The sequence below is a fragment of the Cypionkella psychrotolerans genome (assembly GCF_001294535.1).
GTDB classification, from domain to species: Bacteria; Pseudomonadota; Alphaproteobacteria; order Rhodobacterales; family Rhodobacteraceae; genus Cypionkella; species Cypionkella psychrotolerans.
Genome location: NZ_LGIC01000086.1, coordinates 164,950 through 219,126, shown reverse-complemented (window position 1 = coordinate 219,126; position 54,177 = coordinate 164,950). Strand labels below are relative to the sequence as shown.

Below are 54,177 nucleotides of genomic sequence, written 5' to 3'. Positions count from 1 at the left end.
CGCATCTTGGTGCAGGATATCCAGCGGGACATGTGGGGGAGTGTAGATAAAATCCGGGATCATACGATGCTGTGGCCTGCGGCTTTCAGACTGGCGGCAAGGTGGCGGATATGGGCGGGGCCAACCTCGCAGCAGCCGCCGACGATGGTGGCACCAAGGGCGATCCATTCCATCACGAAAGCGGTGTATTTCTCGGGCGAGAGATCATGGCGGTGGGTATAATCGGGGGCAGCGACGGCATCGGGCAGCGGCAGGCTGGAGATTTCGCTGAAGCCATTGGCATAGGCCCCGAAGGGCAAGCCCATGGTAGAGAGTTCGCGCAGCGCGGCCAGCATTGCTTCGGGCATAGAGCAGTTCGCCAGCACGGCGGCGGTGGGGTGTTCGGCGATCAGATCGCGCAGGCCCGCGATGGGTTCGCCCGAACGCAGGCGGCTGCCGTCACGGTCATGCACCGAGACCGAAAGCCAGACCGGCAGGCCAGCGGCTTGCGCGCCTTGCAACGCGCCGCGCGCAAGGTCCAGTGAGGACATGGTTTCCAGCAGGATCACATCGACATGCGGAGCGAGGATGCGGGCTTTTTCGGCGTACAGCGGGGCGGAGACGGAGACGGGCGGCGTCAGATCGGGGCGATAGGATTCGCCCAAAGGCCCCATCGAACCGGCGATCATCCCGCGTCCGGCTTGGGCTTTCGCCTCATGTGCTTCCATCAGGGCGCGTAGGTGCAGCGCGTGATACAGTGCTTCAAGACCCACACCCTGAAGCCGATCATGCAGGATGTTATAGGTGTTGGTGGTGGCCACCGAAGCGCCCGCAGCGAAGTAATCGTCGTGGATGGCTTTCACCAAACCGGGATGGTCGATCATCACGCGGGTGGCCCACAGCGGGGTGGGTTCGTCGCCCGAGCGCGCTACCAATTCCTGGCCCATGCCACCGTCGAGAAGGGTAATCTGCATCATTCACTCCGTGATCAACCGGGCCGCCAGACCCGCGAAAAGTACCGCTGCGAGCTTGTTCAACAGGCCCATGCGTGCGCCAATAGCACGACCCGCGCGCCCTGCCAAATAGCCATAGCCGACGGTGATAATCGTGCCGGTGATGCCAAAGATCGCGCCGAGCAGCAGAATCTGCACCCAGACTGGGCCGAGGCCGGGGTTCACGAATTGCGGCAGGAAGGCCAGCATGAACAGGATCGGCTTAGGGTTCAGAATGTTGGTTAAGGCACCTTTGCGGAAGGCGGCCCAGCCCGTGCGTTGGCCCTTGCCGGGGGCGATTTCGCCGCTGTCACGCCAAGATTTCCAAGCGATATAAAGCAGATAGGCGGCGCCGGCGTATTTGATGGCGCTTAATGCCTCGGGGTTGGCGGCGATCAGGGCCGAGAGGCCGAGCGCGGATAGTGCCACATGCCACAAAGCCCCAAGGCCGACGCCAAGCCCCGCCATAACCCCTGCACGCGGGCCACCTTGAATGCCCGAAGCGGTGGCAAAGAAAACATCCTGCCCCGGTGTCAGATTCACCACCAAGCCTCCACCGATAAAGGCGAGCAGATTATGCAGGCCGATGCCATTGATGATATCCCACATGGTGTCTCCGGGTTAAGGCGTTGGAATGTCGTAATAATCGCCCTTGTCTTCGACGCACCAATGCTGGGTGATTTGCAGCCCCGTCGCCCCCTCCAGCGCGCCTGCGGCGATGCTGATGCGGGCCTCCCCCACCGGCTCCCAAAATAGGCTGGAGCCACAAGTTCCGCAAAACCCGCGCCGCGCTTGGGGCGAGGATTGGAACCAGCGCAGGCCAGTGGTTTCGGTCAGGCGGAAACGGTCCAGTGGCACGGAAGTGGCCGCCCAGAAATGCCCCGAGGTTTTGCGACATTGCGAGCAGTGGCAGGCAAATACGTCACGCAACGGCGCGTCGGCCTCAAACCGGACTTGGCCGCAGAGACAACCGCCTTTCATTACGCGCTCCTGAACACTTCGGCCAAGAGCGGTACCAGCCAATCCTCATCGGCCTTCGTGAAGGCGGCGGGGGTGTTGCTGTCGATGTCCAAGACGCCGAGCAGCTTGCCCGCGCCATTCCAGACCGGAAGCACCAGTTCGGATTTGGTCGAGGTGGCACAGGCGATATGGCCGGGGAAGGCATCCACATCCGGCACGTTCTGCACTTGGCCGGTGCGGGCGCAGGCACCACAGACGCCGCGCGAAAACGGGATCACAAGGCAGCCGTGACCGCCCTGATAGGGACCTATTTTCAAAAGGTTAGGTTCAGTCACGCGGTAGAATCCCGTCCAATCGGCGAAGGGGTGGGCGTGGTGCAACTCGCACGCCACGGTGGCCATCAGCGCCACGGTGTCGGTTTCGCCATGGGTTAGCGCGCGGATGGATTCGGTGATGTGCTGCATATCAATGTCCCAAAGCGCAGCCGTCTTTGCGCGGGTCAGACGCGCCAATCAGAATGCCAGAATCATCAATCAGGATGCTTTGCGCGCCGCCAATCGGCTCGGGCGACAGCGACACCTGATGCCCCATCTGCGCCAGTTCGGCGCGCACTTGCGGCGCGTAGCCGCTTTCCGCCAACATACCCTCTGCCCCCGAGAAACAGCGCGGCGCGTCGATGGCGGCTTGGGCCTGCAAACCGTAATCAACCATGTTGGTGACAAAGCGGGCATGGCCGCAGGGCTGATAGGCGCCGCCCATCACGCCGAAGGGCATGATAACCTTGCTATTTTTGCGCAACATGCCGGGAATGATCGTGTGCATCGGGCGCTTGCCGCCGCCAGCCTCGTTCGGATGGCCCGGCTGCAGGCTGAAACCCGCGCCGCGATTCTGGAAGTTGATACCGAATTTCTGCGAGGCGATGCCCGCGCCAAAGCCCCAGAAAATCGAGTAAATCAGCGACACCGCCATGCGGTCGCGATCGACAACCGTGATGTAGATGGTGTCTTTGTGGACGGCCTCGGTCAGGGGGGGCGCCGCTGCCATTGCGCGCTTAGGGTCGATCAGGGCGGCAAGTTTCGCTGCGGTTTCCAATGAGAGCATGTGATCAAGGCGCGGCGTGGCTTCGGCAATAAAGCGGTTGCGGGCGTCATAGGCGAGTTTGGCGGCCTCGGCCTCGATATGCGCGCGCTGGGTGCCGAACGGGTCCATCGCGGCAAGGTCGAAGTGTTTGAGGATGTTCAGCATCAGGATTGCCGTGGCCCCTTGGCCGTTTGGCGGATGCTCAACCAGTTCGACGCCCTTATAATCGCCCGCGATAGGGTCGGTGTAAGTGCAAGCGGTGGCTGCGAAATCTTCCAGCGTGTGCAGACCACCCATGGCTTGCAGTGAGGTGACCATGTCTTCGGCCACCTCGCCCTCATAAAATCCGGCGCGGCCTTCGCGGGCAACGCGGCGCAGCACTTCGGCTTGGCCGGGGGCGCGGAAAACTTGGCCGATTTTTGGAGCCTGACCATCCAGCAGGTAAAATTTGCGGGCATCGCCGCTGAGTTCCGGGCCGTCCACTGCCCAGTCGAGGGCGACACGCGGCGCAACCGGGACGCCCTCATCCGCATAGCGGATCGCGGGGGCCAATACGCGGTCTAGACCCAACTTGCCCCAATCGGTGGACAGGCGGCAGAAGGCATCCATTGCGCCCGGCACTGTCACCGGATCGACGCCGCGGAGGGGCACGGCGTCCAACCCACGATCCCGCATCGCCTGCGCCGCATAGGTTTTCGGCGCGCGGCCCGAGCCGTTCAACGCGACAATGCGCTCTTCGCCAGCGGGCTTGATCAGCGCAAAACAGTCGCCGCCGATTCCGGTCATCTGCGGCTCGCAAATCCCGAGCAAAACCGCACCTGCGATGGCGGCATCCACCGCATTGCCGCCCGCCTCCAGCACCTCAACCGCGACTTTGGCGGCCAAGGGGTGCGAGGTGGCGCAGATGCCATTGCTGGCATAGATCGCCGAGCGGCCTGGAGCCTGAAAATCGCGCATTAAAAACCCTCCTGTTGGCGGCAAGCCTAGGGAGTTGTTGCAGGACTTCCAAGAGAGAGATGAACCTCGACGTCACGAACTGGGGGGGGCAATATCCGCAGCGCCGAGGGAAGCTTTATGCAGCTACAGATTCAATATCTGCATTATCGGCGGCTGTATTAGGGGGGAATTTCGGCAAATAGGTGGCGGTTCTCACGAAGTTAGAACAATCGCAGATCAAGCGGGCGATTGTTGCGTGTCTAACCGGAAGCTGAGCAGGTTGCGCCCGCATTCCCGACGATAGGCGAGGTCTTTCGACAGGCTTCGAATCAAATGCCAGCCGAATCCACCTTCGGGCAGATCGGCAAAATCCGCCAGCGGGGCGAGTACGCCTGCGGGCAACTGACCGCCGGGCATCGGCTCGCCGGTGTCCGAGATCATGCACAGCAATCCGTTCCGCCGTAGTTGCAGCGAGATTTCGATCTCGCCATCATGATGGGCATAAGCATGTTCAACAATGTTGTTCAAAGCCTCTGCCAGCACGATTTCTGCGGTGCCGCGCCCGTCTTCAGGCAGGCTGCGCAGTAAAAGCGTGTCCAGCAGCGCGCGCAGGCCATCGCGCACGGCAGTCTGTCGCCCCGGAATTGTCAGCCGGGTGCTGGAGGAGAAGTCGACAGCTTCGGCATTCATCGGCCTACCCCACCTGCCGCAAATCGTCGGGGAGGTGATCATGGATGGTGAAAATACTGTCCATGCGCGTCAGCCGAAACACCTTTTGCACCGTGGTAGTCAGGCCGGAAAGTTCCAGTTTCCGATCGGGCCCCAAAGCCTTCATCACCGCAACCACCGCGCCCAGACCGCTGCTGTCCAGAAATGCCACCCGCGACATATCCAAAACCACCCGCAGTGACGGTGTTTGGGTAAGTTCGCGCATCCGGTCTTTGAACTGAATCGCGCCTGCGGCGTCGATACGGTCGCCCAAGGCGCTGACCACAATCATTTCGCCACGGTGTTCTGCCACAAGCTCCATCTGCTTGGCCCCTTTGTTGGAAAACTGGGGTTAGATTAGGCGCAAGAGGTTACTGATCCGTAAGCGGCGGCGGATATGTGGGGAATTAATTCAGCTGGAATTGCAGCGGATAGCGGCCATTCTCAAAATCGCCGAACAGATCGGGCAGATCGGGATGGGTTATCGGCTCGCCTGTTTCATCGGGCACAAGGTTCTGCTCGGAGACATAGGCGACATAGTAGCTTTGGTCATTCTCGGCCAGCAGGTGATAAAACGGCTGATTGCGCGAGGGGCGGGCGTCTTCCGGGATAGCATGATACCATTCCTCGGTGTTGGAAAACATCGCGTCCACATCGAACACCACACCGCGAAACGGGTGCTTGCGATGACGAAGCACCTGACCGATGTGATATTTGGCCGCAGTCTTCAGCATCGTGTGTTGCTCCCCATAAAGGTTTAGTAATCCCTTGCGCAGGCGGTGTCTATTCCACAGGCGCGCCGCGAGGGAAACAGTCTGTGTTGGGCTGCGGCCTAGTCACGCTGCGTCTTGCCGGTCCGAAAATCCGCCGAAACTGGGTTTCGCACGGGATTGTCATGTGAAAACGCAGACATGCCCATTTCATCTGCAGTGATTTTCTCGTATCCTTGCGACAAAATAAAAACGCGAGGGGCAAATGAGCAGAACTCTCCGTGCGTCGATCCTGTTGTTGGCCCTTGCATCTTGCGGGGGTGGAAACTCATCGGCGCCGAAAAATATGGATGATGCCTGCGCGATCGTGCGGCAGCGTCCGGCGTATTTCAGCGCCATGCGGGCGACCGAGCGGAAATGGGGCGTGCCGGTGCATGTGCAAATGGCGGCGATTTATCAGGAATCGAAATTTATCGGCAATGCGCGCACCCCACACCAGTTTGCGCTGGGGGTGATCCCGATGGGGCGGCAATCCTCGGCCTATGGCTACAGTCAGGCGCTGGACGGCACTTGGGAAGAGTACCAAAAAGAACAGCGCCGCCATGGCGCCAAGCGCGACCGGATCAATGATGCGACGGACTTCATGGGCTGGTACATGAGCGAAAGCAGCGACAAGCTGGGGATTTCACGCGGCGATGCCGAGGCGCAGTATCTGGCCTATCATGAGGGTCGGACGGGTTACGCCAACCAATCCTATCTTAACAAGCCTTGGCTGGTGGATGTCGCCGCCGCGATTGGGCGGCGCTCGACCATGTATGCTGAACAGCTGAGCTACTGCCGCCGTTAACGGTGGCGGCGCTCAATCTCATCGGTGATGTTGAACAAGCTGGCGCTGTAGTTGCCGCCGGTCTTCAAATCGCCCAGGATCACCGTGGTTTGCTGGCCGAGATCATCGGTGATCACCCATTGCCGCAGGGTGATTGGGTTGGCGGTGAACACCAGCGCGATCTGGCCGTATTCGGGGTGCTGCGGATCTTGCGCGACGACTTGGGTGGCGTTCTTGTCCTCGGTATGGGCGACCACGGTTTTGGCGCTGCCGAGATTGACGTTGGCGGCGAGGATCAGGTTCAGCGGCGTGCGCTTCAGCGGGTATTGTTCCGGAGCTTGGTTTGATTTCGCATCAAAGATCGCGACATTGCCGCTGGAGGCCAGCACTAAGGATTTGTCTGGCGGGGCGTATTCAAAGCGCACCCGGCCGGGGCGTTTGATGATCAGCTTGCCGGTGGCAATCGAGCCGTCGGCGTTGACTTGGGTGAACGGGGTTTCCACCGAGGTCAGGCTGTTCAGGTAGGCCGAGAGATCCTTCAACGGGATTTTATCGGCCCAAGCAGGGACAGCCAGAAGGATCAGGGCGAGCGGGGCGAGGAGGGTGCGAAGCGGTTTCATGGGGTATATATAGGGCATCCGAGCCGCACCTGCACCCCCCTCGCGTTCACTTGGCGGAGAGGTGCCGAAGCGGGTTTCGTGATGGGTCCCAACTCGGGACCATTGTTTTATATGGATTAAATTGTGGCAAAAGCCCTGATCATCATGCTTTGTTAACGCGCGTGTGCTGCGCTGATGAAGCCTCCGGCGGGGATATTTAAGCCAAGATGAAATCTGTGCAGTTTCATCTTGGCTTAAATATCCCCCGCGGAGCGTTCCGCGTTTTCAGCCGCAGCGCCCCTTGCCCGTGGGGCGATAGCGGATACAATGCGGGCAACCCCAGCCAAGGACGCATCCATGTCGATCAACGCCCCGGAAACCCAGATTGTCACCCATTGGAAAATCGCTTGCGATGGCGGTGAGGCGGCTTTGGGCCATCCGCGCGTTTGGCTGACCATCCCGGAAGATACCGGCTTTGTCGAATGCGGCTATTGCGACAAGCGTTTTGAGATCGACCGCGCCCATGCGCATGATGATCACTAAGGCCTGAGGGCTTGCGCGCGCGGTTTTTGATCCGGGCGGCGACGGGGCTCATTTGTTTGCCATTGCTGTATTTTGGCGCGGGGTTAGTCGGAGCGGTGATCCCCGGCAAACATGCTGATCTGGCCCCCGGTACCGATGTGCTGATTGGCCTTGCCCGTGCGCCAATTCATTATGATTTTCTGCTGCCGCTGTCGCCCGAGTTGCGCGCCCGCTATGGCTTTGCCAAAGGCGCGGGGGTGCCTGTAGATGCGCCGCAAGCCGAATGGTTGCTGGTCGGTTGGGGGTCAGAGGCATTTTACACCAGTGCTGGCAGTTACGCCGATATGCAGCCAGGGGCGGTGTTTACCGCGATCACTGGCGATAAAGCGGTGTTGCATTTGGATGTGGCGGGGGATGTCGCCTCGGTTGAGGGGATTGATTATTTCACCCTGTCGGACGCGCAATATCAGGCGCTGCTGGCCAGTCTGGACGCGAATTTTCAAAGGGATCAGACCGGGGCGCCGTTGGCTTTGACCGCGCATTTCAATGATCACGATGGGTTTTTTGCCGCCAAGGGTGATTTCAGCATTCTGCATCCCTGCAATGCTTGGTTGGGTGAGACTTTGCGCGCGGCAGGGGTGCCGTTTGGAATTTGGACGCCGACGCCGCAAGCGGTGGAACTGTCTTTGCGCTGGCATCAAGGCTAGAACGCCACGCCGCTTCGTGGCAATACTGCGCCCTGAAGCGGGAAAAAGGGCGGGCAGATCATGGCATTCGGCAAAGGCAATCACCTGCATCTGATCGATGGCTCTGCGTTTATTTTCCGGGCGTATCATGCGCTGCCGCCGCTGACTCGGAAGTCGGATGGAATGCCTGTGGGCGCGGTGGCAGGGTTTTGCAACTTGCTGTGGGGTGAGTTGACTTCGACCCGGAAAGAGACCGCGCCGACGCACCTGGCGGTGATTTTTGATGCCGGATCGAAGACCTTCCGCAATGAGATTTACAGCGCCTACAAGGCGAACCGCCCGGAGTTGCCCGAGGATTTGCGGCCTCAGTTTGCCTATACCCGCAAGGCAACGCAGGCGTTCAACGTGCCTTGCATCGAGGTTGAGGGCTATGAGGCCGACGATATTATCGCGACGTTGGCGCGGCGGGCGCGGGAAGCTGGCGGGACGGTGACGATCATCTCGTCCGACAAAGACCTGATGCAGTTGATTGGCGATGGCGTCGATATGCTGGATCCGATGAAGAACAAGCGGCTTGGGCTGGATGAGGTGTTTGAGAAGTTTGGCGTGGCCCCCAATCGCGTGGTCGATGTGCAGGCTTTGGCCGGGGATTCGGTCGATAACGTGCCGGGCGCGCCGGGAATAGGCATCAAGACGGCGGCTTTGCTTATTCAGGAATATGGCGATCTGGAAGCGCTTTTGGCGCGGGCGGGCGAGATCAAGCAACCGAAGCGGCGCGAGGCTTTGGTGGATAACGCCGATCTGATCCGCATCTCCAAACGTCTGGTGCAGTTGGATGGGGATATGCCGTTGGACTGGCCGTTGGAGGGGTTGGAACTGCGGGCGGTTGAAGCCGATGTGGTGATGGGCTTTCTGCAAGAGATGGAATTCTCAACCCTGACCAAGCGGGTGTCTGAACGGTTGAAGATTGCGGCTCCGGTGGCTGATCCGGCGCGCGGGATGCATGTTGAGGGCGCGCATGATGATGCCGTTGAGACGGTGCAGGTGCCGTTCGATGTGGCGGGCTATGAGAAGATCGACACGATGGCGGCGCTTGACGCGTGGATCGCGCGGATTGTTGAGGTTGGGCATGTGGCGGTGGATACCGAGACGACCTCGCTCGATGAAATGCAGGCGGAACTGGTGGGGATTTCTTTGTGCGTCGATGCCGGGAAGGCTGCCTATATTCCGCTGGGGCATAAGCAGGGCGGCGGTGATCTGTTTGGGTCGTCGGAATTGGTGGCGGGGCAGCTTGGGCTTGATGAGGTTTTGGCGGCGTTGAAGCCGGTGCTGGAGGATGCTTCGGTGCTGAAAATCGGCCAGAACATGAAATATGACTGGAAGATTTTCAAACGCTATGGCGTCGAGGTTGGCCCGTTTGACGACACCATGTTGATGTCTTCGGCAATGCAGGCGGGGCTGAATGGGCATGGCATGGATGCGTTGTCCGAGAAGTATCTCGGGCATACCTGTATTCCGATCAAGCAGTTGATCGGCTCGGGCAAGTCTGCGGTGACGTTTGATCGGGTTGGGGTCGATGATGCGGTGAAGTATGCGGCCGAGGACGCCGATGTGACGTTGCGGCTGTGGGCGTTGTTCAAGCCGCAACTGCATCGGGCGCGGGTGACCACGGTGTATGAGACCTTGGAGCGGCCTTTGGTGCCGGTGCTGGCGCGGATGGAGATGGCGGGGGTTCAGGTGGACCGCGATACTCTGTCGCGGATGTCGAACGCCTTTGCGCAGAAAATGGCCGGGTTGGAGGCCGAGATTCAAGAGATGGCGGGGCAGCCGTTTAACGTGGGCAGCCCGAAGCAGTTGGGCGAGATTCTGTTCGATAAGCTTGGCTTGCCGGGGGGCGAGAAGGGCAAGACCGGGGCCTATGCCACCGGGGCGGATGTGCTGGAGGATCTGGCGACCGAGCATAAGCTGCCGGGGCTGGTGTTGGATTGGCGGCAGTTGGCCAAGCTGAAATCGACCTATACCGATGCGTTGCAGGACCATATCAATGCCGAGACGGGCCGGGTGCATACCTCGTATTCGATCACCGGGGCTGTGACGGGGCGCTTGGCCTCGACCGATCCGAATTTGCAGAACATTCCGATCCGGTCCGAGGAGGGGCGGCGTATCCGTGAGGCGTTTGTGGCACCGAAGGGTAAGATTCTGGTGTCCTTGGACTACTCGCAGATTGAGCTGCGGATTTTGGCACATGTGGCGGATATCGCCTCGCTGCAGCAGGCGTTCAAGGACGGCATTGATATTCACGCGCTGACGGCGAGTGAGATGTTCAACGTGCCGCTTGCGGAGATGACTTCGGATATTCGGCGGCGGGCGAAGGCGATCAACTTTGGGGTGATCTACGGGATTTCCGGCTTTGGTCTGGCGCGGAACTTGCGGATACCGCGGGCGGAGGCGCAGGGCTTCATTGATCGGTATTTTGAGCGGTTTCCGGGGATCAAGGAATATATGTCCGATACCGTGGCCTTTGCGCAGAAGAACGGCTTTGTGCAGACTTTGTTCGGGCGGAAAATCCACACGCCAGAGATCAACGCCAAGGGGCCGGGGGCGGGCTTTGCCAAACGGGCGGCGATCAATGCGCCTATTCAGGGCACCGCCGCCGATGTGATCCGGCGGGCGATGATCCGGATGCCTGCGGCGATTGCGGATATTCCGGCGACCATGCTGTTGCAGGTGCATGACGAATTGCTGTTCGAGGTTGAGGAAGGCTCGGCGCAGGCGCTGATCAAGGTGGCGAAGGATGTGATGGAGGGGGCCTCGCATCCGGCCGTGCAGTTGAAGGTCCCGTTGACGGTAGAGGCGGGCGTGGGCGCGACTTGGGCGGCGGCGCATTGAGGGTGAAGGCTGGGGGTTTTCCACCCCCAGACCCCCGAGGATATTTGAGCACAGAGGATGACCTAAGTGATCCAGAACTGGGCGGAGTTGAAGGCTTTTGCTTTGGGCATGGATCTGCCCGAGATCACCTTGGCCACGCCTTGGGGGCATGAGGCGCTGAAGGCTTTTGGCAAGATGTGGTGCTATTGGTCGTATTATGAGGATGCGGCGGTGTTCAAGGCCAGCCGCGATGAGCGCGAGATGTTGATGGCCGCGGAGCCTGCGACATTCTTTCTGCATCCGCATTATGCGCCACATAATCTGGTTCTGGTTCTGGTTCTGGTGCGGGCTGGGCGGATTGATCCGGGCTGGGCAAGGGCTCGGCTTTTGCAGCAGTGGCGGGATGCGGCACCGAAGCGGTTTTTGAAGGGCCGGGACGCGCGATGACGCTGCTGGCTTTTGCCACGCCCGCCGAGTGGCATGACTGGTTGGCGGCGAACCATGATCGCGCCAGCGAGGTTTGGGTGCTGTATCACAAGAAGGGCTCGGGGGTGGCCTCGGTCGATTGGCAACAGGCGGTGGTGGAGGCGCTGGTTTGGGGCTGGATTGACGGGGTGCGTAAGACGCAATCTGAAACGCAATGGATACAGCGCTTTACGCCGCGCAAGGCTGGTTCTGCATGGAGCCAGATCAACCGTGCCCATGCCGAGCGCTTGATTGCCGAAGGCCGGATGCAGGCGGCGGGGTTGGCGGCGGTGGAGGTTGCGCGCGCCAATGGGCGGTGGGCGGCGACCTATTCGGGCGGCAAGGGGGCAGATTTGCCTGCGGATTTTCTGGAGGCGCTGGCGGCGGCTCCGCCGGTGGCGCGGGATCACTTTGCCAGTTTGGATGCGAAGAACCGCTATGCGATTTACTATCGGCTGACCACAGCGAAGCGCCCGGAAACCCGCGCCAAGCGACTGGCGGAGTTCATCGCAAAACTGACGCAGGGCGAGGGGCCGCTTATCGCGTCCTGACGGGCGCTCTGCGCTGGTGGCAGCGCAGAGGCCTGTGAGGGCCGAGAAGCGATCAGGCGCGCTCAACCCGGAGTTGGTAGCAGTTGTTGCGGGCGGATCTGATGTGGACATAGGCGATGCGCGGGTCGGTCAGACGGGTTTCCGCCTCGGCGGGGATCGTCGCGGTGGGGACGACGGCCCCGGTGCCGTAGACGATGCGGTTCTCGGCGGAATAGCCCCGGATGATGTACTCGGGGGAGGCGAGGATTTCGGGGATTTCTGCGCTGCCGCCTGCTGCGCAAGCGTTGGCGCAAAGAAAGATCGGACCGAGTTCGGCATAGGGTTGCGCCGAGGGGAACGGGCGGTGGGCGAGGATCAACATGCCTGCGCCCTTAGGAATCATTTGCAGGCAGTGGCGGCAGGGGTTGCCTGCGCCGTCGGAGATGTGGCGCTCAGGGATTTGACCGTTGGCGTCTGGGCCGCCGGCTTGGTAGGCGCGGACGGTTTCGGTGGGGATGGGCGTGAAGCGGATCATCGGAGCCTCTGGGTTAGGATTGGCCCAGATAGCGCCGCGAGGAGGAGTCAAGCGACCCGAAACCTGCTGTTAACGCATTGGCTTTATGCTTGATCGGAGTTCGCCCCAGAGAGGGCGTATTTTGAGGGTCGCTCTGAAACGCAAACCGCCTTAACGCTGGATCAGCGGCCCCATGACTTTGCCGCCCAAGATATGCAGGTGGTAATGCGGCACCTCTTGCATGCCATGCGGGCCTGCGTTGGTGATGGCGCGGTAGCCCATGCCGGGGGCAACGCCGACAATCTCACAGACCTTGGCACAGGCGCGGTGGAAATCGAGGATTTCCTCGGCCGATGCCTTGGCGGCGAAGTGATCGAAGGTGGCGTAGGGGCCTTTCGGGATCACCAGCACATGCACCGGGGCATGCGGGGCGATGTCGTGGAAGGCGAGCGAATGCTCGGTGTCCAGCACGGTTTTGTTGGGGATTTCCCCGCGCAGGATGCGGGCGAAGATGTTTTGCGGGTCATAGGTGTAGGGCATCGGTCAATCCACAAACAGATAAGCGGTGGCGGCGATTTCGCGCGCCTTCTCGGAGCTTATGTCAAGAAATTCGGCCAGAGGCACGGTGTTTTCATCGATACTGGCGCTTTGCCGCACGCGCAGCAGATTGGGGAAACCTGCGTCGCGGATGCGGTCGCCTTCAAACTTCACATCATAGCGGATGGTGGGCAGCAGACGGCCGATGGTGTCTTTGGGGGTGGAATCGCTGGCCAGACCGACGCGCTTGGCGTGGCCGATCAGATATTCATCGGTGAAATCACATTCGATTTCTAACAGCCGGACTTTGGCCTTGTCGTTGTAGAAATCCTGCATCAGATCGACGTTGGCGGGGTCGATGCAGATCACCAACTGATCGGTTTGCCAGTAATCGAACAACACCCGCATCAGGGCGCGGCGGTGGCGGGTGCGTTTTTCCAAGGTCGATTGGATGCCGCCAAGATCGGGCAGCGGGGTGGAAGCCTCATTAAACAGATAGTCCAGCGCGGGTAGGTTGGTGACTTGGCGCACGCGTTCCACCAAGCGCTTGGCGACGTGCCATTTCTTGCAGGTGACCATCATCAGGGTGCGGTGGCGGCCAAGCGAGCTTTCGGTTTCCCAGAATCGGGGGGCGAAACGGCGGCCGACGCGGCCACGGCCCGAGATGAATTTGAACAGGCTGCGGCCTTCGTTTGAGATCGCAAAGCGTACGCCTTTGGCGGCGTAAAGCTTGCCGAGGCGGTCTTTCAGATCGGTGGCGTCGGGACTGATTTTGCGGGCGAACAGGTAGTCTTGACTGATCAACAGATCGTAATTGTCGTTATAGAAGGTCACCGGCATGCCGTAATCGGTGAACATCAGAAAGGTCAGGGTGCGGGTGCGTAGTTCCGCCTCGGGGATCAAATGGCGGACGATGGTTTGAAAAAACGTCTCGTCGGGAATCCAGGTGGTGCGGAAGAACCGCATCACGTCGCGGCGTTTCTTGGTGAAATCGAGCACGGATTCGACGGTGCGGCGGCGCAGGCACCACCATTGGCTGCCGATCTGCATGGCGATGTCGGCGGGGACGTTGCGGGTCAGGCCGAGTTTGTCTTGCCATTTCATCGAGGCGTAAAACAGCGCCTTGTGGGTGCGCTCGTTGAAATAATGGCGGTAGATCAGGCGTTCTTCCTTGATGCCAGTTTTGATCCAGTCGGAACTGAAGAAATCGAAGCTTTCGATGTAATCGACTTCCTCGCGGTCGAGGAACCTATGGGCGAATTCGGCGGATTTGATCGGCATGCAATCGCCGGACAGCATGTAAAAATGGGTGGCGCGCGGGAAGGCTTCTACGGCAGCCTCGACGGCCATCAGGGTGGCTTCGACCAGCGACCATTCGCCCCAGCCACATTTGGCGCGGCGTTTGGTGAAGGTGACGTTGGGGTTGGCGGTGAGCACAGAGCGAATTTTGTCGAAATCGGATGGCTTGGCGCGGCCGTCGAAATGGATGGCGACATAATCCCCCACCGCTGTCAGGCGTTGGGCCTGAGCGATGATCCCCTCGGGATCCTTGTGGCAAAGCAGGATGTAGGCGATTCTGGCCATTTGGTGAACATTAAACCCTTGAACGCGTCATTGTTTCCCTAAATACCTTGAAGACACATTGAAAAGACAGAGTTTGTTTGCTTTTTTGTGCTGGATTGAGTTTGTGCGGCTTTGGGTCGGACGTTTAGGAGTGCTTGGATGGGTTTCCCCGGAACTTGGATGACAGAGTCGGAATCGGTGGTCTACCGGGTGGTGCCGAAATGTGCCTGCTCGACCATCGGGCAGATCATGTTTTACTCGGATCATGGCAAGTTTTTCGATGGCGATATCCATGATGCGACCGGGGGCATGCACAAATGGGCGATTGAGGCGAGCCAGCCGCTGATTGAGCGCAATGTGAAGACGCATAAGTCTTACGCCTTTACCTGCGTGCGCAACCCCTACACGCGAATTCTATCGTCATTTTTCGATAAGATTTGCGGCATTCAGCGCAACGGCAAGCGCTATCGCGGCAATCTGGTGCCGCTGCTGGTGCAGAAATACGGTGTGCAGGTGGGCGGCGATGATGGGCAGGGTGAGTTCGATCAGATCGAAAGCTTTCGCCGGTTTCTGCTGTTTGCGCGCGACACCATCCGGTTCAAGAAACCGATGGAGCCGGACATTCACTGGTCGGCGATGGCGGGGCATGTCTCGACCTATATCGTCAACGGCGGACGCTATGACAAGATTTTCTTCACCGAGAAATTCGACGAAGGTATGGGTGCGGTGCTGAAGAAAATCAAGGTAAAGCATAAGGTTGATCTGAAGAAGATCCCGAAGTTCAACGAGAGCGAAGGCCACGGGCCAAAGCGACTGCACCCGGTTGAAGACTACTTTGACGATTTGTCGCGGCATCTGGTTTGGGAAATCTACAAGCGGGATTTCCAGTTGTTCAAGTATGATTTCGACAATCCGGGCAACAAGATGCCATTGGCCGAGGTGGATCTGGACGAGGTGCATGCCAAGCTGGGCGATTGAGGCTGGCGTTGGAACTGGGGGTTTCACACCCCCAGACCCCTGTGGGATATTTGCACGCAGAGGATGACAATTTTAGATAAATTGTTTGGATTTTCTGCGGTTTAATCCGGTATTTTCATCACGATTTTGCCGATGTGACCCGAGCTTTCCATCCGCCAGTGTGCTGCGGGCGCTTCTGTCAGGGCGTATTCGCTGTCGATCACCACACGGAATTTACCCTGCGCGATCAGCGGCCAGATGTGGGTTTCGACTTGCTGCGCGATCATGGCTTTGGCGGCATCGGATTGCGGGCGCAGGGTCGATCCGGTCAGGGTCAGGCGGCGCATCATCATCTCGGCGAAATTCAACTCGACCTTGGCGCCTTGCAAGAAAGCAATCTGCACAAGACGGCCATCATCGGCCAAAGCGCGGACATTGCGCGGCAGGTAGGGACCGCCGACCATATCGAGGATGAGGTCGAATCCGCCGAGTTTTTTGGCTTCTTCGGAAAAGTCGGTCGTTTTGTAGTTGAAGCAGGTCTCTGCGCCCAAAGCCTTGACTGCAACGCATTTCTCATCACTGCCTGCGGTGGCAAACACCCGCGCACCCAAGGCGGCGGCGATTTGAACTGCCGTGGTGCCGATGCCGGAGGAGCCGCCGTGGACGAGGAAGTGCTCGCCTGCTTTGAGTTTGCCGCGCATCACCATGTTCGACCAGACGGTGAAGCAGGTTTCGGGCAGGCAGGCGGCTTCGCGCAGGGTCAGGCCATGGGGGATCGGCAAGGCATGGGACTCGGCGCAGGCGACGTATTCGGCATAGCCGCCACCGGGCAACAGGGCGCAAACCTTGTCGCCGATTTGCCAGCGGCTGACGCCGGGGCCCATGGCAACGACGGTGCCCGCGCCTTCTAGGCCGGGTAGGGGCGAGGCAGAGGCGGGCGGTGCATAAGCGCCTGCGCGTTGTAGCGCGTCGGGGCGGTTTACGCCTGCATAGGCGAGGTGGATGATGATCTGGCCGTGACCGGGGACCGGGACCGGAAGCGATACCGGGGTCAGCACATCCGGGCCGCCGGGGGCAGAGATTTCCATCGCCAGCATCGAGGAGGCCAAAATTGAGGGGAGCGTCATTCAGAGAGCCTCTTATGGTTTGTGATGGCCGGGCAGGTCATGCGGTTGCGGCGCGCAGATTCTCTCCAGCAGTTTCAGCGGGCCTGCCAGCAAGGCTTTGGCGATTGGGTTATTGCTGATCGCGGTCTTGGTGTTCTCAAACGCTGTGACATTGGCAAGGCGGCGGTCAAGGAAGGCCCAAGTGTCTGCATTGTTTTCGGAGTGATCGCCCAGCCAGAACAGCACTGTGGCGGTGTAGACGGCGGAGAGCGTGGCGCGTTTGGAATACCAGTTCAGGTCGTTCGAGGTATCGCCAAGCGCGCGCCAGATCGCGTCGGCGGTGGACCAGATCAGCTTGGCCCCTTCGGGGGCGTGGTGTGGCAGGCTGAACAGGGTGGTGCCCCGGCGGACGAGTTCTTTGTCGGCATGGCTGAGGCGCAGCTTGATCGCAAGGGCGACGCGGTTGGTATAGCGCAGAGCGGTAAGGTCTGTGGCGGCGAGGGCTGCGGTCATCGCAGCATCGCCCTGCTGGTGGTAAGCCACCGCAAGGTCGATGCCGCCGCGCGGGAACAAAGCGCGGGCCAAGCCGGGGGCTATGCCCGAATCGGTCAGGGCGGCTTGCAGGGTGGTTTCAGACCAGCCGTCGAAGGCGGCGTGGGGCAGGGCGGCTTGCAGAATAAGGCTTTTGGCGGCTTCCATGCTGGTATCCGAGGTGTTTTTATCGTCCATTTCGATCCCCTTCTTCGTGTAAGGTAGACAAAGCCACGGGGCTTTGCTATGCGCGCCAAGCCTGCACATTCAGTGCAACTCTAACTTAGGAAGGTGGTGACAACCACATGCAGGTCAGCGTCCGCGATAATAACGTTGAGCAAGCGCTTCGCGCCCTCAAGAAAAAGCTCCAGCGCGAAGGCGTGTTCCGCGAAATGAAGCTCAAGCAACATTTCGAGAAACCCTCCGTCAAAAAAGCTCGCGAATCCGCCGAAGCCGTGCGCCGTGCGCGCAAGCTCGCCCGGAAGAAGCTTCAGCGCGAAGGCGGGATGTAATTTTCGGCTTGCCGAAGATTGCCAAACGTTAGCGACACTGGAGGAGCGATCCTCACCCCGATTGACCCCCGCCCGTAAGGACGGGGGTTTTTCATTTTGATTATATTTAGAGCATATCGTCTATTTTGCGGGCATCTTCGGCCTATTCACCCAGAGGCCCGGCCATTCGCAGCAATCTGGCAACCGAAAGCGGGCAGCGGCGTTTAGCTGGAAACGATCACAGCGAAAGGGCTGTCTATGCTTTTGAGGTTTGGCTACGACATCTCCGTGTCTTGTGGGCAAGAAACGCCGATGATCTGCATGATGTCGGTGCGCGATGAGTTGCGCGAGGCTTTGCGCGTGCAATCGGCGATGGTGACGACGCCAGCGGTGCCGACGACCGTGTATCGCGATTTGTTCGGCAATACCTGTCGGCGGATGGTGGCGCAGCCGGGCCTGTTCAGCCTGCGCAGCGATTGCACGATTGAGCTTAGCGGGTTGCCCGATCCGGTGATGCCATGGTTGCAGCCGACGCCGCTGGCGGAATTGCCGGATGAGGTTTTGATCTATCTGGTCGGTAGTCGGTATTGTGAGACCGATAAGCTGAGCCAGATCGCGTGGGATATGTTTGGTCATATCGCCCCCGGTTATACGCAGGTGCAGGCGATTTGTGATTATGTGCATCGCCACATCCGATTTGATTATATGAACGCGCGGGTGACGCGGACGGCCTATGAGGGCTGGCAAGAGGGCACCGGGGTGTGCCGCGATTTCGCGCATCTGGCGATTACTTTGTGCCGCTGCATGAACATTCCGACGCGTTATGTGAACGGCTATATCCCGGATATTGGTGTGCCCGTCACCGGACCGATGGATTTCGCGGCCTGGATGCAGGTTTACTTGGATGGCGGCTGGCACACCTTTGATCCGCGCAACAACGTGCCGCGGATTGGCCGGGTTGAGGTGGCTTACGGGCGGGATGCGGCGGATGTTCCGCTGATCCACTCGTTCGGGCCGCATGTGTTGCAGAAGTTTACGGTTTGGGCGGAAGAAGTGAAAGCTTAGGCGTTGAAGGAGAGTCCCCGCCCACCCGCATTGCAGGTGGGCGGGAAGCGTTGTCAGCTGGCGACTTCGGCACCGTCGTTGCGCTGGATCGCAACAACAGCTGGACGCGGCAAACCGCCTTCCTTGAAGTCGGGCCAGAGCGTTTCGGCCTTGTCGAGCGTCTCTGCATTTTCCGCCGGGTGCTGGACCGAGATGAACAAGGTGGTGCCATCAGGCGTAAAGCACGGGCCGGAGGCCTCTGCGCCAATCGGGCAGGCGAACAGCAGCTTGGGCAGACCGCGCGCCGGGCCCTCGGTATCGACACCATACACCCCGTCGGCGATGTCAAAGTCATTGGCGCCATCGGTGGAGACGAACATGCGGCCTTTGGGATCAAACGTCAGGTTGTCGGGGTTCACGAACCAGCCGTTCTCAGAGGTATCCGGGCTAAAGGTGGAACTGGTCGCCGGGTCTTTCGGGTTGCCCGCCAGAACGAAGAGATCCCAGCCATATTTCTCGGCGGTATGGTCGGCATCAACGCCAACACCACCCGGTGGGATCATCTCGACGATATGGCCCCACAGGTTTTCCGGGCGGGTGTTGGCGGGGTTCAGCTTGTCTTGGGTGATTTTCTTGTTCTTGGTCATCACAGCGTAAACACGGCCCGTCACCGGGTTGGTTTCGATATCTTCCGGGCGGTCCATCGGCGTGGCCCCCAGAACGTCCGCCGCCAGCCGCGCCTTGCGCACCACATCGGCTTGATCGGCAAAACCTGCCTCTGCGGTCAGCCCTGCGGTGCCGTGGGTCAGCGGCAACCATGTCATGCTGCCATCGGCATCATAGCGCGCGACCGAAAGCGTGCCCGCATCCAGCAAATCCTTGCCCGAGGCCGGGTTGGCCGGATCATATTTCGCTTCCGTGACAAAGCGGTAGACGTATTCAAAGTAATCGTCATCGCCCATGTAAACCACCACACGACCGTCTTTGTTCAGCACAACGGTGGAGGCCTCATGCGACATCCGGCCCAAAGCGGTGCGCTTGACGGGGGTGGAGTTGGGGTCGTAGGGGTCGATTTCAACAACCCAGTCAAAGCGGTTCGGCTCGTTCGGTTCTTTGCCCATATCGAAGCGGGCATCGAAGCGCGCGCGGCCATAATAATCCGAGCCATCATAGCCGTAGCGTTCCAGCGCAGCCGCCTCGGGGTTGCCCTCGATCGAGCCGCCAAAGGTATCCGACGCGCCTTCTTCACAGGTCAGCACGGTGCCCCACGGCGTCACGCCGCCCGAGCAGTTGTATGTGGTGCCCTTGGCCATCGTGCCGGTCGGGTCATAAGAGGTTTTCAGATGCGCGTTGCCAGCGGCAGGGCCGGAAATCGTCATCGGCGTGTCCAGCGTGATGCGACGGTTCAGCGGGCTGTCTTGCACAACCGACCACACACCGTCCTTGCGGATGATTTCCACGATGGAATGGCCAATCGCCATGTTGCACAGCGCAACCTGCGCTTCGGTCATCTTCGCGCTAGCGTCATCTTCGGTCATGTCGGCGAACATCACGTTCGGCGAGACATATTCGTTGTTCACACACAGCAGTCCGTGATCTGAGGTCTGCGAGCCGCGCGGCAGCGGCATGAAGGCGATGTAATCGCAGTTATAGCCGAATCGGTCGGCCTGCGCTGCGGCGTCGATTTTGGCGGGGTCAAAAGCCTCTTGCCCGGCCTTCATCGCATCGCCCCAAGCGACCACGACATCTGCCTTATAACCCTCGGCGACATGGTGCATCTTGTCATAGATGCGGGTCAGTTCGGTGAATTGCAGGCTGGATTGCGCGGCCTGCGCATAGGCTTGGGTGGAAAACAGCGAGCCGACAAAACCTTGCGCGGCCACAGCGCCAAGCGTCGCCCCGGCACTTTTCAGAAAGCTGCGGCGCGAGCGGTCGGCAATGATATCGCGCATCGGTTTGTTGGTGGTGCGGCTGTGCAGATTTTCAGGGGTTTTGTTCATGACTGGAGTCTCCTCTGGCTGTGTGGCGAGAGGCTAGCGAAGCCGTGTAACGCTTGCATGATTGGACATCAGCCAAGGGGGCTACGGCACAGTCCGGTTGGATCAGACCGTCAACGCGCATGCCTTGCAGAAGATCATGGTCTGGGCGCATGATATGGACACTTGGGCGGGCGAGGATGCGATGAAGGCACTGATGGGAAGCTGGCAGTTCTGGGCCTTGGCCTCAGCGGGTTTTGCGGCGCTGACGGCGATTTTTGGCAAGATCGGCGTGTCGCAGATCAATTCGGATTTCGCGACGCTGATCCGCACTGCGATTATTCTGGTGGTGATTGCGGTGATCGTCTGGGCGACGGGGCAGGCGCAGCCTTTGGATTCTGTTCCCGGCAAAACCTATGTGTTTCTGGCGCTGTCGGGGCTGGCGACGGGCGGCTCGTGGATTTGCTATTACCGGGCGCTGAAGATGGGCGATGCGGCGCGGGTGGCGACCATCGACAAGCTCAGCGTGGTGCTGGTGGCGATCTTCGCGGCGATTTTCCTGAAAGAGCAGTTGTCCTGGCTGAACTGGTTGGGGGTTTGCCTGATTGGGGCGGGGGCGGTGCTGGTGGCTTACAAAGTATAGCTGCTAGACCGCCAGAGCGGTGGTTTTGACCACGGTGCGTAGGGCGAAGCTGGATTGCATCTGGCGCACACCGGGCAGGCGCGACAGGTGTTGGCGGTGGATGCGGGCGAAATCCTCGGTATCTTCGGCCATGATCTTGATCAGGTAATCGGCGGTGCCTGCCATCAGGTGACACTCCAAGATGTCTGGCACCTTGGCGACTTCGCGCTCAAAGGCGTCGAGCAGGTCTTCGGCTTGGCTCTGCAGGGTGATCTCGACAAATACCGTGGTCGGCTTGCCCATGCGGCGGGTGTTCAGCAAAGCGACATAGCCGTCGATATAGCCGGCTTCCTCCAGCAGTTGCACGCGGCGGTGACAGGCCGAGGGCGACAGGTTTACCCGTTCCGACAGATCGGCATTGGTGATGCGGCCGTCTTTTTGCAAGACCCCGAGGATGCGGCGGTCGGTGGCGTCTAAATCGGCGGCCATGGTGAAAATCTTTCTCAGATCGGCATTTATTCGCAGAATCTACCACGGACCGCGCAGAGTGTCAGTAAAATTTCAAAACATTTGCAACGGTTCGGGTTCAAGCTGAGGCGCAGGGACGCAGAGTCCATCAGGGAGAGAGCTTATGAAAATCGGATGTCCGAAGGAAATCAAACCGCAAGAATTTCGTGTCGGCATGACCCCGAACGCCGCGCGCGAAGCGGTGCTCGCGGGTCATGCCGTGATGATCGAAACCGGGGCCGGCAATGGCGCGGGCTTCACCGATGCGGATTACATCGTGGCGGGGGCTGCGATTGTGGGCACGGCAGAGGAGGTCTTTTCCGCCGCCGATATGATCGTGAAGGTCAAAGAGCCGCAGCCCATCGAGCGGGCGCGGTTGCGGGCGGGGCAGGTGTTGTTCACCTATCTGCATCTGGCCCCCGACCCGGATCAGACGCGAGATTTGCTGGCCTCAGGCGTCACCGCAATTGCTTATGAGACGGTGACGGATGATCGCGGTGGGTTGCCGCTGTTGGCGCCGATGTCGGAGGTGGCGGGACGGTTGGCGCCTCAGGTCGGGGCGTGGACCTTGCAGAAGGCCAATGGCGGGCGCGGCGTGTTGATGGGCGGCGTGCCGGGGGTTCTGCCTGCGAAGGTTCTGGTGATTGGCGGCGGGGTGGTGGGCACTCATGCGGCGAAGATTTCTGCTGGCATGGGCGCGGATGTAACGGTGCTGGACCGGTCCGTGAACCGCCTGCGCTATCTGGATGATGTGTTCGGCGGTCAATTCAAGTGCGGCTATGCCGATGCGGCGACGACGATTGAACTGGCCCGGCAGGCTGATCTGATCATCGGGGCTGTGCTTATTCCGGGGGCGGCGGCTCCGAAACTGATTTCGCGCGCGCAACTGGCCGAGTTAAAGCCGGGCGCGGCTTTGGTCGATGTGGCGATTGATCAGGGCGGTTGTTTTGAAACCTCGCGCGCGACGACACATCAAGACCCGATCTATGAGGTTGATGGCATCATGCATTATTGTGTGGCGAACATGCCGGGGGCGGTGGCGCGGACCTCAACGCTGGCGTTGGGCAATGCGACGATGCCGTTCATGCTGGCTTTGTCCAACAAGGGCTGGAAGCGGGCCTGTGCCGAGGACAAACATTTGCTGGCCGGGCTGAATGTTCACGCGGGCAAGCTGACCTATGCGGCGGTGGGCGTGGCTTTGGGGTTGCCGACGATCTCTGGGCTGGACGCGTTGTCGATCTGAGTTCTGGGTTGAATACAGGTGGGTTTGCGGCGGGCATCGAGCCTGCCGCAAAGGCGCTGCCGCGTTCGCTTGGGCTATGGTGCGATGAAAAAGGCCCCCGCTGCGCGCGAGGACCTTTTGCATGGGCGTTTGCCGAGCGCGTTACTTTTTCACAGCAACGAGGATTTCTTTCAGAACGTCCAACTCGGTCGGACCAGCTGGAGCAGCGGGGGCTTCGGCCTTTTTCGGCATGATCTTGTTCATGGATTTCACCAGCATGAACACCACGAAAGCGATGATCAGGAAGTTGATGATGGCGGTGATGAACGCGCCATAAGCAAACACGGCCGCGCCGGATTCTTTCGCGGCCGCCATGGTGGCCGGGTTGGTGCCGGAAAGGTCAATGAACATGTCCGAGAAGTTCACGCCGCCCAGGATCAGGCCGATGATCGGGTTGATCAGGTCGCCAACAAGGCTGTTGACGATGGCGGTGAAGGCGGCGCCGATGATGATACCCACGGCGAGGTCCATCACATTGCCCTTCATGATGAAGGCTTTGAACTCGTTGATCATTCTAATGTCCCTTATTTGGTTCCGCCATTTTGGCGTGCTTGGATGCCTGCGTGCCTACGCATGACACCGGGAGTATGCCACAGGTTTTAGCACCTGATCAGGGGGAATTTTTTGCGAAGCGTGAACAATTTGGGGGAAATCCGGGGGGTTAGGCCCGGATTCTGCTGTAATCACTCGCCGTAGGGCACCCAAATGGTTTTCACCTCGGTCGCAGCGCGCAGGAAGGTGCGGCCTTCGCCCTCGGTGATCCAGTCACGCGACTGGCCGTTGTTGACCCATGTGCGCTTGATGTTTCCGGCGGATTCTTTCTCGATCAGCGCGGAGAGCGGGGTGGAGGAAAAGCTCCACACTGCGTCAATATCGCGGTGGCCTGCGAGGGGTTTGGCGAGTTCGGCATGTGGCCCGGTGACGATGTTGACGACGCCTGCGGGCAAATCTGAGGTGTCGAGCACTTGGTAGAAATCGGTCGCGGCGAGGGGGAACGGCTCGGACGGGACGAGGATGCAGGTGTTGCCCATCGCGATGGCGGGGGCCATCAGGGAAATCAGACCGAGCAGCGGGGCATCGTCGGGGCAGAGCGCGCCGATCACGCCACAGGGTTCATTCATCGCCAGCGCCACGCCGCGCAGGGGGACGGATTTCACCGCGCCGTCGAATTTATCGGCCCAAGCCGCATAGGTGAACAGGCGGGCGATGGAGGCTTCGACCTCGACCTCGCCGGAGCGACCGGTGAGATCGCGCAAGCGGCCCGCGAACTCAGTGGCGCGGGCGGAGAGGTTTTCGGCGATGTAATATAGAATTTGCGCGCGGGTGTGGGCGGTGGTTTTGGCCCACGCTTTGGCGGCATGGGCGGCTTCCACTGCGTTGCGGATGTCTTTGCGGTTGCCAAGGCCCGCGTGGCCGAGCAGCTTGCCTTTCGGCGACCAGATCGGTTGCGAATAGCCGCCATCGGGGCGGGCTTGCTTGCCTGCGATGTAGAGTTTGGCGGTGCGGTCGATGCTGGAGGCCTCGATGATGGCGGGGGCGTCGATGGCCTTGATCGGGCTCAGCGGTTTGGTTGCGCGGCTGGGTTTGACATAGGCCATCAGCCCCTCCCAACCGCCTTCGCGGCCAAAACCGCTTTCGCGCACGCCGCCGAAACCAGCGGCGGCGTCGAACAGGTTGGTGGCGTTGACCCAGACGACTCCGGCTTTGACTTTCGGGGCCACGTCGAGGGCGAGGTTGATGTTTTCGCTCCAGATCGTCGCGGCGAGGCCGTATTTGGTGTTGTTGGCGAGATCGGCGGCCTCAGAGGGGGTGCGGAAGGTCATGGCGACCAGCACCGGGCCGAAGATTTCTTCCTGCATCAGGGTGGAGGCGGCGGAGAGCCCGGTGATCAGGGTCGGCGGGTAAAAGCAGCCTTCGGGCACCGCGCAAGCGGCATGGTAGGTTTCGCCGTCTTTGTTGGTTTCCACGAGGCCTTTGATCGTGGCGAGTTGCACCGGGTCGACGATGGCGCCAACGTCGATGCATTTGTCCAAGGGGTCACCAAGACGGAGGCCGTCCATCCGGCGTTTTAGTTTTTCGTAGAACCGCTCGGCGATGCCTTCTTGGATCAGCAGTCGCGATCCGGCGCAGCAGACCTGGCCTTGGTTGAACCAGATCGCATCGACAAGGCCCTCGATGGCAGAGTCGATATCTGCGTCGTCGAACACGATGTAGGGGGATTTGCCGCCCAATTCGAGCGTCAGCGCTTTGCCGGAACCTGCGGTGGCTTCGCGGATTTTGCGGCCCACGGCGGTTGATCCGGTGAAGGCGATTTTGTTGACATCGGGGTGGTTGACCAGCGCCGCGCCGGTATCGCCGTCGCCGGTGACGATGTTCAAAACGCCTTTCGGCAGGCCCGCTTCTCGGCTCAGTTCGGCGAACAGCAAAGCGGTGAGCGGGGTGTATTCGGCGGGTTTCAGCACCACAGTGTTGCCTGCGGCGAGGGCAGGAGCAACTTTCCATGCCAGCATCAGCAGCGGGAAGTTCCACGGGATCACCGCGCCACAGACGCCCAAGGCTTGTTGACCGGGGAGTTCGCTGTCGATCAGTTGCGCAAGGCCCGCGTGGTAGTAGAAATGGCGGGCGACAAGCGGGATGTCGATGTCGCGCGATTCGCGGATTGGTTTGCCGTTGTCCATGGTTTCCAGCACGGCCAGCAGGCGGGAATGTTTCTGCACGAGGCGCGCGAGGGCGTATAGATATTTGGCGCGGGCATAGCCGGGCAGTTTCGCCCATTTCGGTTGGGCGCGGCGGGCGGCTTTGACGGCGGCATCCACATCAGACGCGGTGCCCTGGGTGATATGCGCGAGCGGTTTAGCCGTTGCTGGGTTGCGGGTTTCAAACGTCTCGCCGGGTTTGGTGAAGGCGCCGTCGATCCAGTGGCCGAAGCTTTGGTGTTTATGCAGCCAAGCCATGACCTCGGCATTGCTTTCAGGGGCGGGGCCATATGCCATGCTGTCGAAAATCTCGCGGACGGTGGGTTGGGTCATGGCTTTGTCCTTTGGCGGGGCGGCAGGCTTTGGGCGGGAGCGGTTGGGGCGGGCGTGCGCCACCGGCGGGGATATATTTGCCAAGATGAAATCGGCATGGGCTTACCCCATCGCGTGGCGGTTGGACGCCGAGTATTGGCCTGTCAGGTGGTGTTCCAACTGGCGTTCGATGTCGCCCAGCAGCGAGGAGGCCCCGAAGCGGAACAGGTCGGGCTGCAGCCAAGGGTGGCCGAGTTCGTCTTTCATCAGCGCCAGATACAGCAGCGCGTCTTTGGCCTTGGCGATGCCGCCTGCGGGTTTGTAGCCGACTTTGATGCCGGTGCGTTCCTGATAATCGCGGATGCAGCGGATCATCGTCAAGGTGACAGGCAGGGTGGCGTTGACGGGTTCTTTCCCGGTCGAGGTTTTGATGAAATCGGCCCCGGCCATCATGCAGACGAGGCTCGCGCGGGCGACGTTGCGCAGGGTGGCGAGTTCTCCGGTGGCGAGGATGGCTTTGACATGGGCTTCGCCACATTCGGCGCGCATCTCGCGCATTTCGTCATACAGCGCCTGCCAGTTTCCGGTGAGGACATGGCGGCGCGAGATCACGATGTCGATTTCTTTCGCCCCGGCGCGGACGGACTCTCCAATTTCGGCGATGCGCAGGCGGTAGGGCGAGAGGCCAGCCGGGAAGCCAGTCGAGACAGCGGCGACGGGAATGTTGGTGCCTTCCAGCGCGCGGACGGCGGTTTCCACCATCTCGTGATAGACGCAGACCGCCCCGGTGGTCAGGCCTTGCAGCCCGAGTTTGTCGAGCATCCAGGGGGCGACGGGCTGGCGCGCCTTAGCGCAGAGGCGTTTGACGCGGCCTTCGGTGTCGTCGCCGGACAGGGTGGTGAGGTCGATCAGGCTGATGGCTTTAAGCAGCCACGCCGCTTGAAACTCTTTTTTAACCGAACGTCTGCCGCCCAAGGTATTGGCGCGCCGCTCAATGGCCGAGGTGTTGGCTTGCACCGATGCCACCCAATCCAGATCCAGCGCCATGCCGGGGTTGCGGGTGTGGGTCAGCGTCGGCAGTTGGCTTTTATTCTCGGTCAGGGTTTGCATCGGGGCCTCACCTAAAGGGTTGACGGCAGAGTGCGCGGGGAAGGCCGGGGTGGCAAGGGGGCTGTTGCACGGTTTCGGCGGGATTTGACCGAGGGGTTAAATTCGTGGCGGTTCAGGGCTTGGGCGGGGTCTCGCCCGCCCATGGGGCTTTGGTGCCTGTGGGCGGCAGGTCGGGGCGGCTGAGGTGGCGGTGGGCTTTCGCCAGCATCAGGCCGGAAAGGGGGGCTGTGAGGAACAGGAAGACCGCGACCATCACGCCTTGCCAGCTGGCGGCTCCGGTTTGCCACAACAGGGTGAGGGCGGCGGCGATCAGCGAAGCGCCGACGCCGACGGTGGTGGCCTTGGTGGGGGCGTGCAGGCGTTGCATCGGCTCGCGTAGTTTCAACAGGCCAAAGCTACCGATCAGGCCGAAGCTGCCGCCGATGATCAGCAGGGCGGAGATGAGCAGTTCGATGGTAAGGTTCATTCGATGATGCCCCCGCGCAGCAGGAATTTGCAGAAGGCGATGGTGGAGATAAAGCCGGTCATTGCCAGCAGCAGGGCGGCATCGAAGACAACGGTGGAGTGGGTTTGCACGCCGTAAAGCACGATCAGCGCGATGACGTTGATCACCATGGTGTCGACCGTCAGAATGCGGTCTGGCATGGTGGGCGCGGTGGCGAGCCGGATCAGATTCAGGATCAGCGCCAGTGCGAAGCAGGCGATGGCGAAGGTGAGCGCGTAGGTCAGCATCAGCGGAAAATCCTTTGCAACCGGGATTCGTAGCGGGATTTTATCTCGGCGCGGGTGGCGTCGGGGTCAGGCGCGTGCAGGGCATGGATCAGCAGTGCCTTGTTATCGGCGGAGAATTCAGCGGTCAGCGTGCCGGGGGTCAGGGTGATGGTGCCTGCCAGAAGGGCGATGGCCTCGGGGCAGGGCAGATCGACCGGGACGGTGATCCATGCCGATTTGATCTGGTCGGCGGGCATGAACAGGATGATGCGGGCGACTTGAATATTGGCGATGATCACGTCGTAGAGGACGAGGGCGATGTAGCTGATCAGCCGCAACGGGTGGCGGATTTTCGGGCGGCTGGGCCAGTAGGCTTGGGTGGCAAGCGGGATGAGTGTGGCAAGGAGGGCGGCCATCAGCAGGGAGTTTATTGCGGTGCTGCCGGCAAGGAGAAGCCATGCGAGGAACAGGGTGGCGGAGAGCATCGGGTGGGGGAACAGGCGGCTCATTTGGTCCCCCCGAGGTGGTTGGCGGCGATATAAGCGGTGGGGGCATGGAGGGCTTCGGCGGTCAGGGTCAGCCAACTGGTGATCGGGCCCGCGGCGATTGTCAGGGTGGCGAGCGCTGCGAGGCAAAGCAGTATGGCGGTTTTGCTTTCGGCGGGGGCTTCGGTGCTGGGGGATTTCCAGAATAGGTCGGAGCCGGTGCGGGCGAGGCCGATCATGGTCAGGAGGGAGGCGATGAGGATGGCGGCCCATGCGATTGCGTCGCCGCGCAGGGCGTCGAGGATCAGCAGTTTCCCGACAAAGCCGGACAGCGGCGGCATCCCGGCCATGGCGATGGCGGCGGCCATGTAGAGTGCTGCGGTCATCCCGTCGCGGCGGCAGCGGGTGAGGTCGGCGATCAGGAACAGCGCGGCAGTCGCGAGGGTGGAGTGGAGTGTGTAGTAAAGCGCGGCGGCGGTGGCTTGCGGGGTGAAGGCTGACACTGCCAACAGGAGGGTGCCCATGGAACCAATGGCGGCGAAGGCGATCTGACGCGGTAGGCTGCGGGTGCCGAAGGTGCCCAAGGCTCCGACGGCGATGGTGGCGAGAGCTGCGGGGTAAAGCAGGCTCGCCAGCAGGGTGTTGGTGGCGGGCAGGTCGGTGGGGAACACCAAGGTGCCAAAGCGGATCAGCGCATAGGCCCCGACTTTGGTCATCACCGCGAACAGGGCGGCGATGGGGCCAGGGGCGTTGGCATAGGTGCCGGGCAGCCAGAATTGCAGCGGGACCAATGCGGCTTTGACCGCGAAGACCAGCATCAGCAACACGGCGGCCACGCGGATCAGGGCGGTATCATTGGCGGGGATTTGCGGCAGTTTCTGCGCGAGATCGGCCATGTTGAGCGTGCCTGTCGTGCTGTAGATCGTCGCCAGCGCGAACAAAAACAGCGTCGAGCCGAGCAGGTTGAACGCGACATATTGCACGCCCGCCCGGATGCGGGCCTCACCGCCGCCATGCACCATCAGCCCGTAGGAGGCGATCAGCAGCACCTCGAAGAACACGAACAGGTTGAAGGCGTCGCCGGTCAGGAAAGCGCCGTTCAGGCCCATCAGTTGGAACAGATAAAGCGCATGGAAGTGGCGGCCCTTTGTGTCCCATCCGGTTCTGATCGTGTGGATCAGGACGATCAGCGCAAGCGTTGCGGTCAACAGCAGCATCAGGGCCGAAAGCCGGTCCAGCACCAGAGCGATACCGAAAGGGGCGGGCCAGTTGCCGAGGAAGTAGCTTTGGGTTGGGGCTTGGATGAGCGTGATGGCCAGCGCCAACAGGGCGATTGTGCCAAGGATCGAGATTGCGCGTTGGGCGTTCAGGGTGTTGCGGGCAATTAGGATGATCGCACCGGCCAAGATGGCGGGCAGAATCACGGGCAGGATCAGCAGCTGGCTCATGCCTGATCCTCTGGGTCTGCATCGGTATCAACGCGGTCGTGGCCTGCGGTCAGGTAAGCCCCCAGTGCCATGATCACCAGCACCGCGGTCATGCCGAAGGAAATCACGATGGCGGTCAGCACTAAGGCTTGCGGGAGGGGGTCGGTGTATTGGCTGCCCTCGCCGATGATCGGAGGGGCGTTCAGTTTGATCCGGCCTGAGATGAAGATGAACAGGTTGACGGCATAGGACAGCAGCGACAGGCCAAGGATCACCGGGAAAGTACGGGCGCGCAGCATCAGGTAGAGGCCGCAGGCGGTCAGAGTGCCGATGGCGATGGCGATCAGGATCTCCATCAGCATGCATCCTTTGCCGTTTGGGGCTTTGCCAGACGGGCGAGCGCATCCAGCGCCAGCATCACGGCTCCGAGAACGCAGAGGAAGACGCCAAGGTCGAACAGGGCGGCGGTGGCGAGTTCGAAATCCTGCAAGGGTGGCAGGTGGATGTGGGTGTAGTTTGAGGTCAGGAACGGGCGACCGGCAAGGAACGAGCCGACTCCGGTGAAGCTGGCCACCAGCACGCCTGCGCCGATCATCGCGTGATAGGGGATGCGGCGGCGGGCGGCGGCCCAGTCTTGGCCGCTCGCGATATATTGCAGGACAAAGCCGATGGCAAAGACCAGCCCTGCGACAAAGCCGCCACCGGGTTGGTTATGGCCGCGCAGGAACAGATAGCAACCGACCAGCATCGCCATCGGCAAGATCAGCCTTGTGGCGGTTTGCAGCATGATCGGGTGTGGGTCGCCCGCATCGCCAGCGCTTTGATCGGGGCGGGTGGCCCATTTCGTGCCAAGCAAGCTTTCTGTCAACGCGAAGATCAACAAGGCGGCGATGCCGAGGACGATGATCTCGCCATAGGTGTCGTAGCCGCGGAAGTCGACGATGATGGTGTTGACGGCGTTGTGGCCTCCGGCCCCCGGCAGCGATTGCGCGAGGTGGAAGGCTGATATGGGCGGGAAGATCGCTTCGCGCATCATCAGGGCATAGGCGAGGGCGGCGGTGGCTATGCCTGTCCCGATGGCGAGGGATGCGTCGCGCAATTTGCGCAGGCGCGGCGTCTCGTGTGGGGTGATTTTGGGCAGGAAGTTCAGCGCCAGCAGCATCAGGGCTACGGTGACAACCTCGACCGTGATCTGCGTCAGGGCAAGGTCAGGGGCGGAAAGATAAGCGAAGCTCGCCGACAGGATCAGCCCCACGATGCCAACCAGCAACAGCGCCAGCAAGCGTTTGCGGTGCAGGGCGGTGGCGGCGAGGGCGGCGGTGATCATCAGGGCAAAGCCCACGGCGGGGGTTGCGGCGATGGCGGCGAGCGCGCGGCTGCCGGGCAGGCTTTCGGCGGATTGGTAGGCATAGAGGCCGAGGGTGAGGATGGTCAGCACGGCTGCGGCGAAGGCGCGCGACAGGCTGCCGTTGTGCAATTTCGCGGTGAAGGTGTGGGCGGTGTGGGTCAGGGCGGTGAGGCTCGCGTCGAAGATCACTTTGGCTTGCGGCTTGGGGGTGGCATCCCAGACACGACGTAGGGCGGGGTAGAGGCCGAGGGTGACGAGCGCTCCGCCGATCGCCGCAAGCGACATCCAGAGAGCTGGGGTTTCAAGCCCATGCCAGAGCGCGATATGGGCATGGATCGGCTCGCCCGTGGTGGCAGAGGTGGCCGCATCAACCAGCCATCCGGCAAGTGGCATCGGGGCCGCGCCGATGGCTACGACAAGGGCAGCAAGAATCGCGGGGGGGAGCCAGAGGCCTGGGGTGGGATCGTGCGGGCTGTGGCTGTAGGCGGGGATGGGACCGAGGAAGGTGTAGGTGAGAAAGCGTAGGGAATACGCCACCGAGAGCAGAGCGGCGAGGGTGGCCAGCACCGGGATGACCCATGGGGCGGTGTGAGCGGCTTCCTCCAGCATCATCTCCTTCGACAGGAAGCCGTTCAGTGGCGGGATACCTGCCATTGAGAGCGTCGCGATGGTCGCAAGGCCGAAAGTGATCGGCATGGCACGGCGCAGGCCGCCCAAAGCGCGAATGTCGCGGGTGTGGGTGGCGTGATCGACGATGCCCGCCAGCATGAACAAAGCGGCTTTGAAGGTGGCGTGGCAGAGGATGTGAAAGATCGCGGCCGTTGCGGCGGCTTTGGTGCCAAGGCCAAGTAGGAAGGTGATCAGGCCGAGATGGCTGACGGTGGAATAGGCGAGGATGGCCTTCAGATCATCCTTGAACAGCGCCACTTTGGCGGCAAAGGCCATGGTGATCAGGCCCGCAGAGGTGACGATCCAAAACCATTCCGGCGTGCCCGACAGCACCGGCCACAGGCGGGCGAGCAGAAACAGCCCGGCTTTCACCATGGTCGCCGAGTGGAGGTAGGCTGACACTGGGGTGGGGGCTGCCATCGCATGCGGCAGCCAGAAATGGAACGGGAATTGCGCGGATTTGGTGAAGGCTCCGAGCAGGATCAGGATCAGCGCGGGCAGGTAAAGTGGGCTGGTTTGGATCGCGGTTTTCTGGGTTAGGATCGTCGAAAGGTCATAGCTGCCGACGATATGCCCCAAGATCATCAGGCCTGCGATCATTGCTAACCCGCCTGCGCCTGTGGTGGCAAGCGCCATGCGGGCACCTTGGCGGGCTTGCGGCAGGTGGCTCCAGAACCCGATCAGCAGGAACGAGGACAGCGAGGTGAGTTCCCAGAACACCAGCAAAAGCAGGATGTTGTCGGACAGAACAATACCCAGCATCGCGCCTTGGAACAGCATCAGATAGGTCAGGAAGCGGGCGTAGGGCTCGGTTTTGTCGAGGTAGAAACAGGCATAGGCCTGGATCAACAATCCGATGCCGAGGATCAGCAGGGCGAACAGCAGGGCAAGGCCATCCAGTCGGAAATTGGCGTTCAGACCAAGCGCGGGCAGCCAGTTGATCTGGGTCGTGACCGTATCGCCCACGATGATCGCGGGCAGGTGGTTCAGGATCAGCGCCAGCGCCGCGGCGGTGAATAGCGCGACGGTGAGGGTGGCGATACTGCGGCCGAACCGTTGGGTGAGGGCTGGGGTGAGGGCTCCGAGGAAGGGCAGGGCGGCAATCAAGGCAAGAGACATCGGTTTGCCCTTCTGGCGCTGGATGGCAAACCGAGGTTTGCTGGACTGCGGGCGATGGGGGTTCACACCCCCACGGCCTGATGTGCTCAGGGCACATCCGACCTTCCCCCCGTGGGATATTTGAGCAGAGAGGATGACCTTTGAGCCCGCCTATCTGGTTCAAAGATAAGGACTTTGGCCAAGGGATCAAGATGAAAGCAGTAGGCTTTGCCGACGGATCGCCGCAGATTGGCGGCGCAATGGGGGTTTCACACCCCCACGGCCTGATTTGCAAAGTGGCAAATCAGGCCTTCCCCCGTGGGATATTTGTGCGCAGAGGATGACAATTTTAGAAAAGTTTTAGATAATGGCGTGGGTTCAGCGGATCGAACGCAACACGCTCTAGCCCTCACGCCCTGCCGCGTTTTGGTCGATCAGATAGCGCTGCGACAGCGGGATCGCGGCGGCCCCCAAGGCACGCGCCTGTGCGCCGAGGCTGCCTTCGCGGATCACTGGCGGGTCGATGCCGTCAAGGTCCAGCGCGTGGAGGGCTGCATGGGTGCGGCGGGTGATTTCGGCGCGAATCTCGGTCGGCATCCAGCCGTCGATCATCACCGCCTCGATCTCCAGCAGCGAGGCAGCGGTCAGCGCTGCCCAAGCCAGACCATAGGCGGCTTGGTCCATCCAATCGGACAGAATCTGCGGCGAGACATTCCAATGCTCGTGCTGTTCAAACAGATGATCCGAGGGCTCCCCGGCGGCTTCCATCGCGGCGGCGAGAGTTGACATTGAGGCGGCGGAAATCAAACGGTCCATCTTGCCATCGCGCCCCGGCACCGGCATCGGCCCGACGCCTGCGGCATTCCCAGAGCGGCCTAAGAACAGCTGGCCGTTCAGCACCAGACCGCCGCCAACGAAATAGCCGAAGTAGAAATACAGGAAATCCTTTGGCCGCTCGCCCGTGCCGAACACCAATTCCGCACCACATGCCGAAGTCGCATCATTTTGCACATAAACCGGCAACTGCGTCACGGCGGCGAGTTCGGCCTGAATGTCAGCGTGGCGCCATGCTTCCATATCCGCTTTCGGGGCGCCGATCAGTTCGACCCATGACCACAGTTGAAACGGCATTGCCACGCCCATGCCGCTGACCCGCGCACGCTCAGGTGCTGTCAGGGTGGCGACCACCTCGGGCAAGCTGCGGGCGACAAAGGCCACCACGGCGCTGGGCGAAGGGTAGCGGTAAATCTGCCGTTTGGTGGCGCGCACCCGGCCCATGAAATCCACCAGCGTCAGATCGACCGAGCGCCGCCCGATCTTCAGCCCCAGAAAGAACGCGCCCTCGGGGTTGAGGAACATTGGCACCGAAGGTTGGCCGATCCGCCCCCGCACCGGCGCCCCGCGCAAGAGCAGCCCGTCTTGCTCTAGGGCCCGCATGATCACTGAAACGGTCTGCGCCGAAAGCCCGGTTTTGCGTGCGATATCGGATTTCGCAAGCCCGCCCTGCTGGCGCACCAAGGACAGCACCAGCCGCTCGTTATGGTCGCGCATCCCCGATTGGTTCGAGCCGCGCAACCCGAGGTCGTCGCTTGGTCGATCTGGAAGGATATCAGCGCCCGAGGGCATATTTGGACCTATACTGTGGCAGAGGCAGGCAGGGCTGCCTTGCGCAAGATGACATTGGCGAAAAGTTCGGATTCAGACGTGGCAACAATGGCATAAGCCGCTTTGATGCGCGGGTAAAGCTGATCGCCGCTGAGTGGGGTTAGGGTGAAGTGCTGACCGCAGGTGTGGCAGAGATCATCTAAACCATGATGGATCACCCCGCGCTGGGCGGGATCATTGTGCAGGCTGGAGCGAAACGCGGCTTCTACCGGCAGGATTTTCAGCACCGCGCGCAGCATTGGCATCAGCAAGATGCCGTCGGCGCGGATCAGGCGGCGGGCGTGTTCTGCGGCGGGATAATTCCCATCGACCAAGGCGATTTCATCGCCATGGCCCATTGCCCGTAGCGTGTGCAGCAACTCTGGCCCCAGCAAAGGAGAGATTCCGATCAGCATGAATGACAGCCTCCCCCCGAGGAAAATCGACGATTCCACGGGCATTTTCGCCCGCATTTGATCGCAGACTGCGGCTTGGCGGCGGTACTGTCAATAATAAATCACTCTGATTTATTTATCTTGACGTAAGGGGGGAATCAGGCGATGTAACGCCATCGCCGGGCAGGAGAGGCTGTGGCGAAACGCTTTCGACAGGGGAATAAACCCCGAAATCCTTGGGAGGACGACCAATGAAATTCACCACCAAAGCCCTGCTGGGTGCTGCTGCTATTGCGCTGATGGCAGGCTCTGCTTCTGCGGCCGATCTGGCTTGCCTGATCACCAAGAACAACACCAACCCCTTCTTCGTGATGATGAAAAAGGGCGCTGAGAAAGCGGCCGCCGATGCGGGCATGGATTTCCAAGCCTATGCTGGTGAGAAAGACGGCGACGCTGCCCCGCAGATCACCGCGATTGAAAACTGTGTCGCCGCAGGCGCCAAGGGTATCTTGATCACGCCGTCGAACGACTCGGTTGGTCCGGCCCTGAAAGATGCCCGCGCCGCTGGCATTCTGGTGATCGCGCTCGACACGCCCTTGGCAGACAAAGACGCGCAGGACATGACCTTCGCCACCGACAACTTCCAAGCCGGTCTGCTGATCGGTCAATGGGCAAAAGCCACGATGGGCGACGGTGCTGCCACCGCCAAGATCGCGATGCTGGACATCAACAAAGACAACATCTCGGTTGACGTGCAGCGCGACACCGGTTTCCTGAAAGGCTTCGGTATTGAAGTGCCGGATCTGGCCGTGATGGGTTCGGAAACCGATCCGCGCGTCATCGGCCATGAAAACTCGGACGCGAACCCAGAAGGCGGTCTGCGCGCGATGGAAACCTTGCTGGCCAAAGACCCGGATATCAACGTGGTCTACACCATCAACGAGCCTGCCGCTGAAGGCGCTTACCAAGCTCTGAAAAACGCAGGCAAAGAAGCCCAAGCGATCATTGTTTCGGTTGACGGCGGTTGCCCCGGCATCGCAAGCGTCAAAGGCGGCACCATCGGTGCAACCTCGCAGCAATACCCGCTGCTGATGGCGGCCAAGGGTGTGGAAGCCATCGCGGCTTTCTCCAAAGACGGCACCAAGCCGACGGCAACCGAGGGGCTGACCTTCTTCAACACCGGGGTGAACCTTGTCACTGACAAGCCCGCCGCTGGTGTCGAGTCGATCGACAGCACCAAAGGCACCGAGCTCTGCTGGGGCTAAGCCCAAGGCCGCTTGATCAAGTGGCTTGATTAACAGAAGGGCGGCTTTACAGTCGCCCTTCTTCATAAGCGAAACCTGACGCTATGGGTTTCGAGGATCATCACCGGAGGGGAAGCCGAAGCGATGAGCACAGATGCAGCACCAACCAAAACCATTTCCGACTTTGAGGCGACGCTGACCAAAGCCGATACGGCGGTCGCGGCCTTTGAGCGCGACGATAAATCTTTCATTCCAGTGTTGCGCGGATATCTGCGCAACTACCCGACGATGATCCCGGCGCTTGTGCTGCTGATCTCGGTGATCTGCTTTGGCATCATCGCGCCGCGCTTCTTGGGCATCGGGGCTTTGTCGACCGTGTTGAAACAGGTCACGGTCACGGGCTTTGTCGCATTGGCGCAGACGCTGGTGATCCTGACGGCGGGAATTGATCTGTCGGTCGGCGCGATTCTTGTGGTTTGCTCGCTGATCATGGGCAACCTCGCGGTGGTCACCGGCTTGCCAGTCGGACTGGCGATCCTGATCGGGTTGTTCTTTGGTGGGCTGATGGGCTTTATCAATGGCGTGCTGGTGGCCAAAATCAAACTACCGCCGTTCATCGTCACTTTGGGCACGCTATCAATCTTCAACGCGCTGAAGCTGTGGTATTCGCAGTCTGAATCAATCCGTAACGTGGATATTGAGGCTAAAGCCGCGCCGCTACTGTGGTTCGGCAAGGGCTTTAACATGGGCGGGGCCTCGATCTCTTACGGTGGTATCACCTTGATTTTGCTGGCGGCAGTGCTGTGGTATGTGCTGAACCAGACATCTTGGGGCCGTCACGTTCATGCGATTGGCGATGATCCGGATGCGGCGATGTTGTCTGGGATCAAGGTCAGCAACACGCTGATTTCGGTCTATGCCGTGGCGGGCCTGATCTGCGGCTTCGCGGCCTGGATCGCGATTGGTCGCGTGGGGTCGGTTTCGCCGATCGCATTTGACACGGTGAACCTTGGGTCAATTACCGCTGTGGTGATTGGTGGAACGTCGTTGTTCGGCGGGCGCGGCTCGATCATCGGCTCGGTGCTCGGGGCGTTCATTGTGGGCGTGTTCAACACTGGCCTGTCGCTGGCAGGGGTGGACGACTACTGGCAGATGTTCGCGGCGGGTTGCCTTGTGATCATCGCCGTTGCTTTGGATCAATGGCTGCGGAGGGCTTCGCAATGACCACGGGTACTCCTATCCTGCGCGCACGCGGGTTGATGAAACGCTATGGCACGGTTGTGGCGATGAACGGTGCCGATTTCGACCTGAACGCAGGCGAGATCGTCGCAGTGATCGGCGACAACGGCGCGGGCAAATCGACCTTGATCAAGGCGTTGTCGGGGGCTGTGACGCCTGACCACGGCACGATCGAGCTTGATGGCCGCCCGGTGCATTTCCGGGGGCCAGAGGATGCCCGCGCTGAGGGCATCGAGACGGTGTATCAGAACCTTGCGATGTCGCCCGCCTTGTCGATTGCTGATAACATGTTTCTGGGCCGCGAATGGCGCAAGCCCGGCTTCATGGGCTCGGTTTTGCGTCAGATGGACCGTCCCCGGATGGAGCAATTCGCCCGAGACAAGCTGTCTGAACTTGGCCTGATGACCATTCAGAACATCCATCAAGCGGTGGAGACTCTGTCCGGTGGTCAGCGTCAGGGCGTGGCGGTGGCGCGGGCTGCGGCGTTTGGCTCGAAAGTGGTGATCTTGGACGAACCCACGGCAGCCTTGGGCGTCAAGGAAAGCCGCCGGGTGTTGGAACTGATCCGCGACGTGCGTGCGCGCGGCATTCCGATCATCCTGATCAGCCACAACATGCCGCATGTGTTCGAGGTCGCCGACCGCATCCACATCCATCGCCTTGGGCGTCGGCTGTGCGAGATCAACCCGAAGGATTATTCGATGTCCGACGCGGTGGCTTTCATGACCGGCGCGAAATTGCCCGAAGGCGTGACGGAACAGGCATGACTCCGGTTGAGCTTGCCGAAATCATCCGGGCTAAGGCCCAAGGCAAAGGGCGGTTTCTGACCGCCCTTGCTGGCCCGCCGGGCGCGGGCAAATCCACCTTGGCGGCGGAATTGGTGGCCGCCTTGGGGCAGGGTGCAAAAGCCGTACCGATGGATGGCTTTCACTACGATGACGCTGTGTTGCTGGCCCGAGGCGCGCGAGATCGCAAAGGCGCGCCCGATACATTCGACGCGCAGGGCTTCTTCCATCTGCTGAAACGCCTGCGGGTCGAGGAGGAAGTGGCGATCCCGCTCTTTGACCGTGACCTCGAAATCTCCCGCGCTGGGGCCGACATTGTCACCGCCACAGATCGCCTGCTGGTGGTCGAAGGCAACTACCTTTTGCTGAACGAGACCCCTTGGCCCGAGGCCGCCCCGCTGTTCGATCTGACGGTGTGGATCGACGTGCCCGAGGCTGAACTCGACCGCCGCCTGCAAACCCGCTGGGCGCATTATGGCAAAACTCCTGCGGAAGCCCGCGCATGGATCGACAGCAACGACTTGCCCAATATCCGCCGCGTGACGCAGAACAGCCGGGCTGCGGATTTGGTGATCAACGGAGTTTAAGGCCAGATTACCAAGCGACGGTTTGCTGGATCAATTCCCTTGCGCGACGGCTTTCAGCCTTACATGCGACGAACCGGAAAACTCTGCCCCGCAGAGTTTTCTTTCGGTTCGAAGCGAGGGCCTCACCCCTGCGGCGTCATCGCTTTACGGCCCTTGGCGCGTTCCAGCCCCAATTTCCGCTCGCGCCAGATGATCAGGATTCCGGCGGTGATCACCAGCCCCGCCCCGATCAGCATGGTCCGCGTCGGCACCTCGTCAAAGGCAAAATAGCCGATCAGCAGCGCGAACAGCATTGAGGCATAATCGAAGGGTGCGACCAAAGACGCATCGGCCTCGCGGTAGCTTGAGGTCAGCAAAATCTGCCCGACCCCGCCCAGCAGCCCACAAGACACCAGTAGCGCGGTCTCCAACGGCGTCGGCACCACCCAGCCAAACGGCAGCGTGGTCAGCGACAGCAAGGTTGACGTCAGCGAAAAGTAAAACACAATCGCGGCGGTCTTTTCATTATGCACCAGCTTGCGCACAAACACCTGCGCCAAAGCCGCGCAAAACGCGCCGCACAGCACCAGCATCGCCCCAAACGCCTCGCGCGTGGACGCCGCATCACCCGACACGATCGTCAAGCGCGGCGACAAAACCACCATCACCCCGGCCAGCCCCAAGGCGACCGAGGCAATGCGGAACAACCGCACATCCTCGCCCAGAAACATCGCGGCGAACACCACCACCAGCAACGGCGAGGCATAGCCAATCGCCGTCACTTCTGGCAGTGGCAGATAGGCAAGGCCCGCAAACCCCAACCCCATCGCCATCGTCCCCATCAACCCGCGCCAGAAATGGCCAAACAGATTATGCGCGCGAAACCCGGTCGCCAACTCGCCGCGCATCGCCAGCCAGCCCACGATCACCGGAATCGCAAAGAACGACCGGAAGAACACCGTCTGCCCCGGCGGCACATGCTGCGCTGTCACCTTGATCAGCGACGACATCAGGATGAACACCACCACCGAGGCCAGCTTCAGGGAAATACCGCGCAGAGGGCGGGCAGGCGGATGACCTGTGGCATGGGTGGGCTCTTGCATGACAACCTCGGCATGAAGGACTTTCCAGCAATTCCGCACTGGACGAAGCCTGTGGCATAAGCTTCCCTATTCAAAAGGAGATTACCATGCCGAAAGCACCTCTATCTGCGCGAATTGATCAGGGCCGCGGGATTGTGCCCGCCGACATCGTGCTGAAAGGCGGCCTCGTCTATGATCTGATCAGTGGCGAGTTGGTGCCATCCGACGTGGCGATCTGCGGCGATTGCATCGTCGGGGTGTTTGGCGACTACACAGGCAAGGTCGAGATTGACGTGTCGGGCAAGGTATTGGTGCCGGGGTTCATCGACACCCATCTGCACATCGAATCCTCATTGGTGACGCCGTTTGAATTCGACCGTTGCGTATCGCCGCATGGCGTCACCACTGCCATCTGTGACCCGCACGAAATCGCCAATGTCTGCGGTCTGACCGGGATCAACTATTTCCTCGAAGCCTCGTCCTGCACCCTGATGGACATCCGCGTCAACCTGTCCTCCTGCGTGCCCTCGACCCATATGGAGACGACAGGCGCGCGGCTGGAGGCGGCCGATCTGGTGCCGCTGATGCACCATCCCCGGGTGATCGGGTTGGCGGAATTTATGAACTATCCAGGTGTGCTGTTCAAAGACCCCGGCTGTATGGCGAAGCTGGAGGCGTTCAAAGGGCGGCATATCGACGGCCACGCCCCCCTGCTGCAGGGAAACGATCTGAACGGCTATATCGCGGCGGGGATCAGGACAGAGCACGAGGCAACTTCGTATGGCGAGGGTTTGGAGAAACTGCGCAAGGGGATGCGGGTGCTGATCCGCGAAGGTTCGGTGTCGAAGGATTTGCACGCGCTGGTGGGCCTTTTGACCGAGCGCCACGCGTCGTATTTGTGTTTCTGCACCGATGATCGCAACCCCCTCGACATTGGTGAGTACGGCCATCTCGATTACCTGATCCGCACTGCGATTGCTTTGGGTGCGCCACCTTTGGCGGTCTATCGCGCGGCTTCGTTGTCGGCGGCAGAGGCGTTCGGCTTGAAAGATCGTGGTCTGATCGCACCGGGCAAGCGGGCGGATATTGCGGTGATCGACAGTCTGGAAAGGTGTCAGGTGGCGCGGGTGTTTACCGGCGGGGTTGAGATTACCGACGCGGCTTTTGCGGCGCGGCAGTTGATCCCCGAGGTTGCACGCCATTCCGTCAAAGCCCCCAAGATCGAGGCGCATCACTTCCGCACTGGCGGCAACCGGGTCGAAACGCCGGTGATTGGCATCCTGCCGGGTAAAATCATCACCGAGCATCTGACCTTTGATATCGCCCCCGAGGATGGCGACAAGCGGCCCGACATTGCCCGCGATCTGGTGAAGATCGCGGTGATTGAGCGGCATGGGGTGAATGGGAATAAGGCCACCGGGTTCGTGAGGGGATTCGGCTTGCAGCGCGGGGCGATTGGCTCGACGGTCTGCCACGACCACCACAATATCGCGGTGGTGGGGGCGGATTATGAGGACATGGCGCTGGCGGTGAGGCGGCTGGGAGAGATTGAGGGCGGGTTTGTGGTGGTCGAGGCGGGTCGCGTGCTGGCCGAACTGGCGCTGCCTGTGGCGGGGTTGATGAGTTTGAATTCGTTTGAAGAGGTGCGGGCGGATCTGGTGGCCCTCAGGGCGGCGGCGGCCTCGTTGGGGGTGACGCTGGAGGAGCCATTCTTGCAGCTGGCTTTCCTGTGCCTGCCGGTGATCCCGCACCTGAAGATCACCGATCATGGCATGGTCGATGTGGATCGGTTTGAGGTGATGCCGTGAGAGGTCCCAACTCGGGACCTTTTATTGTTGTTTGATAACAGTGGTTTGGGGTGGACACTTTAACGGATTTTTAACGTTTGCGCCAGTTGAAGCCCCCGGGGCGCTGCCCCGGACCCCGGAGTATTTGGGCCGATGTGAAAGTTGAGATGACGCGATTCGACTCTCATAACCCATGCTGTGCGTGCCGAGTGGTGGTGAAAAATGAGGTAACGGCTGAGGATGCTACGCATTGCCCACCACTATATTAGAGCATCGGGATGAAGTGTTTTTCTACCGTTGAATTTGCTGCCGAGTGAGCAGCCGGGATGTGCAATTCGATGTTCAAAATGCGCGCGCATCCCGTTGTTGGCTTCATTGTGAGCGCGCACCCTACCTTTACATTCAATACATCTGAAATTTGGTCGATGGTTCAAAGCAAGAGCATCGCTGACTGTCAGTACGTTCCACTTACCATCGAAGAATGCTTCACAAACATCTGGGTTGTTGGCCATCTTCTGAGCGCATCCATAACAGTTGCAGATGCCGCTACTGTGCTGCGCACCAAATCGCTTTGCAAGGCTTTCTCATCTATCCTGCAGTGGCCAGAATGGACCGATCTGTGTCGGTGGCGGTGTTGCTTTGCGCGGGCTTCGCGCGCGATAGTTTGGCAACTTGGGAGGGATTTCAGATGACCAATACATCGCAAACACTGTTTGAGCGCGGCATGAAGGTGCTGGTCGAGGGGGTGTCTTCGGCCTCACGCGGGCCTGCGACCTTCGGCGGGGCGCCGCGCTATATGAGCCATGGCGCGGGCGCGCGGCTTTATGACGTGGACGGGCGGGAATATATTGACTGGATGATGGCGTTTGGCGCTTTGCCTTTGGGCCATGCGCATCCGGCGATTGTAGAGGTTGTCACGCGCGAGATTATGCGGGGCAGTCATTTTGCCACCGCTTTGGAGGTCGAGGTTGAGGTGGCCGAGATCCTTGTGGGGATGTTGCCGCATGTCGATAAGGTGCGCTTTGCCAATACCGGGACGGAAGCCTGTATGGCGGCGTTTCGGTTGGCGCGCGGCCATACCGGGCGGCGCAAGATCATCAAGTTTGAAGGGCATTATCACGGCTGGGCGGATAATATTCTGCTGAACACCAACCCGATGCCACTGGCGGCTTTGGGACATCCGAATGATCCTATTCGGATTTGTGACAGCTCGGGGATTCCGCCCGAGGCGCAGGCGGATACCATCGTGGTGCGCTGGAATGATGTCGAGGCGTTAGAGCGGGCGATGGCTTTGCATGGGCCGCAGACGGCTTGTGTTGTCACCGAAGGCGTCATGTCGAACATGGGGGTGATCCCACCGAAACCCGGCTATCTGATGCGGATGCAAGAGCTGTGCCAGCGGCATGGCGCGCTGTTTTATCTCGATGAGACGGTGACGGGGTTTCGTCTGGCGGCGGGCGGCTGTGCGGAGTTGTATGGCCTGACGCCCGATATTGTCACCTATGGCAAGGCCTTGGGCGGTGGTTTGCCGATGGCGATGATCGGCGGGCGGGCCGATGTGATGGCGGGCCTCGAATGGGGCAAGGTTTTGCATTTTGGCACCCATAATGCCGGGCGTTTGGCGCTGCATGTCACCAAGGTGATGTTGCAGACCATGCTGGCCGATGATCAATCGGGCTTTCGCCGCATCAAGAACCTTGGCAAAGCGATGGCGGATGAGGTGCGCAAGGTCGCCAAACACTCGAACCGGCACAAGATCGTGGTGCAGGGAGTGAATTCGATGTTCCAGATCTTCTTCACAGATCTGGACGAGGTGACCGATTACCGCGATTTCTGCGGGCATGTTGACCGCGCCAAGTTCCGCGATTTCGCGCTGCGGCTGATGGATAAGGGCATCTATATGAACCCCTCGGCCACTTTGCACTCGCTGTCTTCGGTGGTGCACACCGAGGCCGATATTTCCGCGACCAGTGCGGCGATCGCGCAGGTCTTGGAAGAAATGCCATGAAGATCGGCCTTTTAGGCGTCGGGCATCTGGCGGAGTATTTGGTGCGCGGGGCGAGCAGGGCGGAGTCTGGGGGAGTGGAGTTTGTGCTCAGCCCCCGATCCGGAGACAAGGCGGCGCGGCTGGCGGAAACCTATCGCTGTGGCGTGGCGGAAAGTAATCAGGCTGTGGTCGATCAGTGCGATATGGTACTGGTCTGCCTGCCTGCGGCGACGGGGCTGTCGGTGCTGGAGGGCTTACAGTTTCGTGACGGGCAGTCGGTATGCTCGGCGATGGCGGGGGCGTCGATTTCGGCTTTGCAGGCAGCGGTGGCCCCGGCGAGTGCGTTTTGTGCGATGATGCCGGGGTTTGCCAATGCGTTTTCGGCCGGGCCATCGTTGATCCATCCGGGTGATGATGACTGGGAGGCATTTCTGGCGCTGCTTGGTCCGGTGCACCGCTTTGCCGACCCGCAAGCATTTGAAACAGCGGCAGTGTTTGGCGCGATGTCGGGCGCGTCGATCTTCTTGCTGCGCCATCTGGTGCGTTGGTATGAACGGCAGGGGTTGGACGCCGTGACCGCGCGGCGGCTGGTGGCCGAGACGTTCCGCGGCAATGCCGAGGTGTTGTTGCAGGCCGACGCGGGCTTGGATGAGATCGCGGTGGGGGTGACGACTCCGGGGGGAATTACTGAGCAGTTGGTGGGCGTGCTAGAGGCGCGCGGGGCTTTGGCGGCATGGGATGAAGCGATGGACGGTGTGCTTTCGCGGATGGTGCCGGGTCGGGGTTAGGGTGAAGCGCTGAAAGATGCGTATTTGAAAAAGAGCAACGCGGGGCAAGTTAGGTTAGGATGAGGCCACCTTCGCGTTCTAAAAAGGCCACCACGTCTGTGATGCCTTTGCCGTTGCGCAGTTGTGCGAGGACATAGGGGCGATGGGCGCGGACGGTTTTTGTGTCGGATTCCAGCAGGGCAAGGTCTACGCCGACATAGGGGGCGAGGTCGGTTTTGTTGACCACCAGCAGATCGGACCTTGTCACGCCGGGGCCACGTTTGCGGGGAATATCCTGCCCAGCGGCGGTGTCGATGACGTAAATGGTGATATCGGCGAGTTCTGGGCTGAAGGTGGCGGCGAGGTTATCACCGCCCGATTCGATCAGGATCAGATCGAGGTCGGGGAAATTCTGGCGCAAGTCGGCAATGGCGGCAAGGTTAATGCTGGCATCCTCGCGGATCGCGGTGTGCGGGCAGCCGCCGGTTTCGACGCCCCTTATGCGGCTGGCGGGGAGGACTTGGGCGCGGGTCAGGTAATCGGCATCCTCGCGGGTGTAGATGTCATTGGTGATCGCGGCCATTGAGCAGCGTTTCGCCAAAGCGCGGCAGAGATGTTCGGTGAGGGTGGTCTTGCCCGCACCGACGGGGCCGCCGATGCCGACGCGCAGGGGACCGTTGGGGTTGCTCATCTGCGAAAAATCCTGAGATATTAGGGTCATGTGCGGAAAATTCGCACGGGCAAGGTTTCGTGACGCATCGCGGCGATATCGGCGCGGATTGCGCTGGAGTGCAGCGCCGAGAGCGGCGCTTCGGCGTATTCGGCGGCCAGCGCCGTGATGCGGGGGGCGAGTTTTGCCAGCACCTTTTGCCCATCGGTCTGGCCCAGAGGCACGAAGCGCACGGCGGCAGAGGTCAGTTGGGCGGCCAAGCCCTGCAGCCAGAGGGTGAGGGTTTCTGTGGTGGTGACGTTTAGGTCGGCGGTGGCGGCCCCCACGGCAATCGGATAGGGGCGGGCGGGGTGATCGGCTCCGGTGATGGCGCTGATGGCAAGGGCAAAGGCTTTGCCTTGCTCGCGCAATTCGGTGACGCGTTCCGCACTGGGGGCGAGGGCGAGGATCAGATCGGTGAGGCCCGCCAGATCGGCACCCGGTTTGCGGGCATGGGCCAATAAGATCGCGTCAATGCGACCGGATCCGTGGCGCAGGATGGCGGCGATCCATGATTCCAGATCGGCGGCGGTTGTGATGTCGCCGTCGCTGATCGCCACCTCAAGCCCTTGCGAATAGGCGAAAGCACCGATCGGGAAGGCGGGCGAGAGCCATTGCACAAGGCGGAGGCGGTCGGTTGCGTCAGCCATGTGCACCACCAAAGTTCAGTGCGAAATGGCCTGCGGGGCCGTGATCATGGCCCATGGTGCGGCCATGGCCATAAGCGCCGCCTTCGGGGCGGAAGGCGGCGATGTGCAGGGTGAGCGTCGCGCCAAGCCCCTTCAGCATCGATTCGATCACCGGATCGCGGCGGATCACCAGATGGTCGCCCATCACCTGACAGGGCGTGTGGCGGTTGCCGATATGCCACGCCAGCCGCGCCAGATTGCCCGTCACCTGCACCACGGGTTCCTCTGCCGCCACCACCGCGACCTTGCGGCCATCGTCGAGCAGGAAGGCATCGCCATCTTCTACCGAAATCGTCTCGGCCAGATCTACCATGAAACTGGCACCACTTTCGCAAGTCAGCCGTTTGCGGCGCAGGAAGCGTTCGTCATAGGACAGGACCACCCGATCTATCGCGCCCGCAGAGGCATTTCGCAGGAGGGATCGGGCGGGCAGCATGGGTTAGCCTTTCGGGGCGAGGGAGGTCAGACCAAGGTCGCGGCTGGCGTCGCCCTTGCGGTCAACCACTTGAGTTTCCAGACCGAAGCCGAGATCGGGAAAGAAGACCCAACGGCGGGTCAGGTCGGTGGTTTTGTTGCGAAACACCGCCTCGACGGTTTGCACGCGGTAGGTGCAACCCGACAGCTTGGCGGTGGTTTCCGCCATGAAGCGATAGTTGACGGTGTAGCTGGTGCGGTCGCGCTGCGAAATCGCGACGGGGCCAAGTTTGAAGCGCACTGCCTGCGCGCCACGCTCGGTCACGGTGGTGTCCCATGTGGTTCCGGCGGCAGGCATCGGTGGTTGGGTGGCGAATCTATAGCTGTACGTCCCACCGGGGCCACCCTCGGCCTGATAGGTGTCGGTCGGCACCCATGTCCATTCGGCATCGTAAATCCCCAGCCACGACTCGCGCTTATCCTGCCAAGCGGTGTTGGAATTTACAGCGTAATCAATGGTAAAGCGCTTGCCTTCGGTGCGGATAAGGCCTTGGCGGCCATCCTGACGCGTGAAGCTTACACCATTGGCAAGGCTTGCGGGCGTCACACATTCGGCCAGCGCGGGGCTGGACAGGCAAAGGCAAAGCGCAAGCGCGCGGGTCAGGGTCAGCATGCCAACCTCACTATTGATCTGAGGCTGTTATACTGCGTTGGGCGAAGATGCCTCATCCCAAAACCGTTAAAACAGGAAATAGCGCTGCGCCAGCGGCAGTTCGCTGGCGGGCTCGCAGGTCAGCAACTCGCCATCGGCGCGGACTTCGTAGGTTTCCGGGTTGACGGTGATCTCGGGGCGGGCGTGGTTCAGGATCATATCTGCCTTGCCGATGGTGCGGGTGTTTTTCACCGCCAGAATGGTCTTGCCGAGGCCCAATTTGCCGCCGACGTCATCGGCCAAGGCGGCTTGGCTGACGAATGTCGCGGTGCTGGCCTGCATCGCACGGCCCAAAGCGCCGAACATCGGGCGGGAATACATCGGCTGCACCGGGATCGAGCCGTTGGGGTCGCCCATCTGCGCCACGGCGATCATGCCGCCCATCAGCACCATCTCGGGTTTTGCGCCGAAAAACGCCGGGTTCCACAGCACCAGATCGGCGCGTTTGCCCTCGGAAATGCTGCCGATATGGGCGGAAATCCCGTGCGCAATAGCCGGGTTGATGGTGTATTTCGCGACATAGCGGCGGGCGCGAATGTTATCGTTCTGCCCGGTTTCGTCCGAGAGCCGACCGCGCTGCAGCTTCATCTTGTGTGCAGTTTGCCAAGTACGGATGATCACCTCACCAATCCGGCCCATGGCTTGGCTGTCCGACGACAGGATCGACAGCGCGCCCATGTCGTGCAGGATGTCTTCGGCTGCAATCGTCTCGCGCCGGATGCGGGATTCGGCGAAGGCGACATCTTCGGGGATGGATTTATCCAGATGATGGCAGACCATCAGCATATCCAGATGTTCCTCCACCGTGTTGCGGGTGTAGGGCATCGTCGGGTTGGTCGAGGACGGGATGATGTTGGCGTGACCAACCACCCGCAGGATATCCGGGGCATGGCCGCCGCCCGCGCCTTCGGTGTGAAAGGCGTGAATGGTGCGGCCCTTGATCGCCGCCAAGGTGTTCTCGACAAAGCCGGATTCGTTCAGCGTGTCGGTGTGGATCATCACCTGCACGTCCATATCGTCTGCGACCGAAAGGCAGCAGTCGATGGCGGCAGGGGTGGTGCCCCAGTCTTCGTGCAGCTTCAGGGCGCTTGCCCCTGCCTTGACCATTTCGATCAGGCCAGCGGGTTGCGAGGCATTGCCCTTGCCGGAAATCCCGAAGTTCATCGGGATATAGTCCAGCGCCATCAGCATCCGCCCGATATGCCACGGGCCGGGGGTGCAGGTGGTGGCCGAAGTGCCATGCGCAGGGCCAGTGCCGCCACCGAACAGGGTGGTGACGCCGGAATGTAGCGCATCCTCGGCCTGCTGCGGGCAGATGAAATGGATATGCGCATCCATGCCGCCGGGTGTCAGGATACGGCCCTCTCCGGCGATGATCTCGGTCGACGGGCCGATGATGATATCGACGCCCGATTGGGTATCCGGGTTGCCTGCCTTGCCGATCTTGTGGATCAGGCCATCGCGCAGGCCGACGTCGGCTTTGTAGATGCCGGAGTGATCAAGGATCAGCGCATTGGTGATCACGGTATCGACCGCCCCGCCTGCGCGTGGGATCTGGCTTTGCCCCATGCCATCGCGGATCACCTTACCGCCGCCGAATTTGACCTCCTCACCATAGGTGGTCAGATCACGCTCTACCTCGATGATCAGATCAGTATCACCCAGCCGGATGCGATCCCCGGTGGTCGGCCCATACATGGCAGCATAATCGGCGTGGGCGATGCGTGTGGCCATTATAGGTCTCCCATCACGGCAGCGTTGAAGCCGAACACCCGGCGCAGGCCGCCATAGGGGGTGAGGCGGACTTCGCGGCTTTGCCCCGGCTCAAACCGAACGGCGGTGCCTGCGGCGATGTCGAGGCGCATGCCGCGTGCGGCGGTGCGGTCGAAACTCAGGCCGGGGTTGGTTTCGGCGAAGTGGTAGTGGGAGCCTACCTGCACCGGACGATCCCCGGTGTTGGCGACCATCAGGGTGATGCTGGGCTGGCCTGCGTTGAGTTCAATCGTGCCTGCGGCGGGGAAGACTTCTCCGGGGATCATCGCGGCTCCCTTATGCGAAGGCGAGCGCGAGGCCCGCCAGTGCAGTTGCGCCACCCAAGGCGCGGGCAATCCGCCCGTTCAGCGCCAGACCCAAGGCCAAACCCGCGCCATGCAACATCGCCGTTGCGGTCAACATCGCTGCACCGAAGGCCAGCCCATTGCCGACCATTTCCGCCCCATGCGCAGCCCCATGGGCGAGGCCGAACAGGGCGACCAACGGCAGGGCGATTGCCAACGAAGCGCGCAGGGTCAACGCCACCACAGCGCCCAGCAGGATCACCGAGGCGATGATCGCAGGTTCCACCGCTTGTGCCGCGGCACCTAGACCAAGGTTCATTGCAAAGGCACCGCCCAAAGCCATCGCGCCAAGAAACCCCGCAGGCAGCGCCCAACGCGCCCGCCCGCCCAAGATCGCTGCCCAAAGGCCAACGCCCGCCATCACCAGCAGGTGATCGGTTCCGGTGAACGGGTGCAGGAATCCGGCGTGAAGCCCAAAGCCATGCCCCGGATGCGCGAGGGCGACAGAGGGGGCAAGCAACAGCGGCAGCGCAGTCAGAATGCGTTTCATATCAGCCTCTTATCGAATGGGGTGGTGGACGGTCACCAGCTTGGTGCCATCGGGAAAGGTCGCCTCGACCTGCACGGAATGGATCATCGTCGGGATACCATCCATGCACTGATCGGCGGTGATCACATGCGCCCCGGCCTGCATCAGATCGGCCACCGTGCGGCCATCCCGCGCGCCTTCGACGACGAAATCGGTGATCAGCGCCACCGCTTCGGGGTGGTTCAGCTTCACACCGCGCGCCAGACGGCCCCTAGCCACCATAGCGGCGACCGAGATCAGCAGTTTCTCACGCTCTCGCGGGGTCAGGTTCATCGCATACTCCTAGATCTGCCAAACACGCGGCAGCGGACCCATCCGCAAAGCCGCCAGCGCTTGGGCTATTTGTTGTCTCAGAGGCCAGCCATCGCGGGCCACAATTCGGGCGATACATTTGCCATCCCAAGCCGAAGCCGCAGCCTCACAGCCCGGATGGGTCAAGGCGGCGCGCAGACGCGGCAACGCATCCTCGGCCCCCTGCGCGATCAGCGCGATCACCGCAAAACCGCGCGCTTGGCCCAATAGGGCCGCACTGGCGTCAGCCAAAACCGCAGGTTCAATCCGCACCGTCTCGGCCCAAACCGGACGGCCCATCCGCCGCACCATCCGCGCATCGGTCAGCCGCGCATCTGCCAAGGTTTCCCCCATCGCATGACGCCCGAGGATCACGGTTTCGCTCAGCAAACAACTGGCGTCCGCCGCCAGATCGACCTGCGTATCCCGCGCCAAGTGACTGGCCTCAAACAAGATCGTCTCTTGCGGCAGCCAGTCGAGATGCCCGCCCGCGCCCACCGTCGCACTCACCACTGCCCGCGCCGCAGCGCCCCGGCTGGCATAGACCCGCTCGGCGGTCTGCGTCGTGCCTGTCACCCGACAGCCCGCCGCCAAATCCAGCCGATACGACAACACATCGCCATCGGTCAGCCCGCCCGAAGTGTTCAGAAACACCACTTCCGGCACGCCCGACACCCGCGGCAGCATCGCCTTGGCCGAGCCGCTTTGCGCCAGATCCAGCAGCCGCGCGCGGCCATCCAGACAGCGAAAGCTGGCGAAAGCCGAGCCATGGCTGCGCTGCATTGGGGTGGCCGGGGTCGCGAGCATCGGAGTCTCCTCGATCCCGACTACAGCACTGCGTCAGGGCCGCGAAAATGTGCTGGCCGTAGATGTGCGGCAACGCCGCGCATCTACATCCCGGATTGCCTAAAATATAACCATGAAGCGCAAATACTGGGCGGTTTGCCAAGGCCTTCTGCCCCATGCAAGGCCGCCCTACCGCGGCGGTGCCGTCGTGTCGCGCACCACCAACCGCAGCGGCAAAGCCGCCAGCTCGACCACATCCCCCGCGATCCGCGCCGCCAACTGCGCCACCGCCTGCACGCCAATCTGCCGAAACGGTTGCGCCACCGTGGTCAAAGCCGGCAGGACATAGCGCGCTTCTGGCAGGTCATCGAACCCGATTACCGAGACATCATCCGGCACCACCAGCCCCAAGCCAATCGCCGCATGAATCGCGCCAATCGCCGCAATATCGGTGGTGCCAATCACTGCTGTCGGCCGATGATCCACGCTGCTGCCCAAGATTCCCAGCGCCAATTCCCGGCAGGCATCGAAATCATGCGCGGACCCCAACACCACCTGCGCCGCCAAGCCAGCCTCGGCCAGCCGCTCTGTCGCGCCCTGCACCCGCGCTTGCACCGGCGGGCTGTGCTGCGGCGCGCCGATCACCGCAAAGCGGCGATGCCCCAGACCGAGCAAATGCTCGGCCATCATCCGGCCCCCGGTGAGATGATCTGCGGCCACACTGACCGCAGCCAGCCCCGGCAAAGCCCGGTCAATTGCCACAATCGGAATCCCGGCATCGACCAAGCGCTGATACTGCGTGCTGTCTTCCAGCACACTGGCGGCCAGCACGCCATCGACCTGCTGCGACAGCAGCATCGAGATGTAGCGCGCTTCTTGATCCGGGCTTTCATTGGTGCAGCAGATTAGCGCTTGCAGCCCGCGCCGGAACAATTCCTGCTCGATCACATGCGCCAGGATGCCAAAGAACGGCACATCCAGCGCGGGCAAAACCACCCCCACCATCAGGCTGTTGCCGCTGCGCATCCGCCGGGCGTTGGCGTTGGGGGTGAAGGCCAAAGCCGCAATCGCCTGCTCGACCCGCGCCCGCGTTGCTGCACTGACATAGCCGCTGTTGTTGATCACCCGCGACACCGTGGTCACCGAGGCCCCGGCCAGTTTGGCGATGTCGCGAATACTGGTCATAGGCCGTGGGTGCCCCGCTGTCGAATATGTCGATCTGTGCTAGCCACATATCCGGCTTGTGTCAAAGCTATCGCGGCTCTATCGCTTTGCGCAACGCCCTCTCATTCCTGCCAGAATCCCCCTGCTACCAGACCGGAGCCTGACCCGATGCAGACCCTGACCCGTCTTTCCGCTCTGCTGGCCATCGCCTTGACGCTGGCGAGCTGTCAGGTCGGCTCTGGCTTTACCTCATCGCGCGCCGCCCCGGTGCTGGGAGGCGCGCTGCAAATCGGTGTGCCGCCCGGCTATTGCATCGATGGTAAAGCCAGCCGGGAAAGCCGCGATACCGCCGTTATTCTGATGGGGCGCTGCTCGGATGCGATGAAGGCTATCCCGGCGCTGATCACCGTCTCCATTGGGCAGGGCGGCTCAGCGGGGGTGATGACGGCGGGTGGTCCGGCGCTGGCTTCGTTCTTCGCCTCAAAACAGGGCCGCGCCACCTTGTCGCGGTCGGGCCGCGCGGGGGATGTCAAAGTTATTGCGGCTTTGGGCTCGGGCGATGCGTTTCTGTTGCATCTGCAAGATCGCAATGTCGGCGAATATTGGCGCGCGGTGATCGGGGTGAAGGCGCGTCTTGTCACGCTGTCAGCGACGGGCACCGATGAAGTGCGGCTGGACCCGGCTGAGGGCCGCAAAATCCTGGAAAAAGCCCTAGACGCTCTGCGCGCCGCCAACAAAGCGCCCGTGTAAAGCTGCGACCGCCGCAGATCGTGACAGTTCTTGGCAGCGCACCGTGCTTTAGGGTGGAGTATTAAGATTTTTGCAGCGATAACAGCATAGTTTCCATATATTCAACAATGCACCCTCAAGGGAAAATGCGGGAAGGTTTCATGGCGGGGCGGATGTCAGGGTTTGTCGATCGGCTGTTGCACAAGCGGGCGTTGCGCCGCTGGGGCGATGCCGCGGATGGTGCGCCCGCCACCGATCTTGACGGCTTGCGGTCGTTGCGCAGCCGCGCCCGCGCTTTGCGCCGCAATCTGGATCGGGTGATCCACGAGGCTGATCATCGCCTTGCTTTGCCGGTGATCGGCTCTAACATCATCCGCAAGCCGCTGGGCACCGATTGGGCATGGCGGCCGCAGTTGTGGAAAGGCTCGATCCCGGTGCCGGGGTTTGCGAGCGTGCCCGGCAAAGCCCCGATCTACGATGGTGCTACGATTTTCCACGATTGCCGTCGCTCGGAACTGACCGTGCGCCAGATCCGCAACACGCGTGAGGCCGACATTGCGCCGTTTGGCTTTCGCATGGATGTGTTCCGCTTTGATGGCTCTTTCCTGTCGCTGGTGGTTGATCTGCCGGAAGACGCCGCGCGCGGCCTGAAGCAAAACCACGTCATCCGCATGGATGTGATCGTTGAGATGGAAAAGCCGCTGGAAATCTTCGCCCGGCTGAACATCAAACATGGTCCCAACATCGAACAGATCGTCCGCGAATTGCCGCTGAATGAGGAGGAGGTGATGGTCGAATTTGACCTCGCGTATTCCAAGATCAACGAAAAGCGGGTGGAAAAACTCTGGGTCGATCTGATCTTTGAAGGTCCGGAAATGAACCAGATCATCCTGCGCGATGTGACCTTCTCGCGCCGCCCGCGCGCCGAACTCTGAGGTTTTGATGCCCGACACCACACTCACCAAAACCCGCATCCGCGCTGGCATCTGGGAAGGCGTGCTGACCGGCACTTCTGGCACCCCGGCTTTGGACGTGTTGCACCTTGAGCAACCCATCGCGGGTGTCACCGTTGCCGCAATCCCCGACCGTCCCGGCGAATTCGCCGTGCAGGTGCCGATCCCGGCGGAACTGCTCAGCGAAGGCGTGCAAACCTTCCTGATCCGCAATCGCGGCACCGGGCAAACCCTCGCGCATTTCACCATCATCACCGGGGTGGCGATGGAAGACGATGTGCGCGCCGAGTTAGACCTGCTGCGCGCTGAGCTGGACATGTTGAAGCGGGCGTTTCGCCGTCACTGCCTTGAAACCACGATGTAAGCTAACCATCTGATTGTGAAAGATTGCTGCGCAGCAAAACCGCAGCATTGTCACCGCTTTGCTGCGCAGCAAATCACACCGCCAGCACCGCCGCCGCAACCGTCACAACCCCCTTCAACGGCAAATCCAGCGCCGATTGTCCAACCTCGACGCCATAGCGCCCGGCCTCGACCACCCAAGCCCGCCGCTCGACGCAGAACCACGCAAAGTCGCGCGCCGTCAATCCCAGCACCAGCCGCCGCTCTGCGCCAGCTGCCAGTGCAACCTTTGCAAACGCCTTCAACTCCCGCGCGGGCCGCGCCACCGCACTGGCGACCGGAGTCACATAAAGCTGCACCACGGTGCTGCCCGACCGATCCCCGACATTGCGCAGGGTC

61 protein-coding genes (2 of these 61 cut by a window edge) are annotated in these 54,177 nt (G+C 61.2%); 21 read left to right on the top strand and 40 right to left on the bottom strand.

Going from position 1 to position 54,177, the window contains the following annotated elements; all coding sequences use genetic code 11:
• The 9 genes from AKV04_RS20790 to hspQ all read right to left on the bottom strand — a co-directional run.
• Positions 1–63, bottom strand: partial view of an RluA family pseudouridine synthase gene (locus tag AKV04_RS20790; RefSeq protein WP_054008300.1) — the 5' portion only. It extends 591 nt beyond the left edge of the window; 63 of the gene's 654 nt are visible here — the first part of the coding sequence; the start codon lies at positions 61–63; the stop codon falls past the left edge of the window.
• On the bottom strand, positions 60–953 hold the full coding sequence (locus AKV04_RS20785) for a homocysteine S-methyltransferase family protein (protein ID WP_328287162.1): 894 nt from the start codon (positions 951–953) through the stop codon (positions 60–62). The genes AKV04_RS20790 and AKV04_RS20785 overlap by 4 nt, the downstream gene beginning before the upstream one ends.
• A 3-nt stretch (positions 954–956) precedes the next feature.
• Entirely contained in the window at positions 957–1,580 is a 624-nt protein-coding gene (locus AKV04_RS20780; protein ID WP_054008298.1) for a LysE family translocator, read from the bottom strand.
• Positions 1,581–1,592: 12 nt separating this feature from the next.
• Complete coding sequence (locus AKV04_RS20775; RefSeq protein WP_054008297.1) at positions 1,593–1,952, bottom strand: GFA family protein; 360 nt, start codon at positions 1,950–1,952, stop codon at positions 1,593–1,595.
• The gene (locus AKV04_RS20770; RefSeq protein ID WP_407638482.1) at positions 1,952–2,395 is read right to left on the bottom strand and encodes a GAF domain-containing protein; all 444 of its coding nucleotides are present in this window, start codon (positions 2,393–2,395) and stop codon (positions 1,952–1,954) included. Before AKV04_RS20770 ends, AKV04_RS20775 begins: the two co-directional genes overlap by 1 nt.
• A gap of 1 nt (position 2,396) precedes the next feature.
• Entirely contained in the window at positions 2,397–3,968 is a 1,572-nt protein-coding gene (locus tag AKV04_RS20765; RefSeq protein WP_054008296.1) for a gamma-glutamyltransferase family protein, read from the bottom strand.
• Positions 3,969–4,184: 216 nt separating this feature from the next.
• Positions 4,185–4,637 carry an ATP-binding protein gene (locus AKV04_RS20760; RefSeq protein ID WP_054008295.1) on the bottom strand — a complete coding sequence of 151 codons (453 nt, stop codon included), beginning with the start codon at positions 4,635–4,637 and terminating at the stop codon, positions 4,185–4,187.
• Between the two features lie 4 nt (positions 4,638–4,641).
• The gene (locus tag AKV04_RS20755) at positions 4,642–4,977 is read right to left on the bottom strand and encodes an STAS domain-containing protein (RefSeq protein ID WP_054008294.1); all 336 of its coding nucleotides are present in this window, start codon (positions 4,975–4,977) and stop codon (positions 4,642–4,644) included.
• Positions 4,978–5,062: 85 nt separating this feature from the next.
• Positions 5,063–5,389 carry a heat shock protein HspQ gene (gene hspQ / locus AKV04_RS20750; RefSeq protein ID WP_054008293.1) on the bottom strand — a complete coding sequence of 109 codons (327 nt, stop codon included), beginning with the start codon at positions 5,387–5,389 and terminating at the stop codon, positions 5,063–5,065.
• 241 nt (positions 5,390–5,630) lie between these two features.
• Between hspQ and AKV04_RS20745 the strand changes: the two genes are divergently transcribed.
• On the top strand, positions 5,631–6,212 hold the full coding sequence (locus AKV04_RS20745) for a transglycosylase SLT domain-containing protein (RefSeq protein ID WP_054008292.1): 582 nt from the start codon (positions 5,631–5,633) through the stop codon (positions 6,210–6,212).
• Here AKV04_RS20745 and AKV04_RS20740 read toward each other — a convergent pair.
• Positions 6,209–6,811: a LolA family protein gene (locus AKV04_RS20740; RefSeq protein ID WP_054008291.1), complete on the bottom strand. Its 603-nt coding sequence runs from the start codon at positions 6,809–6,811 to the stop codon at positions 6,209–6,211. The two genes, AKV04_RS20745 and AKV04_RS20740, sit on opposite strands and share 4 nt — an antisense overlap.
• A gap of 336 nt (positions 6,812–7,147) precedes the next feature.
• Here AKV04_RS20740 and AKV04_RS20735 point away from each other — a divergent pair, with 336 nt between their 5' ends.
• The 5 genes from AKV04_RS20735 (at position 7,148) to AKV04_RS20715 (ending at position 11,882) form a co-directional block, all read left to right on the top strand.
• On the top strand, positions 7,148–7,333 hold the full coding sequence (locus tag AKV04_RS20735; protein WP_054008290.1) for a zinc-finger domain-containing protein: 186 nt from the start codon (positions 7,148–7,150) through the stop codon (positions 7,331–7,333).
• 11 nt (positions 7,334–7,344) lie between these two features.
• Positions 7,345–8,019, top strand: coding sequence for a TIGR02117 family protein (locus AKV04_RS20730; protein ID WP_054008289.1), 675 nt, complete (start codon positions 7,345–7,347; stop codon positions 8,017–8,019).
• 60 nt (positions 8,020–8,079) lie between these two features.
• The gene (gene polA, locus AKV04_RS20725) at positions 8,080–10,887 is read left to right on the top strand and encodes a DNA polymerase I (RefSeq protein ID WP_054008288.1); all 2,808 of its coding nucleotides are present in this window, start codon (positions 8,080–8,082) and stop codon (positions 10,885–10,887) included.
• 66 nt (positions 10,888–10,953) lie between these two features.
• Entirely contained in the window at positions 10,954–11,313 is a 360-nt protein-coding gene (locus AKV04_RS20720; RefSeq protein WP_054008287.1) for an MmcQ/YjbR family DNA-binding protein, read from the top strand.
• The gene (locus tag AKV04_RS20715) at positions 11,310–11,882 is read left to right on the top strand and encodes a YdeI/OmpD-associated family protein (RefSeq protein WP_054008286.1); all 573 of its coding nucleotides are present in this window, start codon (positions 11,310–11,312) and stop codon (positions 11,880–11,882) included. The genes AKV04_RS20720 and AKV04_RS20715 overlap by 4 nt, the downstream gene beginning before the upstream one ends.
• A 52-nt stretch (positions 11,883–11,934) precedes the next feature.
• Here AKV04_RS20715 and AKV04_RS20710 read toward each other — a convergent pair whose 3' ends face one another.
• The 3 genes from AKV04_RS20710 to AKV04_RS20700 form a co-directional block, all read right to left on the bottom strand.
• A complete protein-coding gene (locus tag AKV04_RS20710; protein ID WP_054008285.1) occupies positions 11,935–12,396 on the bottom strand; it encodes a DUF1203 domain-containing protein in 462 nt (153 codons plus the stop codon).
• Positions 12,397–12,546: 150 nt separating this feature from the next.
• A complete protein-coding gene (locus tag AKV04_RS20705; protein ID WP_054008284.1) occupies positions 12,547–12,915 on the bottom strand; it encodes an HIT domain-containing protein in 369 nt (122 codons plus the stop codon).
• 3 nt (positions 12,916–12,918) lie between these two features.
• Positions 12,919–14,496, bottom strand: a complete 1,578-nt coding sequence (locus AKV04_RS20700; RefSeq protein ID WP_054008283.1) for a DUF5928 domain-containing protein — start codon at positions 14,494–14,496, stop codon at positions 12,919–12,921.
• A 138-nt stretch (positions 14,497–14,634) separates the two neighbouring features.
• On the opposite strand from AKV04_RS20700, the gene AKV04_RS20695 reads away from it, so the two are divergent.
• Positions 14,635–15,453 carry a sulfotransferase family protein gene (locus AKV04_RS20695; protein ID WP_054008282.1) on the top strand — a complete coding sequence of 273 codons (819 nt, stop codon included), beginning with the start codon at positions 14,635–14,637 and terminating at the stop codon, positions 15,451–15,453.
• 101 nt (positions 15,454–15,554) lie between these two features.
• Here the strand turns inward: AKV04_RS20695 and AKV04_RS20690 are convergent, their stop codons facing one another.
• Both AKV04_RS20690 and AKV04_RS20685 read right to left on the bottom strand, forming a co-directional pair.
• On the bottom strand, positions 15,555–16,559 hold the full coding sequence (locus AKV04_RS20690) for an NAD(P)H-quinone oxidoreductase (RefSeq protein WP_054008281.1): 1,005 nt from the start codon (positions 16,557–16,559) through the stop codon (positions 15,555–15,557).
• Between the two features lie 12 nt (positions 16,560–16,571).
• Entirely contained in the window at positions 16,572–17,267 is a 696-nt protein-coding gene (locus AKV04_RS20685) for a COQ9 family protein (protein WP_054008280.1), read from the bottom strand.
• A 107-nt stretch (positions 17,268–17,374) separates the two neighbouring features.
• On the opposite strand from AKV04_RS20685, the gene rpsU reads away from it, so the two are divergent.
• On the top strand, positions 17,375–17,581 hold the full coding sequence (gene rpsU / locus AKV04_RS20680) for a 30S ribosomal protein S21 (protein ID WP_054008279.1): 207 nt from the start codon (positions 17,375–17,377) through the stop codon (positions 17,579–17,581).
• Between the two features lie 237 nt (positions 17,582–17,818).
• Positions 17,819–18,625, top strand: coding sequence for a transglutaminase-like domain-containing protein (locus tag AKV04_RS20675; RefSeq protein WP_054008278.1), 807 nt, complete (start codon positions 17,819–17,821; stop codon positions 18,623–18,625).
• Between the two features lie 53 nt (positions 18,626–18,678).
• Here the strand turns inward: AKV04_RS20675 and AKV04_RS20670 are convergent, their stop codons facing one another.
• Positions 18,679–20,604, bottom strand: coding sequence for a PhoX family protein (locus tag AKV04_RS20670; RefSeq protein ID WP_054008277.1), 1,926 nt, complete (start codon positions 20,602–20,604; stop codon positions 18,679–18,681).
• 61 nt (positions 20,605–20,665) lie between these two features.
• Here AKV04_RS20670 and AKV04_RS20665 point away from each other — a divergent pair, with 61 nt between their 5' ends.
• A complete protein-coding gene (locus AKV04_RS20665) occupies positions 20,666–21,223 on the top strand; it encodes an EamA family transporter (protein WP_235815723.1) in 558 nt (185 codons plus the stop codon).
• A 3-nt stretch (positions 21,224–21,226) separates the two neighbouring features.
• Here the strand turns inward: AKV04_RS20665 and AKV04_RS20660 are convergent, their stop codons facing one another.
• Complete coding sequence (locus AKV04_RS20660; RefSeq protein WP_054008276.1) at positions 21,227–21,691, bottom strand: Lrp/AsnC family transcriptional regulator; 465 nt, start codon at positions 21,689–21,691, stop codon at positions 21,227–21,229.
• 142 nt (positions 21,692–21,833) lie between these two features.
• Between AKV04_RS20660 and ald the strand changes: the two genes are divergently transcribed.
• Positions 21,834–22,952, top strand: a complete 1,119-nt coding sequence (gene ald / locus AKV04_RS20655; protein WP_054008275.1) for an alanine dehydrogenase — start codon at positions 21,834–21,836, stop codon at positions 22,950–22,952.
• A gap of 141 nt (positions 22,953–23,093) precedes the next feature.
• Here the strand turns inward: ald and mscL are convergent, their stop codons facing one another.
• The 11 genes from mscL to AKV04_RS20600 all read right to left on the bottom strand — a co-directional run bounded on the left by mscL (position 23,094) and on the right by AKV04_RS20600 (position 34,907).
• Positions 23,094–23,504, bottom strand: coding sequence for a large conductance mechanosensitive channel protein MscL (mscL, locus tag AKV04_RS20650; RefSeq protein ID WP_054008274.1), 411 nt, complete (start codon positions 23,502–23,504; stop codon positions 23,094–23,096).
• A gap of 170 nt (positions 23,505–23,674) precedes the next feature.
• A complete protein-coding gene (locus AKV04_RS20645) occupies positions 23,675–26,020 on the bottom strand; it encodes an aldehyde dehydrogenase family protein (protein WP_054008273.1) in 2,346 nt (781 codons plus the stop codon).
• Positions 26,021–26,122: 102 nt separating this feature from the next.
• Positions 26,123–27,109 (bottom strand): deoxyribose-phosphate aldolase, encoded by a 987-nt coding sequence (gene deoC / locus AKV04_RS20640; protein ID WP_054008272.1) that lies wholly within the window; start codon positions 27,107–27,109, stop codon positions 26,123–26,125.
• A 112-nt stretch (positions 27,110–27,221) separates the two neighbouring features.
• On the bottom strand, positions 27,222–27,575 hold the full coding sequence (gene mnhG, locus AKV04_RS20635; RefSeq protein ID WP_054008271.1) for a monovalent cation/H(+) antiporter subunit G: 354 nt from the start codon (positions 27,573–27,575) through the stop codon (positions 27,222–27,224).
• The gene (locus AKV04_RS20630) at positions 27,572–27,841 is read right to left on the bottom strand and encodes a K+/H+ antiporter subunit F (RefSeq protein ID WP_054008270.1); all 270 of its coding nucleotides are present in this window, start codon (positions 27,839–27,841) and stop codon (positions 27,572–27,574) included. The genes mnhG and AKV04_RS20630 overlap by 4 nt, the downstream gene beginning before the upstream one ends.
• Positions 27,841–28,329 (bottom strand): Na+/H+ antiporter subunit E, encoded by a 489-nt coding sequence (locus tag AKV04_RS20625; protein WP_054008269.1) that lies wholly within the window; start codon positions 28,327–28,329, stop codon positions 27,841–27,843. The genes AKV04_RS20630 and AKV04_RS20625 overlap by 1 nt, the downstream gene beginning before the upstream one ends.
• Positions 28,326–29,753 carry a monovalent cation/H+ antiporter subunit D gene (locus AKV04_RS20620; protein ID WP_054008268.1) on the bottom strand — a complete coding sequence of 476 codons (1,428 nt, stop codon included), beginning with the start codon at positions 29,751–29,753 and terminating at the stop codon, positions 28,326–28,328. The genes AKV04_RS20625 and AKV04_RS20620 overlap by 4 nt, the downstream gene beginning before the upstream one ends.
• The gene (locus AKV04_RS20615; RefSeq protein WP_054008522.1) at positions 29,750–30,088 is read right to left on the bottom strand and encodes a Na+/H+ antiporter subunit C; all 339 of its coding nucleotides are present in this window, start codon (positions 30,086–30,088) and stop codon (positions 29,750–29,752) included. The genes AKV04_RS20620 and AKV04_RS20615 overlap by 4 nt, the downstream gene beginning before the upstream one ends.
• Positions 30,088–32,868 (bottom strand): monovalent cation/H+ antiporter subunit A, encoded by a 2,781-nt coding sequence (locus AKV04_RS20610; protein WP_054008267.1) that lies wholly within the window; start codon positions 32,866–32,868, stop codon positions 30,088–30,090. Before AKV04_RS20610 ends, AKV04_RS20615 begins: the two co-directional genes overlap by 1 nt.
• Positions 32,869–33,249: 381 nt before the next feature.
• Complete coding sequence (locus AKV04_RS20605) at positions 33,250–34,473, bottom strand: ROK family transcriptional regulator (protein ID WP_054008266.1); 1,224 nt, start codon at positions 34,471–34,473, stop codon at positions 33,250–33,252.
• Positions 34,474–34,481: 8 nt separating this feature from the next.
• Positions 34,482–34,907, bottom strand: a complete 426-nt coding sequence (locus tag AKV04_RS20600; protein WP_054008521.1) for an RbsD/FucU family protein — start codon at positions 34,905–34,907, stop codon at positions 34,482–34,484.
• A gap of 230 nt (positions 34,908–35,137) precedes the next feature.
• Here AKV04_RS20600 and AKV04_RS20595 point away from each other — a divergent pair, with 230 nt between their 5' ends.
• From AKV04_RS20595 to AKV04_RS20580, 4 genes are all read left to right on the top strand, one after another.
• On the top strand, positions 35,138–36,151 hold the full coding sequence (locus AKV04_RS20595) for a substrate-binding domain-containing protein (RefSeq protein WP_054008265.1): 1,014 nt from the start codon (positions 35,138–35,140) through the stop codon (positions 36,149–36,151).
• Positions 36,152–36,274: 123 nt separating this feature from the next.
• Entirely contained in the window at positions 36,275–37,354 is a 1,080-nt protein-coding gene (locus AKV04_RS20590) for an ABC transporter permease (RefSeq protein WP_054008264.1), read from the top strand.
• Positions 37,351–38,136: an ATP-binding cassette domain-containing protein gene (locus tag AKV04_RS20585; RefSeq protein WP_054008520.1), complete on the top strand. Its 786-nt coding sequence runs from the start codon at positions 37,351–37,353 to the stop codon at positions 38,134–38,136. Before AKV04_RS20590 ends, AKV04_RS20585 begins: the two co-directional genes overlap by 4 nt.
• A complete protein-coding gene (locus AKV04_RS20580) occupies positions 38,133–38,741 on the top strand; it encodes a nucleoside triphosphate hydrolase (protein WP_054008263.1) in 609 nt (202 codons plus the stop codon). Before AKV04_RS20585 ends, AKV04_RS20580 begins: the two co-directional genes overlap by 4 nt.
• A 122-nt stretch (positions 38,742–38,863) precedes the next feature.
• Here AKV04_RS20580 and AKV04_RS20575 read toward each other — a convergent pair whose 3' ends face one another.
• Positions 38,864–39,823 (bottom strand): DMT family transporter, encoded by a 960-nt coding sequence (locus AKV04_RS20575; protein WP_054008262.1) that lies wholly within the window; start codon positions 39,821–39,823, stop codon positions 38,864–38,866.
• Between the two features lie 86 nt (positions 39,824–39,909).
• Here AKV04_RS20575 and ade point away from each other — a divergent pair, with 86 nt between their 5' ends.
• From ade to AKV04_RS20560, 3 genes are all read left to right on the top strand, one after another.
• Positions 39,910–41,610, top strand: a complete 1,701-nt coding sequence (gene ade, locus AKV04_RS20570; protein ID WP_054008261.1) for an adenine deaminase — start codon at positions 39,910–39,912, stop codon at positions 41,608–41,610.
• Positions 41,611–42,196: 586 nt separating this feature from the next.
• On the top strand, positions 42,197–43,597 hold the full coding sequence (locus tag AKV04_RS20565) for an aspartate aminotransferase family protein (protein ID WP_054008260.1): 1,401 nt from the start codon (positions 42,197–42,199) through the stop codon (positions 43,595–43,597).
• Positions 43,594–44,364, top strand: coding sequence for a pyrroline-5-carboxylate reductase dimerization domain-containing protein (locus AKV04_RS20560; protein ID WP_054008259.1), 771 nt, complete (start codon positions 43,594–43,596; stop codon positions 44,362–44,364). Before AKV04_RS20565 ends, AKV04_RS20560 begins: the two co-directional genes overlap by 4 nt.
• Before the next feature lie 49 nt (positions 44,365–44,413).
• Here the strand turns inward: AKV04_RS20560 and ureG are convergent, their stop codons facing one another.
• The 10 genes from ureG to AKV04_RS20510 form a co-directional block, all read right to left on the bottom strand.
• Complete coding sequence (gene ureG, locus AKV04_RS20555) at positions 44,414–45,034, bottom strand: urease accessory protein UreG (RefSeq protein ID WP_054008519.1); 621 nt, start codon at positions 45,032–45,034, stop codon at positions 44,414–44,416.
• 26 nt (positions 45,035–45,060) lie between these two features.
• Positions 45,061–45,702, bottom strand: a complete 642-nt coding sequence (locus AKV04_RS20550; protein ID WP_054008258.1) for an urease accessory protein UreF — start codon at positions 45,700–45,702, stop codon at positions 45,061–45,063.
• Positions 45,695–46,177 (bottom strand): urease accessory protein UreE, encoded by a 483-nt coding sequence (locus tag AKV04_RS20545; RefSeq protein ID WP_054008257.1) that lies wholly within the window; start codon positions 46,175–46,177, stop codon positions 45,695–45,697. Before AKV04_RS20545 ends, AKV04_RS20550 begins: the two co-directional genes overlap by 8 nt.
• 3 nt (positions 46,178–46,180) lie before the next feature.
• On the bottom strand, positions 46,181–46,828 hold the full coding sequence (locus AKV04_RS20540; RefSeq protein WP_054008256.1) for a hypothetical protein: 648 nt from the start codon (positions 46,826–46,828) through the stop codon (positions 46,181–46,183).
• A 66-nt stretch (positions 46,829–46,894) separates the two neighbouring features.
• Positions 46,895–48,601 (bottom strand): urease subunit alpha, encoded by a 1,707-nt coding sequence (gene ureC, locus AKV04_RS20535; protein ID WP_054008255.1) that lies wholly within the window; start codon positions 48,599–48,601, stop codon positions 46,895–46,897.
• Complete coding sequence (locus AKV04_RS20530; protein ID WP_054008254.1) at positions 48,601–48,906, bottom strand: urease subunit beta; 306 nt, start codon at positions 48,904–48,906, stop codon at positions 48,601–48,603. Before AKV04_RS20530 ends, ureC begins: the two co-directional genes overlap by 1 nt.
• Positions 48,907–48,916: 10 nt before the next feature.
• Positions 48,917–49,474: a HupE/UreJ family protein gene (locus AKV04_RS20525; protein ID WP_054008253.1), complete on the bottom strand. Its 558-nt coding sequence runs from the start codon at positions 49,472–49,474 to the stop codon at positions 48,917–48,919.
• 9 nt (positions 49,475–49,483) lie between these two features.
• Positions 49,484–49,786 (bottom strand): urease subunit gamma, encoded by a 303-nt coding sequence (locus AKV04_RS20520; RefSeq protein ID WP_054008252.1) that lies wholly within the window; start codon positions 49,784–49,786, stop codon positions 49,484–49,486.
• A 9-nt stretch (positions 49,787–49,795) separates the two neighbouring features.
• The gene (locus tag AKV04_RS20515) at positions 49,796–50,611 is read right to left on the bottom strand and encodes an urease accessory protein UreD (protein WP_054008251.1); all 816 of its coding nucleotides are present in this window, start codon (positions 50,609–50,611) and stop codon (positions 49,796–49,798) included.
• 168 nt (positions 50,612–50,779) lie between these two features.
• Positions 50,780–51,775: a LacI family DNA-binding transcriptional regulator gene (locus AKV04_RS20510; RefSeq protein WP_054008250.1), complete on the bottom strand. Its 996-nt coding sequence runs from the start codon at positions 51,773–51,775 to the stop codon at positions 50,780–50,782.
• A gap of 147 nt (positions 51,776–51,922) precedes the next feature.
• Here AKV04_RS20510 and AKV04_RS20505 point away from each other — a divergent pair, with 147 nt between their 5' ends.
• The 3 genes from AKV04_RS20505 to AKV04_RS20495 all read left to right on the top strand — a co-directional run bounded on the left by AKV04_RS20505 (position 51,923) and on the right by AKV04_RS20495 (position 53,800).
• Positions 51,923–52,504, top strand: coding sequence for a hypothetical protein (locus AKV04_RS20505; protein ID WP_054008249.1), 582 nt, complete (start codon positions 51,923–51,925; stop codon positions 52,502–52,504).
• 125 nt (positions 52,505–52,629) lie between these two features.
• Positions 52,630–53,418: a DUF6478 family protein gene (locus tag AKV04_RS20500; RefSeq protein WP_235815722.1), complete on the top strand. Its 789-nt coding sequence runs from the start codon at positions 52,630–52,632 to the stop codon at positions 53,416–53,418.
• A 7-nt stretch (positions 53,419–53,425) separates the two neighbouring features.
• Positions 53,426–53,800 carry a hypothetical protein gene (locus AKV04_RS20495; protein WP_054008248.1) on the top strand — a complete coding sequence of 125 codons (375 nt, stop codon included), beginning with the start codon at positions 53,426–53,428 and terminating at the stop codon, positions 53,798–53,800.
• Positions 53,801–53,873: 73 nt separating this feature from the next.
• Here the strand turns inward: AKV04_RS20495 and AKV04_RS20490 are convergent, their stop codons facing one another.
• Positions 53,874–54,177, bottom strand: the 3' end of a protein-coding gene (locus tag AKV04_RS20490; RefSeq protein ID WP_202905664.1) for a beta-glucosidase H. The gene runs 2,117 nt beyond the window's last position; only the last 304 of its 2,421 coding nucleotides appear in the window; its start codon lies off the right edge, out of view; it ends in the stop codon at positions 53,874–53,876.

What these genes read in the sequence shown, in the direction of transcription:
- mnhG (WP_054008271.1), bottom strand. Translation starts at nt 27,575, where the DNA reads ATGAACCTTACCATCGAACTGCTCATCTCCGCCCTGCTGATCATCGGC.
- AKV04_RS20515 (WP_054008251.1), bottom strand. Translation starts at nt 50,611, where the DNA reads ATGCTCGCGACCCCGGCCACCCCAATGCAGCGCAGCCATGGCTCGGCT.
- AKV04_RS20525 (WP_054008253.1), bottom strand. Translation starts at nt 49,474, where the DNA reads ATGAAACGCATTCTGACTGCGCTGCCGCTGTTGCTTGCCCCCTCTGTC.
- AKV04_RS20775 (WP_054008297.1), bottom strand. Translation starts at nt 1,952, where the DNA reads ATGAAAGGCGGTTGTCTCTGCGGCCAAGTCCGGTTTGAGGCCGACGCG.
- AKV04_RS20610 (WP_054008267.1), bottom strand. Translation starts at nt 32,868, where the DNA reads ATGTCTCTTGCCTTGATTGCCGCCCTGCCCTTCCTCGGAGCCCTCACC.
- AKV04_RS20715 (WP_054008286.1), top strand. Translation starts at nt 11,310, where the DNA reads ATGACGCTGCTGGCTTTTGCCACGCCCGCCGAGTGGCATGACTGGTTG.
- AKV04_RS20510 (WP_054008250.1), bottom strand. Translation starts at nt 51,775, where the DNA reads ATGACCAGTATTCGCGACATCGCCAAACTGGCCGGGGCCTCGGTGACC.
- AKV04_RS20785 (WP_328287162.1), bottom strand. Translation starts at nt 953, where the DNA reads ATGCAGATTACCCTTCTCGACGGTGGCATGGGCCAGGAATTGGTAGCG.
- AKV04_RS20735 (WP_054008290.1), top strand. Translation starts at nt 7,148, where the DNA reads ATGTCGATCAACGCCCCGGAAACCCAGATTGTCACCCATTGGAAAATC.
- AKV04_RS20765 (WP_054008296.1), bottom strand. Translation starts at nt 3,968, where the DNA reads ATGCGCGATTTTCAGGCTCCAGGCCGCTCGGCGATCTATGCCAGCAAT.
- AKV04_RS20780 (WP_054008298.1), bottom strand. Translation starts at nt 1,580, where the DNA reads ATGTGGGATATCATCAATGGCATCGGCCTGCATAATCTGCTCGCCTTT.
- AKV04_RS20500 (WP_235815722.1), top strand. Translation starts at nt 52,630, where the DNA reads ATGCGGGAAGGTTTCATGGCGGGGCGGATGTCAGGGTTTGTCGATCGG.
- rpsU (WP_054008279.1), top strand. Translation starts at nt 17,375, where the DNA reads ATGCAGGTCAGCGTCCGCGATAATAACGTTGAGCAAGCGCTTCGCGCC.
- AKV04_RS20585 (WP_054008520.1), top strand. Translation starts at nt 37,351, where the DNA reads ATGACCACGGGTACTCCTATCCTGCGCGCACGCGGGTTGATGAAACGC.
- AKV04_RS20670 (WP_054008277.1), bottom strand. Translation starts at nt 20,604, where the DNA reads ATGAACAAAACCCCTGAAAATCTGCACAGCCGCACCACCAACAAACCG.
- AKV04_RS20530 (WP_054008254.1), bottom strand. Translation starts at nt 48,906, where the DNA reads ATGATCCCCGGAGAAGTCTTCCCCGCCGCAGGCACGATTGAACTCAAC.
- polA (WP_054008288.1), top strand. Translation starts at nt 8,080, where the DNA reads ATGGCATTCGGCAAAGGCAATCACCTGCATCTGATCGATGGCTCTGCG.
- AKV04_RS20740 (WP_054008291.1), bottom strand. Translation starts at nt 6,811, where the DNA reads ATGAAACCGCTTCGCACCCTCCTCGCCCCGCTCGCCCTGATCCTTCTG.
- AKV04_RS20550 (WP_054008258.1), bottom strand. Translation starts at nt 45,702, where the DNA reads ATGGCTGACGCAACCGACCGCCTCCGCCTTGTGCAATGGCTCTCGCCC.
- AKV04_RS20590 (WP_054008264.1), top strand. Translation starts at nt 36,275, where the DNA reads ATGAGCACAGATGCAGCACCAACCAAAACCATTTCCGACTTTGAGGCG.
- AKV04_RS20560 (WP_054008259.1), top strand. Translation starts at nt 43,594, where the DNA reads ATGAAGATCGGCCTTTTAGGCGTCGGGCATCTGGCGGAGTATTTGGTG.
- AKV04_RS20605 (WP_054008266.1), bottom strand. Translation starts at nt 34,473, where the DNA reads ATGCCCTCGGGCGCTGATATCCTTCCAGATCGACCAAGCGACGACCTC.
- AKV04_RS20600 (WP_054008521.1), bottom strand. Translation starts at nt 34,907, where the DNA reads ATGCTGATCGGAATCTCTCCTTTGCTGGGGCCAGAGTTGCTGCACACG.
- AKV04_RS20595 (WP_054008265.1), top strand. Translation starts at nt 35,138, where the DNA reads ATGAAATTCACCACCAAAGCCCTGCTGGGTGCTGCTGCTATTGCGCTG.
- AKV04_RS20675 (WP_054008278.1), top strand. Translation starts at nt 17,819, where the DNA reads ATGCTTTTGAGGTTTGGCTACGACATCTCCGTGTCTTGTGGGCAAGAA.
- AKV04_RS20695 (WP_054008282.1), top strand. Translation starts at nt 14,635, where the DNA reads ATGGGTTTCCCCGGAACTTGGATGACAGAGTCGGAATCGGTGGTCTAC.
- AKV04_RS20770 (WP_407638482.1), bottom strand. Translation starts at nt 2,395, where the DNA reads ATGCAGCACATCACCGAATCCATCCGCGCGCTAACCCATGGCGAAACC.
- AKV04_RS20580 (WP_054008263.1), top strand. Translation starts at nt 38,133, where the DNA reads ATGACTCCGGTTGAGCTTGCCGAAATCATCCGGGCTAAGGCCCAAGGC.
- ade (WP_054008261.1), top strand. Translation starts at nt 39,910, where the DNA reads ATGCCGAAAGCACCTCTATCTGCGCGAATTGATCAGGGCCGCGGGATT.
- AKV04_RS20745 (WP_054008292.1), top strand. Translation starts at nt 5,631, where the DNA reads ATGAGCAGAACTCTCCGTGCGTCGATCCTGTTGTTGGCCCTTGCATCT.
- mscL (WP_054008274.1), bottom strand. Translation starts at nt 23,504, where the DNA reads ATGATCAACGAGTTCAAAGCCTTCATCATGAAGGGCAATGTGATGGAC.
- deoC (WP_054008272.1), bottom strand. Translation starts at nt 27,109, where the DNA reads ATGCAAACCCTGACCGAGAATAAAAGCCAACTGCCGACGCTGACCCAC.
- AKV04_RS20690 (WP_054008281.1), bottom strand. Translation starts at nt 16,559, where the DNA reads ATGACGCTCCCCTCAATTTTGGCCTCCTCGATGCTGGCGATGGAAATC.
- AKV04_RS20755 (WP_054008294.1), bottom strand. Translation starts at nt 4,977, where the DNA reads ATGGAGCTTGTGGCAGAACACCGTGGCGAAATGATTGTGGTCAGCGCC.
- AKV04_RS20545 (WP_054008257.1), bottom strand. Translation starts at nt 46,177, where the DNA reads ATGCTGCCCGCCCGATCCCTCCTGCGAAATGCCTCTGCGGGCGCGATA.
- ureG (WP_054008519.1), bottom strand. Translation starts at nt 45,034, where the DNA reads ATGAGCAACCCCAACGGTCCCCTGCGCGTCGGCATCGGCGGCCCCGTC.
- AKV04_RS20710 (WP_054008285.1), bottom strand. Translation starts at nt 12,396, where the DNA reads ATGATCCGCTTCACGCCCATCCCCACCGAAACCGTCCGCGCCTACCAA.
- AKV04_RS20575 (WP_054008262.1), bottom strand. Translation starts at nt 39,823, where the DNA reads ATGCAAGAGCCCACCCATGCCACAGGTCATCCGCCTGCCCGCCCTCTG.
- AKV04_RS20645 (WP_054008273.1), bottom strand. Translation starts at nt 26,020, where the DNA reads ATGACCCAACCCACCGTCCGCGAGATTTTCGACAGCATGGCATATGGC.
- AKV04_RS20615 (WP_054008522.1), bottom strand. Translation starts at nt 30,088, where the DNA reads ATGGAGATCCTGATCGCCATCGCCATCGGCACTCTGACCGCCTGCGGC.
- AKV04_RS20705 (WP_054008284.1), bottom strand. Translation starts at nt 12,915, where the DNA reads ATGCCCTACACCTATGACCCGCAAAACATCTTCGCCCGCATCCTGCGC.
- AKV04_RS20630 (WP_054008270.1), bottom strand. Translation starts at nt 27,841, where the DNA reads ATGCTGACCTACGCGCTCACCTTCGCCATCGCCTGCTTCGCACTGGCG.
- hspQ (WP_054008293.1), bottom strand. Translation starts at nt 5,389, where the DNA reads ATGCTGAAGACTGCGGCCAAATATCACATCGGTCAGGTGCTTCGTCAT.
- AKV04_RS20700 (WP_054008283.1), bottom strand. Translation starts at nt 14,496, where the DNA reads ATGGCCAGAATCGCCTACATCCTGCTTTGCCACAAGGATCCCGAGGGG.
- AKV04_RS20620 (WP_054008268.1), bottom strand. Translation starts at nt 29,753, where the DNA reads ATGAGCCAGCTGCTGATCCTGCCCGTGATTCTGCCCGCCATCTTGGCC.
- AKV04_RS20760 (WP_054008295.1), bottom strand. Translation starts at nt 4,637, where the DNA reads ATGAATGCCGAAGCTGTCGACTTCTCCTCCAGCACCCGGCTGACAATT.
- ald (WP_054008275.1), top strand. Translation starts at nt 21,834, where the DNA reads ATGAAAATCGGATGTCCGAAGGAAATCAAACCGCAAGAATTTCGTGTC.
- AKV04_RS20565 (WP_054008260.1), top strand. Translation starts at nt 42,197, where the DNA reads ATGGACCGATCTGTGTCGGTGGCGGTGTTGCTTTGCGCGGGCTTCGCG.
- AKV04_RS20520 (WP_054008252.1), bottom strand. Translation starts at nt 49,786, where the DNA reads ATGAACCTGACCCCGCGAGAGCGTGAGAAACTGCTGATCTCGGTCGCC.
- ureC (WP_054008255.1), bottom strand. Translation starts at nt 48,601, where the DNA reads ATGGCCACACGCATCGCCCACGCCGATTATGCTGCCATGTATGGGCCG.
- AKV04_RS20540 (WP_054008256.1), bottom strand. Translation starts at nt 46,828, where the DNA reads ATGCTGACCCTGACCCGCGCGCTTGCGCTTTGCCTTTGCCTGTCCAGC.
- AKV04_RS20660 (WP_054008276.1), bottom strand. Translation starts at nt 21,691, where the DNA reads ATGGCCGCCGATTTAGACGCCACCGACCGCCGCATCCTCGGGGTCTTG.
- AKV04_RS20495 (WP_054008248.1), top strand. Translation starts at nt 53,426, where the DNA reads ATGCCCGACACCACACTCACCAAAACCCGCATCCGCGCTGGCATCTGG.
- AKV04_RS20625 (WP_054008269.1), bottom strand. Translation starts at nt 28,329, where the DNA reads ATGAGCCGCCTGTTCCCCCACCCGATGCTCTCCGCCACCCTGTTCCTC.
- AKV04_RS20685 (WP_054008280.1), bottom strand. Translation starts at nt 17,267, where the DNA reads ATGGACGATAAAAACACCTCGGATACCAGCATGGAAGCCGCCAAAAGC.
- AKV04_RS20505 (WP_054008249.1), top strand. Translation starts at nt 51,923, where the DNA reads ATGCAGACCCTGACCCGTCTTTCCGCTCTGCTGGCCATCGCCTTGACG.